General features: G+C 63.6%; 54 protein-coding genes and 1 pseudogene (1 of these 55 running past the window's edge). 23 read left to right on the top strand and 32 right to left on the bottom strand.

The window, feature by feature from the left end:
- The 9 genes in view from G3N58_RS18620 to G3N58_RS18580 are tightly spaced (at most 39 nt apart) and all read left to right on the top strand, a layout consistent with a single transcriptional unit that may run on beyond the window.
- Window positions 1-252 carry the 3' portion of a F0F1 ATP synthase subunit epsilon gene (locus G3N58_RS18620; protein ID WP_205999893.1) on the top strand. 207 nt of this gene lie to the left of the window's left edge, so 252 of the gene's 459 nt are visible here — the last part of the coding sequence; its start codon lies beyond the left edge, outside the window; it ends in the stop codon at window positions 250-252.
- Entirely contained in the window at window positions 249-617 is a 369-nt protein-coding gene (locus G3N58_RS18615) for an AtpZ/AtpI family protein (RefSeq protein ID WP_205999892.1), read from the top strand. The genes G3N58_RS18620 and G3N58_RS18615 overlap by 4 nt, the downstream gene beginning before the upstream one ends.
- Entirely contained in the window at window positions 581-898 is a 318-nt protein-coding gene (locus tag G3N58_RS18610; RefSeq protein WP_205999891.1) for an ATP synthase subunit I, read from the top strand. Before G3N58_RS18615 ends, G3N58_RS18610 begins: the two co-directional genes overlap by 37 nt.
- Window positions 895-1,593, top strand: a complete 699-nt coding sequence (locus G3N58_RS18605) for a F0F1 ATP synthase subunit A (RefSeq protein ID WP_205999890.1) — start codon at window positions 895-897, stop codon at window positions 1,591-1,593. The genes G3N58_RS18610 and G3N58_RS18605 overlap by 4 nt, the downstream gene beginning before the upstream one ends.
- Entirely contained in the window at window positions 1,590-1,838 is a 249-nt protein-coding gene (locus G3N58_RS18600; RefSeq protein ID WP_205999889.1) for a F0F1 ATP synthase subunit C, read from the top strand. The genes G3N58_RS18605 and G3N58_RS18600 overlap by 4 nt, the downstream gene beginning before the upstream one ends.
- Before the next feature lie 13 nt (window positions 1,839-1,851).
- A complete protein-coding gene (locus tag G3N58_RS18595; protein WP_205999888.1) occupies window positions 1,852-2,601 on the top strand; it encodes a F0F1 ATP synthase subunit delta in 750 nt (249 codons plus the stop codon).
- Window positions 2,582-4,129: a F0F1 ATP synthase subunit alpha gene (locus tag G3N58_RS18590; protein ID WP_205999887.1), complete on the top strand. Its 1,548-nt coding sequence runs from the start codon at window positions 2,582-2,584 to the stop codon at window positions 4,127-4,129. Before G3N58_RS18595 ends, G3N58_RS18590 begins: the two co-directional genes overlap by 20 nt.
- Complete coding sequence (locus G3N58_RS18585) at window positions 4,126-5,010, top strand: FoF1 ATP synthase subunit gamma (RefSeq protein ID WP_205999886.1); 885 nt, start codon at window positions 4,126-4,128, stop codon at window positions 5,008-5,010. Before G3N58_RS18590 ends, G3N58_RS18585 begins: the two co-directional genes overlap by 4 nt.
- A gap of 39 nt (window positions 5,011-5,049) precedes the next feature.
- A complete protein-coding gene (locus G3N58_RS18580) occupies window positions 5,050-6,357 on the top strand; it encodes a divalent metal cation transporter (protein WP_205999885.1) in 1,308 nt (435 codons plus the stop codon).
- A gap of 4 nt (window positions 6,358-6,361) precedes the next feature.
- On the opposite strand, the gene G3N58_RS18575 is transcribed toward G3N58_RS18580, so the two are convergent.
- From G3N58_RS18575 to G3N58_RS18545, 7 genes are all read right to left on the bottom strand, one after another.
- Window positions 6,362-6,613, bottom strand: a complete 252-nt coding sequence (locus G3N58_RS18575) for a hypothetical protein (protein ID WP_205999884.1) — start codon at window positions 6,611-6,613, stop codon at window positions 6,362-6,364.
- Window positions 6,614-6,660: 47 nt separating this feature from the next.
- Window positions 6,661-7,626 (bottom strand): carbamate kinase, encoded by a 966-nt coding sequence (locus G3N58_RS18570; RefSeq protein WP_205999883.1) that lies wholly within the window; start codon window positions 7,624-7,626, stop codon window positions 6,661-6,663.
- Window positions 7,627-7,637: 11 nt separating this feature from the next.
- Window positions 7,638-8,642, bottom strand: a complete 1,005-nt coding sequence (locus G3N58_RS18565; RefSeq protein ID WP_205999908.1) for an ornithine carbamoyltransferase — start codon at window positions 8,640-8,642, stop codon at window positions 7,638-7,640.
- A gap of 32 nt (window positions 8,643-8,674) precedes the next feature.
- Window positions 8,675-9,898 (bottom strand): arginine deiminase, encoded by a 1,224-nt coding sequence (locus tag G3N58_RS18560; protein WP_205999882.1) that lies wholly within the window; start codon window positions 9,896-9,898, stop codon window positions 8,675-8,677.
- A 2-nt stretch (window positions 9,899-9,900) separates the two neighbouring features.
- A complete protein-coding gene (speC, locus tag G3N58_RS18555) occupies window positions 9,901-12,255 on the bottom strand; it encodes an ornithine decarboxylase (RefSeq protein WP_205999881.1) in 2,355 nt (784 codons plus the stop codon).
- 58 nt (window positions 12,256-12,313) lie between these two features.
- Entirely contained in the window at window positions 12,314-13,801 is a 1,488-nt protein-coding gene (locus tag G3N58_RS18550) for a basic amino acid/polyamine antiporter (RefSeq protein WP_205999880.1), read from the bottom strand.
- 207 nt (window positions 13,802-14,008) lie between these two features.
- Window positions 14,009-14,266: a UDP-glucose 4-epimerase gene (locus tag G3N58_RS18545; RefSeq protein ID WP_205999879.1), complete on the bottom strand. Its 258-nt coding sequence runs from the start codon at window positions 14,264-14,266 to the stop codon at window positions 14,009-14,011.
- A 297-nt stretch (window positions 14,267-14,563) separates the two neighbouring features.
- Here G3N58_RS18545 and G3N58_RS18540 point away from each other — a divergent pair, with 297 nt between their 5' ends.
- From G3N58_RS18540 to G3N58_RS18505, 8 genes are all read left to right on the top strand, one after another.
- On the top strand, window positions 14,564-16,195 hold the full coding sequence (locus G3N58_RS18540) for an oleate hydratase (protein WP_205999878.1): 1,632 nt from the start codon (window positions 14,564-14,566) through the stop codon (window positions 16,193-16,195).
- 257 nt (window positions 16,196-16,452) lie between these two features.
- Entirely contained in the window at window positions 16,453-17,289 is an 837-nt protein-coding gene (locus tag G3N58_RS18535) for a universal stress protein (protein WP_205999877.1), read from the top strand.
- A 307-nt stretch (window positions 17,290-17,596) separates the two neighbouring features.
- Window positions 17,597-18,970, top strand: coding sequence for a PAS domain-containing sensor histidine kinase (locus G3N58_RS18530; RefSeq protein WP_205999876.1), 1,374 nt, complete (start codon window positions 17,597-17,599; stop codon window positions 18,968-18,970).
- Window positions 18,967-19,614, top strand: a complete 648-nt coding sequence (locus tag G3N58_RS18525; RefSeq protein ID WP_205999875.1) for a response regulator transcription factor — start codon at window positions 18,967-18,969, stop codon at window positions 19,612-19,614. Before G3N58_RS18530 ends, G3N58_RS18525 begins: the two co-directional genes overlap by 4 nt.
- Window positions 19,615-19,795: 181 nt before the next feature.
- The gene (locus tag G3N58_RS18520) at window positions 19,796-20,227 is read left to right on the top strand and encodes a response regulator transcription factor (RefSeq protein ID WP_205999874.1); all 432 of its coding nucleotides are present in this window, start codon (window positions 19,796-19,798) and stop codon (window positions 20,225-20,227) included.
- Window positions 20,193-21,002: a helix-turn-helix domain-containing protein gene (locus tag G3N58_RS18515; protein ID WP_346778277.1), complete on the top strand. Its 810-nt coding sequence runs from the start codon at window positions 20,193-20,195 to the stop codon at window positions 21,000-21,002. Before G3N58_RS18520 ends, G3N58_RS18515 begins: the two co-directional genes overlap by 35 nt.
- A 240-nt stretch (window positions 21,003-21,242) precedes the next feature.
- Window positions 21,243-21,557 (top strand): cytochrome C, encoded by a 315-nt coding sequence (locus G3N58_RS18510; RefSeq protein WP_205999906.1) that lies wholly within the window; start codon window positions 21,243-21,245, stop codon window positions 21,555-21,557.
- A 40-nt stretch (window positions 21,558-21,597) separates the two neighbouring features.
- On the top strand, window positions 21,598-21,972 hold the full coding sequence (locus tag G3N58_RS18505; RefSeq protein ID WP_205999873.1) for a DUF3564 domain-containing protein: 375 nt from the start codon (window positions 21,598-21,600) through the stop codon (window positions 21,970-21,972).
- Between the two features lie 835 nt (window positions 21,973-22,807).
- Here the strand turns inward: G3N58_RS18505 and G3N58_RS18500 are convergent.
- The 4 genes from G3N58_RS18500 to guaB form a co-directional block, all read right to left on the bottom strand.
- On the bottom strand, window positions 22,808-24,079 hold the full coding sequence (locus G3N58_RS18500) for a site-specific integrase (protein WP_205999872.1): 1,272 nt from the start codon (window positions 24,077-24,079) through the stop codon (window positions 22,808-22,810).
- A gap of 222 nt (window positions 24,080-24,301) precedes the next feature.
- Complete coding sequence (guaA, locus tag G3N58_RS18495) at window positions 24,302-25,885, bottom strand: glutamine-hydrolyzing GMP synthase (RefSeq protein WP_205990203.1); 1,584 nt, start codon at window positions 25,883-25,885, stop codon at window positions 24,302-24,304.
- A 236-nt stretch (window positions 25,886-26,121) separates the two neighbouring features.
- Complete coding sequence (locus tag G3N58_RS18490; RefSeq protein ID WP_205999871.1) at window positions 26,122-26,886, bottom strand: hypothetical protein; 765 nt, start codon at window positions 26,884-26,886, stop codon at window positions 26,122-26,124.
- A gap of 6 nt (window positions 26,887-26,892) precedes the next feature.
- Entirely contained in the window at window positions 26,893-28,353 is a 1,461-nt protein-coding gene (gene guaB / locus G3N58_RS18485; RefSeq protein ID WP_167045326.1) for an IMP dehydrogenase, read from the bottom strand.
- Between the two features lie 416 nt (window positions 28,354-28,769).
- On the opposite strand from guaB, the gene G3N58_RS18480 reads away from it, so the two are divergent.
- Window positions 28,770-29,747, top strand: a complete 978-nt coding sequence (locus tag G3N58_RS18480) for a DMT family transporter (protein WP_205999870.1) — start codon at window positions 28,770-28,772, stop codon at window positions 29,745-29,747.
- Between the two features lie 70 nt (window positions 29,748-29,817).
- Here the strand turns inward: G3N58_RS18480 and G3N58_RS18475 are convergent, their stop codons facing one another.
- Window positions 29,818-30,150, bottom strand: coding sequence for an RnfH family protein (locus G3N58_RS18475; RefSeq protein ID WP_205999869.1), 333 nt, complete (start codon window positions 30,148-30,150; stop codon window positions 29,818-29,820).
- On the bottom strand, window positions 30,147-30,584 hold the full coding sequence (locus G3N58_RS18470) for a type II toxin-antitoxin system RatA family toxin (protein ID WP_167045318.1): 438 nt from the start codon (window positions 30,582-30,584) through the stop codon (window positions 30,147-30,149). Before G3N58_RS18470 ends, G3N58_RS18475 begins: the two co-directional genes overlap by 4 nt.
- 100 nt (window positions 30,585-30,684) lie before the next feature.
- Here G3N58_RS18470 and smpB point away from each other — a divergent pair, with 100 nt between their 5' ends.
- Window positions 30,685-31,125, top strand: a complete 441-nt coding sequence (gene smpB / locus G3N58_RS18465) for an SsrA-binding protein SmpB (protein WP_167045315.1) — start codon at window positions 30,685-30,687, stop codon at window positions 31,123-31,125.
- A gap of 264 nt (window positions 31,126-31,389) precedes the next feature.
- Here the strand turns inward: smpB and G3N58_RS18460 are convergent, their stop codons facing one another.
- From G3N58_RS18460 to ppsA, 3 genes are all read right to left on the bottom strand, one after another.
- Window positions 31,390-32,322 carry an SPFH domain-containing protein gene (locus G3N58_RS18460; RefSeq protein ID WP_167045299.1) on the bottom strand — a complete coding sequence of 311 codons (933 nt, stop codon included), beginning with the start codon at window positions 32,320-32,322 and terminating at the stop codon, window positions 31,390-31,392.
- 150 nt (window positions 32,323-32,472) lie between these two features.
- Entirely contained in the window at window positions 32,473-32,928 is a 456-nt protein-coding gene (locus G3N58_RS18455; protein ID WP_167045297.1) for an NfeD family protein, read from the bottom strand.
- Between the two features lie 184 nt (window positions 32,929-33,112).
- Window positions 33,113-35,515 carry a phosphoenolpyruvate synthase gene (gene ppsA / locus G3N58_RS18450; RefSeq protein ID WP_167045294.1) on the bottom strand — a complete coding sequence of 801 codons (2,403 nt, stop codon included), beginning with the start codon at window positions 35,513-35,515 and terminating at the stop codon, window positions 33,113-33,115.
- A gap of 551 nt (window positions 35,516-36,066) precedes the next feature.
- On the opposite strand from ppsA, the gene G3N58_RS18445 reads away from it, so the two are divergent.
- Window positions 36,067-36,882 (top strand): pyruvate, water dikinase regulatory protein, encoded by an 816-nt coding sequence (locus tag G3N58_RS18445; RefSeq protein ID WP_167045291.1) that lies wholly within the window; start codon window positions 36,067-36,069, stop codon window positions 36,880-36,882.
- 70 nt (window positions 36,883-36,952) lie between these two features.
- On the opposite strand, the gene G3N58_RS18440 is transcribed toward G3N58_RS18445, so the two are convergent.
- The 16 genes from G3N58_RS18440 to rpsB all read right to left on the bottom strand — a co-directional run bounded on the left by G3N58_RS18440 (window position 36,953) and on the right by rpsB (window position 53,282).
- A complete protein-coding gene (locus G3N58_RS18440) occupies window positions 36,953-37,741 on the bottom strand; it encodes an RNA methyltransferase (RefSeq protein ID WP_167282623.1) in 789 nt (262 codons plus the stop codon).
- A gap of 263 nt (window positions 37,742-38,004) precedes the next feature.
- On the bottom strand, window positions 38,005-38,673 hold the full coding sequence (gene rnhB, locus G3N58_RS18435) for a ribonuclease HII (protein WP_205999868.1): 669 nt from the start codon (window positions 38,671-38,673) through the stop codon (window positions 38,005-38,007).
- Window positions 38,670-39,839 (bottom strand): lipid-A-disaccharide synthase, encoded by a 1,170-nt coding sequence (gene lpxB, locus G3N58_RS18430; protein ID WP_167045282.1) that lies wholly within the window; start codon window positions 39,837-39,839, stop codon window positions 38,670-38,672. Before lpxB ends, rnhB begins: the two co-directional genes overlap by 4 nt.
- 3 nt (window positions 39,840-39,842) lie before the next feature.
- Window positions 39,843-40,631, bottom strand: coding sequence for an acyl-ACP--UDP-N-acetylglucosamine O-acyltransferase (gene lpxA / locus G3N58_RS18425; protein ID WP_205999867.1), 789 nt, complete (start codon window positions 40,629-40,631; stop codon window positions 39,843-39,845).
- 90 nt (window positions 40,632-40,721) lie between these two features.
- Window positions 40,722-41,186 carry a 3-hydroxyacyl-ACP dehydratase FabZ gene (fabZ, locus tag G3N58_RS18420; protein ID WP_006048683.1) on the bottom strand — a complete coding sequence of 155 codons (465 nt, stop codon included), beginning with the start codon at window positions 41,184-41,186 and terminating at the stop codon, window positions 40,722-40,724.
- Between the two features lie 197 nt (window positions 41,187-41,383).
- Window positions 41,384-42,484, bottom strand: coding sequence for a UDP-3-O-(3-hydroxymyristoyl)glucosamine N-acyltransferase (gene lpxD / locus G3N58_RS18415; protein ID WP_167282621.1), 1,101 nt, complete (start codon window positions 42,482-42,484; stop codon window positions 41,384-41,386).
- 87 nt (window positions 42,485-42,571) lie between these two features.
- Complete coding sequence (locus G3N58_RS18410) at window positions 42,572-43,093, bottom strand: OmpH family outer membrane protein (protein ID WP_205193092.1); 522 nt, start codon at window positions 43,091-43,093, stop codon at window positions 42,572-42,574.
- Window positions 43,094-43,169: 76 nt separating this feature from the next.
- The gene (gene bamA, locus G3N58_RS18405) at window positions 43,170-45,491 is read right to left on the bottom strand and encodes an outer membrane protein assembly factor BamA (RefSeq protein WP_167045270.1); all 2,322 of its coding nucleotides are present in this window, start codon (window positions 45,489-45,491) and stop codon (window positions 43,170-43,172) included.
- 67 nt (window positions 45,492-45,558) lie between these two features.
- Entirely contained in the window at window positions 45,559-46,953 is a 1,395-nt protein-coding gene (gene rseP, locus G3N58_RS18400; protein WP_167045267.1) for an RIP metalloprotease RseP, read from the bottom strand.
- Between the two features lie 7 nt (window positions 46,954-46,960).
- On the bottom strand, window positions 46,961-48,166 hold the full coding sequence (locus G3N58_RS18395; protein WP_167045264.1) for a 1-deoxy-D-xylulose-5-phosphate reductoisomerase: 1,206 nt from the start codon (window positions 48,164-48,166) through the stop codon (window positions 46,961-46,963).
- A gap of 10 nt (window positions 48,167-48,176) precedes the next feature.
- Window positions 48,177-48,998: a phosphatidate cytidylyltransferase gene (locus G3N58_RS18390; RefSeq protein ID WP_167045261.1), complete on the bottom strand. Its 822-nt coding sequence runs from the start codon at window positions 48,996-48,998 to the stop codon at window positions 48,177-48,179.
- A complete protein-coding gene (gene uppS, locus G3N58_RS18385) occupies window positions 48,992-49,774 on the bottom strand; it encodes a polyprenyl diphosphate synthase (RefSeq protein ID WP_167045258.1) in 783 nt (260 codons plus the stop codon). The genes G3N58_RS18390 and uppS overlap by 7 nt, the downstream gene beginning before the upstream one ends.
- 62 nt (window positions 49,775-49,836) lie before the next feature.
- The gene (gene frr, locus G3N58_RS18380) at window positions 49,837-50,397 is read right to left on the bottom strand and encodes a ribosome recycling factor (protein WP_013089702.1); all 561 of its coding nucleotides are present in this window, start codon (window positions 50,395-50,397) and stop codon (window positions 49,837-49,839) included.
- 98 nt (window positions 50,398-50,495) lie between these two features.
- Window positions 50,496-51,209, bottom strand: a complete 714-nt coding sequence (pyrH, locus tag G3N58_RS18375) for a UMP kinase (protein ID WP_074764243.1) — start codon at window positions 51,207-51,209, stop codon at window positions 50,496-50,498.
- Window positions 51,210-51,430: 221 nt separating this feature from the next.
- Window positions 51,431-52,312 carry a translation elongation factor Ts gene (gene tsf, locus G3N58_RS18370; protein WP_167282722.1) on the bottom strand — a complete coding sequence of 294 codons (882 nt, stop codon included), beginning with the start codon at window positions 52,310-52,312 and terminating at the stop codon, window positions 51,431-51,433.
- A gap of 217 nt (window positions 52,313-52,529) precedes the next feature.
- Window positions 52,530-53,282: a 30S ribosomal protein S2 gene (rpsB, locus tag G3N58_RS18365; protein WP_167045255.1), complete on the bottom strand. Its 753-nt coding sequence runs from the start codon at window positions 53,280-53,282 to the stop codon at window positions 52,530-52,532.
- 444 nt (window positions 53,283-53,726) lie between these two features.
- Here rpsB and map point away from each other — a divergent pair, with 444 nt between their 5' ends.
- The 3 genes and pseudogenes from map to G3N58_RS34210 all read left to right on the top strand — a co-directional run.
- On the top strand, window positions 53,727-54,536 hold the full coding sequence (gene map / locus G3N58_RS18360; RefSeq protein WP_205999866.1) for a type I methionyl aminopeptidase: 810 nt from the start codon (window positions 53,727-53,729) through the stop codon (window positions 54,534-54,536).
- Between the two features lie 28 nt (window positions 54,537-54,564).
- Window positions 54,565-57,144 (top strand): [protein-PII] uridylyltransferase, encoded by a 2,580-nt coding sequence (locus G3N58_RS18355; RefSeq protein WP_205999865.1) that lies wholly within the window; start codon window positions 54,565-54,567, stop codon window positions 57,142-57,144.
- A gap of 6 nt (window positions 57,145-57,150) precedes the next feature.
- Window positions 57,151-57,317, top strand: a pseudogene (locus G3N58_RS34210) (pseudouridine synthase); the annotation flags it as partial.

Here is a 57,317-nt window from a genome sequence, read left to right as displayed (position 1 = left end):
GTGCTGAGAGCCGTGGACGGCCACAGCGTAACGATCGCGTGTCGCGACGGTATTCGCGGCGACACGCTCGTCGCGCTGCAGGCGCAGGTCGAGGCTGCTCGCGTCAAGCGCCTCGATACCGCGCGTCGCGCTCGCGTCGAACAGACCCGTCTGCACACGCAGGCGGTTCGGCAGTTGTTGCGCTATCTGCGCCCGGGGACATCACCCGCCATGCGCGACAACACAGAACCGCACGGCAAGGAGGGGGCATGACCCGCGACGACGGCCAACGTCTAGGCAAACCCGCTGGTAACGCAACCGGCAAACCGGCGGACTCGTCTGGCTCATCGGCCGATCCGTCAGGCGAGCGCGTCGCACGCGCAGCGCGGCAAGCCATGCTACGGGAGCACGAAGCACACGACGAACCAGAGCCCTCACTCGGCGCGCGCCTCGGTCAGATCGGCATTCTCGGCTGGACGATTGTGGTGCCGACGCTGCTTTCGCTTCTGCTCGGTCATTGGCTCGATCGTTATTTCAGCACCGGCGTGTTCTTTTCCGCACCGCTGGTGATGATCGGCGCAGGCATCGGTTGGTGGTTCGCATGGAAGTGGATGCACCGGCAAACGAGGAGGCATTGACCATGACATTCCATTCCGTATTCGCCGCCCGGATTGCAACCGGTCTGCTGGCCGGTGTACTGGCAGGGCTGATCCATTTCACGGGTTTGCGCTGGAACGTGCGTCTCCTGACCGCCGGCGCCCCCTGCCGGGCGATCGGCTTGCAGCTTATCCGCCTCGGCTTGCTGGCGGCGGTTTTCATCGTGCTGGCGCGGCTCGGACCATGGCCGCTATTGTGCGGCGCCGCCGGGCTGCTGCTCGCGCGTCATCTTGTACTGCAACGGTTCAAGGTGCAGCCATGATGCCTTCTCCGCTCGCCACCGAACCACTCTTTCACCTTGGCCCTATTCCGGTGTCGGCGCCCGTGGTCACGACCTGGGTCATCATCTCGCTGCTGTGGGCAGCCTCGGCGCTCGTCACACGGCGTCTCACGCTGATGCCATCGAAAGCGCAGACGGTGCTGGAGTTGCTGGTAAGCACAGTCGACGATCAGATCCGCGACACGATGCAAACCGAACCACGCACCTATCGCCCGCTGATCGGCACCCTCTTCCTGTTTATTCTGATCAGTAACTGGTCCTCGCTCGTGCCGGGCGTCGAGCCGCCGACGGCGCACGTCGAGACCGACGCCGCGCTCGCGCTGATCGTATTCTGCGCGACGATTTTTTACGGCGTGCGTACGCGGGGGCTCGGCCGCTATCTCGCGACTTTCGCGGAGCCCACGTGGATCATGATCCCGCTCAACGTGGTCGAGCAGATCACGCGCACCTTTTCGCTAGTCGTGCGTCTGTTCGGCAACGTGATGAGCGGCGTGTTCGTGGTCGGCATCGTTCTCTCGCTCGCCGGGCTGCTGGTGCCGATTCCGCTGATGGCACTCGATCTGCTGACCGGCGCGGTGCAAGCCTACATCTTCACCGTACTGGCGATGGTTTTTATCGGCGCGGCGCTCGCCGACGCTTCACCGCAATCTCCGGATCAACGACAAGGCACACCATGAACAATCTCATCCAGATCGTCAGTATTCTTGCCGCGGCAATCGCGGTCTCGTTCGGCGCAATCGGGCCGGCGCTCGGCGAAGGCCGCGCGGTCGCGGCCGCAATGGACGCGCTCGCACGCCAGCCCGAATCAGCGGGCACGATTTCACGTACGCTGTTTGTCGGGCTGGCGATGATCGAAACGATGGCCATTTATTGCCTCGTGATCGCACTGCTGGTTTTGTTCGCCAATCCGTTCATCAAGTAAGCGCGAGACCGTCATGCACATCGACTGGTGGACGCTCGGCCTGCAAACCGTCAACGCGCTGGTCCTCATCTGGTTGCTTGCGCGGTTTCTGTTCCGGCCGGTCGCCCGAATGGTCGCGGAACGGCAGCAGGCCGCCGCCGCGCTGATGAGTGAAGCCGCCGCGGCCAAAGCGGCCACCGTCGCTGCGCAGGCACAGGCCACGGCTGAAGTGGCGCGCTTCGCGCAACAGCGCAGCCAGCTTCTCGAAGCCGCCGCCGCGGAGGCGGCCGCGCTGAAGGCATCGCTCGAAAGTACTGCACGCGCTGACGCTGACCGCTTGCGGGCCACTGCACAGACCGAGATCGACGCCATGCGCCGCGACGCCGCGCAAGCCGACGCCGCGCGGGCCTCGCAACTGGCGCTCGACATCGCCGCCCGGCTGCTCGACCGGCTGCCGCCACAAGCACGGGTCGCGGGCTTTATCGATGGCCTTGCTACCGCGCTCGCAAATTTGCCGGACGCCACCCGGGCGCAACTGGATGCCGGCGGCGACGGCCTGCGGCTCATCGCGGCGCGCGCCTTGAGCCGCGACGAACTGGCTAGCTGCCGCGCGGCACTCGCGCACGTGCTCGGCCGCGACGTGGCGCTCGAGGCGTCGATCGACCCGGCCGTCATCGCTGGCCTCGAACTTGAAGCGCCTCATGCAATCGTGCGCAACAGCTTTCGCGACGACCTCGCGCACCTCAAAACGGAACTGCTCATCCATGACACAAACCACGCCTGATCCGGCGGCAGACGACTGGCTAGCGCGCAGCCGCGCCACGCTGGCGCAAACCAGCTTCGCCGCGCATGCGAAAACGGTGGGCCGCGTCGAGCACGTGGCCGACGGCATCGCCCTCGTCTCGGGTCTGCCCGACGTGCGGTTAAACGAACTGCTGCGCTTCGACGGCGACCGGCTCGGTTTCGCGCTCACGCTCGATGCGAGCACCATCGCCGCTGTCCTGCTCGATAGCGGTGACGCGATCGCCGCCGGCTCGCGCGTTGCCGGCACGGGCCAGGTGGTCGAAGTGCCGGTCGGCCCCGGTCTGCTCGGCCGGGTAGTCGATCCGCTTGGGCGGCCGCTAGACCGCGACGAAGCCATACCGGCGGCCGCGCATATGCCTGTCGAAAGACCCGCGCCCGCAATCATCGAGCGCGATCTGGTCACGCAGCCGGTCGCGACCGGGATCCTGCTGATCGACGCGTTATTCGCGATCGGCCGCGGGCAGCGCGAGCTGATCATCGGCGACCGCGCCACCGGCAAGACCTCGATTGCGCTCGATACGATCGTCAACCAGAAGGACTCGGACATGATCTGCGTTTATGTAGCGGTCGGCCAGCGTGCGACAGCAGTGCAGCGCGCAATCGACGCAGTCCGCCAGCATGGCGCGCCTGAACGCTGCGTGTTCGTCGTCTCGTCGGCAGCGGCCTCGCCCGGTCTGCAATGGATCGCGCCCTTTACTGGAATGACTATCGCGGAATATTTCCGCGACCGGGGACAGCACGCGCTCGTCGTGATCGACGATCTGACGAGACACGCCGCCACGCACCGTGAACTGGCATTGCTGACGCGCGAGCCGCCCGGCCGCGAAGCCTACCCCGGCGATATTTTCTATTTGCATGCGCGCTTGCTGGAACGAGCGGCCAGACTGTCGAGCGAACTGGGAGGCGGTTCGCTGACCGCGTTGCCGGTTGCGGAGACCGATGCCGGCAATCTGTCCGCGTATATCCCCACCAATCTGATCTCGATCACTGACGGACAGATCGTGCTCGACTCGGGCCTGTTCGCAGCGAACCAGCGCCCCGCGGTGGATGTCGGCCTGAGCGTGAGCCGGGTCGGCGGCAAGGCGCAGACTCCCGCGCTACGTAGCGTGTCGGGACGTCTGCGGCTCGACTATTCGCAGTTCCAGGAACTCGAGATGTTCACGCGCTTCGGCGGCCTCACCGATGCACGGGTCAAGGCACAGATGACACGCGGCGAGCGGATCCGCGCGCTGATTACGCAACCGCGCTTTACACCCTTGCGTCCTGTCGACGAAATTGCCCTGCTCGCCGCGCTCGACGACGGCGTCTTTGACGCGTTGCCCATCGACTGCATCCCGTCCGTACGCGCGCGACTTGCCGCGCATCTGGATGCACACGGCGGCGCGGCCGCAGCGGCCACGCTCACGGCGACCGGCCCGCTCGACACCGCGGCACGCACCGCGCTCGTCGCAGCGGTGCGCGACCTCGCCGGGCAGTTAAGTACATCCGCCGAAGCCGTTTCTCCATGAGCAACAGGCTCAGCGATGTCGAGGCGCGCATCGCCAGCGTGCACGAACTGGAATCCGTGGTGAGCGCGATGCGTGGCATCGCGGCCGCGCGCTCGCAGGAAGCGCGCAGCCGGCTCGACGGCATCCGTGCCTGCGCCGATCTGATCGGCGCGGCGATCGGCGATGCACTGATGCTCGATGACCACGACACGCAACCCAGTCGCGCCGATGCGGACGGCGGCACACATGTGGTCATCGTCGTTTGCGCTGAACAGGGCTTCGTCGGCATGTTCAACGAACACATGATCGAAGCGGCGGCTAACCTGCCCGGCACGGACGCACGCGGCTACTTCGTGATCGGGGGGCGCGGCGCCGTGGTGGCCGACGCGCACGGACTCAAGATCGACTGGTCCGCCCCGATGGTTGCCCACGCCGACGAGGTCGCAACGCTGGCCAGCCGGATTACCGAAGCGCTGTATGAACGTCTGGAAACAGGCCGTGCGACCCGCGTCACGGTACTGCACGCGGTGCCGCAGTTGTCCGCCACCATTGAAATCCTCCAGAAGTCGTTGTTGCCGTTCGATTTCACGCGCTTTGCCGTGCCCGCCCGCCATCTTGCACCGCTCGTCACACTTGCTCCACAGCGCCTGCTGGCGGAACTCGCCGAAGAATATGTGTACGCGCAACTGTGCGAAGCGCTGATGCTGTCCTTTGCGGCAGAAAACGAAGCCCGTATGCGCGCGATGGTTGCCGCGCGCACCAACGTGCTTGACACGCTCGACCAGTTAACCGGCGACTTCCGCCGTCTGAGGCAGGAAGAGATCACCGCCGAAATCGTCGAGTTGTCCGCGGGCAGCCCCGCAGTCGAGGCTGCCCGGTGCAAGCCGCGTCCATCACGCTGAGCGCGCACCCAGTCTGTATGCACATCCGCCGGGAGCCACATGAACAACCTGCCGCAAGCGCCTGATCCTGTGGGACCCGACCCGGTCGTCGGCCCTTCCAAACCGCGGCTGCTCGGCGTGCTCGGCCCAGGACTCATCACAGGCGCCTCGGACGATGACCCGAGCGGCATCGCCACCTACAGCCAGGTCGGCGCGGCGTTCGGCTACGGCCTGTCGTGGACCCTGCTCTTCAGCTATCCGCTCATGGTTGCGATCCAGATGATCAGCGCCCGGATCGGCCGCACCACCGGCCACGGGATTGCCGGCGTATTGCGGCGGCACTATCCGAACTGGCTGCTGCAATGGATCGTCGTGCTGCTGCTGATCGCCAACATCATTAATCTGGGGGCCGACCTCGGCGCGATGGCCGATGCAATGGCGCTTTTGCTGCCCGGCCCGACATGGCTGTATGTGTTGTTCTTTTCAGCGGTATGCATCTGCATGCAGCTATTGTTGCAGTACACGCGCTATGTCGCAGTGCTGAAGTGGTTCACACTATCGCTGTTCACGTATTTCGCCGTCCTAGCTGTGACGCACGTGAACTGGACCCAGCTCGCCAGCCACCTGTTCATTCCGCGGATCGGTTGGACATCGAACTATCTGACCGCCGTAGTCGCCGTGTTCGGCACGACCATCAGCCCTTATCTGTTCTTCTGGCAGTCCGAGGTGGAAGCCGAGGACATGCGGGCACATCCGCGCCGAGTGGATCTGCTCGATGCACCCGAACAGGGGGCCGCTGCATTGCACCGTATCGAGATCGATACGGTGACCGGCATGGGACTCTCGAACCTCGTTGCGTTGGCCATCCTGGCGACGACCGCCGCCACCCTCAACGCACACGGCACGCTCGACATTCAAACCTCGTCGCAAGCCGCTCAGGCGTTGCGGCCGATCGCCGGCTCATTTGCCGCGCTTTTCTTCGCAACCGGGATTGTCGGGACCGGGCTGCTATCGGTCCCCGTGCTCGCGGGATCCGCCGCCTATGCGATCGGTGAAGCGCGCGACTGGCCGGTCGGCTTCACCCGCAAGGTGCAGGAAGCCAAAGCTTTTTATGCAACGATTGCGATTGCCACGTTGATCGGCATGATCGTCAATTTCACCTCGATCAATCCGATCAAGGCCTTGTACTGGAGCGCGGTACTGAACGGCATCGTCGCCGTCCCGGTGATGTTCGTCATGATGCTGATCGTTTCCAGAGCCGACATCATGGGGCGGTTCATCGCCCGGAGCTGGCTGCGCGGGCTGGGCTGGCTGGCGACAGGAGTCATGCTGATAATTACGCTGGCCATGCTGGCCACGTCGTCCTGAGTAGCTAACGCTCGTGCATGCCTGCTGTCGCGCTGCTTCTGACGACGGCCACGCACGCCTCTATGCGTAGCCCGCCAGCTTGCGCAAGATAGAGCACGGTGTGCCGCCGGACACTCACGAGCTGCGATACCGCGAGCAGCGCATCCTGTTCGGATCTGGACAGCGGTTCGACTTCGGTGCCGTCGCTGCCCTCGCGAAACGGCGCCGCGCAAATCGACGGCCGATAGCGCGGCGCCCCGGATAGTTCTTCGTTCATCACGGATTGTTTGCAGACACCCGAGTGCCCGGCCCATCGTGTTGGCCTTATTGTTGGCCACATCGCGCTTCCGGTCCGACGGGCTCGCCCGCTTCGATCCCTGCCTGACCACTCCGAATCGACGTGCCCGTCATCCCGGCAACCAATTGCTCGATATCGGCTAACGCCCCGATCACAGCACGGCGTCCGGTAAGCCTCGCAAACTCGCAGGCAGCTTCCACCTTCGGCCCCATCGACCCGGCGGCGAAGCCCATGTCCTCGAGTGCTTCCGGATTCGCGCGATGTATCAGCCTTGCCGCCGACGTGCCCCAGTCGAGATAAACGCCGCTTACGTCGGTTGCAATCACGAACAGATCGGCATCGATTTCGCGCGCCAGCAAGGCGGCGCTGCGGTCCTTGTCGACCACCGCTTCGACACCGCGGTAGCGGCCGCCCGGCTCGACGACGACGGGAATGCCGCCGCCGCCCGCGCAAATCACGATCGTGCCGTCCGCGAGCAACGTACGCACCGGCTGGATCTCGAGAAAACGCAGCGGCTTCGGACTGGGCACGACGCGGCGCCAGTCCGCACCATCCGGCGCGACCGTCCAGCCGGTTTCGCGGGCGACCGTCGCCGCAGCGCTTTGCGTGAGTATCGAGCCGATCGGCTTGTCCGGGTGATCGAAAGCAGGATCGGTCGCGCCCACTTCCACCATGGTCAGCAATGTTGCGCAAGCGCGCTTGGCAGGCAGCCGGTTGCGCAGTTCCAGTTCGATCATGTAGCCGATCATCCCTTCGGTTTCCGCATCCAGCACATCGAGCGGAAAGCGCGCGGCGCGCGGCGTACTCTCGTTTTGCACCGCCAGCAGGCCCACCTGCGGCCCGCTGCCATGCACGATCACCAGGTCGTTCGAGCCGGTCAGCGCTGCCAGCTGTGCCGCCGCGGTTTGTACGTTGCGTTGCTGCGCGTCGGCACTGACCGCCTCACCGCGTTTGAGCAGTGCGTTCCCGCCGAGAGCGACGACGATGCGCATGAGTCGCCCCTTTATCCGGCCAACGTGGCGACCAGGATCGCCTTGATGGTATGCAGCCGGTTTTCAGCCTGATCAAAGACGATCGACGCATCGGATTCGAATACCTCGTCCGTGACCTCGACGCCATTGGACAGTCCGTACTGCTCCGCGATCTGCCTGCCAATTTCAGTGTGTGCATCATGAAACGCCGGCAGGCAGTGCATGAATTTCACCCGCGGGTTACCAGTCGAGGCCAGCAGTGCTGCATTAACCTGGTACGGTAAAAGTTCGTTGATCCGCTCGCCCCATTTCTCGAACGGCTCCCCCATCGATACCCACACATCCGTATAGATGAAGTCCGCGCCCCTCACCGCTTCGCCGGGCTTTTCAGTCAAGGTGAGACGCGCGCCGGTGGTGGCCGCGATGGCGCGGCACTGTTCTATCAGTTCGTCGTGCGGCCACAGACGACGCGGCGCGCACAGGCGGACATCCATGCCGAGTTTCGCACCCACGATCATCAGCGAATTGCCGGTATTGTTGCGCGCGTCGCCAATGTAACAATAGCTGATCTGATGCAAAGGCTTATCACTGTGTTCGTGCATCGTCAGCATGTCGGCCAGCATCTGCGTCGGATGGAATTCGTCGGTCAGACCGTTGTAGACCGGCACCCCCGCATATTTCGCGAGTTCCTCGACGATCTCCTGGCCATATCCCCGATATTCGATCGCGTCGTACATGCGGCCCAGCACGCGAGCCGTATCCTTCATCGATTCCTTATGTCCGATCTGCGAACCTGCCGGATCGATATAGGTCACGTGAGCCCCCTGATCGTGCGCGGCGACTTCGAACGCGCAACGAGTGCGCGTCGACGTCTTTTCGAAAATCAGCGCGATATTCTTGCCGTTCAGGCGCGGCGTTTCCGTACCGGCATATTTCGCCCGCTTCAGATCTCTCGACAGGTCGAGCAGGTAGCGGATCTGGCGCGGTGTGTATTCGATCAGCGTGAGGTAGCTTCGGTTATGTACGTTGAACATGATGATTTCCGTTAGTCGGTCATTTCCGGAGCGCGTCAGAGAGGGATAGCGTCCCGCTCGATCGGACAGCTCAGGCAGTGGGTACCGCCTCGGCCTCGCCCAAGCTCGCCACCGGGGATTTCGATGACCTCGACACCGGCCTGGCGCATCTTCCGGTTAGTGCAGGTATTGCGGTCGTAGGCGAGCACCACCCGGCGATCGAGTGCCAGCACGTTATTGCCGTCATCCCATTGCTCGCGTTCTGCTTCATAGGTGTCGCCGCCGATAGTCAATACGCGCAGCGAGCCGAGACCCAATGCCTTCGCCACGACAGCAAGAAATTTTTCCTCATGACGTTCGTAGCGAATCTCGCCGGGTTCATCTCCGGGATAAAGGCTGGTGCACCGGATGGCATCCGCGACGTCCGGATAAATGCTGACGAAGTCGACGTCGATAAACGAAAACACCGTGTCCAGATGCATGGACGCGCGCGCTTTCGGCAACTGGCAGGCGATCACCCTTTTGGCGCCGTGACCGGCAAACAAGGCGCGTGCGACCTGCGTGACCGCCTGCGGACTCGAGCGCTCCCCCATGCCGATCAGCACGATGCCTCCGCCGATCGGCATCACGTCGCCGCCTTCGAGCGTCTCGACGCCATAGCTCGTCTCGGGACCGCCCCACCATGTCTTGACCTCGCCGGCAAAGCGCGGATGGAAGGCATACACGGCGGCAAGAAGCAAGGTCTCTTTCCGCCGCGCGGCCCAGAACATCGGATGCAGCGTGACGCCGCCATACACCCACGCGCTCGGATCACGCTGGAATATCAGATTGACGAGCGGCTGGATCACAAAGTCCGAGCGCTCGAGATAGCCGCCGAACAGCCCGCGAGCGTCGAACGGCAGTTCAGCCTTCGCCACCCCGCCAATCAGCACGTCAGCCAGTTGCTGCGCGGGCATCTCTTCGAGCCACAGCCGCAACTCACGCAGCATGCCTGTTCCGACTTCTTCTTCAACGATGCGCCGGTCCAGAATCCAGTCGCGTGCCACCGGATTCAGACACGTTTCGGCGAGCAGGTGGTGGAATTCCAGTACCTCGACGCCCCGTTCGCGCAGCACACCGGTGAATACCTTGTGATCCTCGATTGCCCGGTCGACCCAGATCACATCGTCGAACAGCAACGCTTCGCGATTCGCTGGCGTCAAGCGCCGATGCGCGAGCCCGGGACTGCAAACCATGACCGTGCGCAGCCTGCCGGCCTCCGAATGAACGCCTGAAGCCATCGTTACCCCCTGGAAGTAGATTGCTCGATTACGACGTACGTATAAAGCCGCGTGCTTCCATCGCTTTCCGTCTTGCGATAGATGCCCTGAATCTCATTTTCGAAGCCGGGAAAACGGTTGCCGCCTTCCTCGAACATCCGGAAGTAGTCGAGCATCGGCAACGCCTTTTCGTCATATCGTTCGCCTGGCACAATCACGCCGATGCCAGGCGGATAGACCAGTGCGAGCGTGGCTGCGATCCGGCCGCCGATGTGCTCGATCGGCAACAGCTCGACGTTATTGCGCACGAGTTCGTGCATCGCCTCCTGCGGCAGCATGGCGGCCTGGGGGAAATGCGACGCGCGAAACTGCTCCCGCTGCAGACGGCTGACGTTATGCTCGCGATAAAAGCCGTGCATCTGCGCGCAAAGATCACGCAGCCCGACACCGGCGTAACGCTTGCGATGGGCCGCGACAAAAGATGGGATGACATCGTCGAGCAACGCGTTGTCGTCGTGCAGTTGCTTGAACCGTACCAGCGCGGAAAGCAGCGTGCCGGCCTTCGACGATTCCAGCCCAGGTGTCAGTAGAAACAGAATGCTGTTCAGATCGTTCTTCTCGGGCACGATCCGCACTTCGCGTAGGAACTCGGCGAGCACCGCCGCCGGAATGCCATGCTCTGCGTATTCACCAGTGCCACGATCGAAGCCGGGCGTGAGCAACGTCAGCTTGTTCGGGTCGGTCATCGCATAGCCCGCCGCCAGCGGGCCAAAACCGTGCCACTTCTGCCCCGGGACCAGTTCCCAGCAGTCCGCACTCGCGGCCAGCCGTTCGGTTGGCACGTCTTCCCAACGCTCGGTCCGATTCTCGAACTGGACCACATCCGGCACGAACGGATCGAAGAACCATTGCCGCGCCGAATCGGTTTCAGTGGTTTCGTACTCGCGGCGCAGCGCGCGAATCTTCTTGCGCATTTCAATGCCGAGCCGAATGGTGTCATCCCACAGCACTTCGCCTGAACGGCCGCGCATCATCTGCGCACCAACGTCGAGCGATGCGAACAGCGGGTAGAACGGCGAGGTCGACGCATGCTGCATGAACATTTCATTGAAGCGCCGATGGCTCACCTGTCTGCGCTGTCCATCCAGGTGCTCATCCTTGACGTGAATCTGCGATGCCTGCGAAAAACCCGCCAGTTGTTTGTGCGTCGATTGCGTGGCGATAATGCCGGGAGCGGACGCATCCAGTCCTTCGAGACCCATTGCGAAGTGACCTTTGAACAACGGGTGAAATTTCATGAATCCGGCCCATGCTTCGTCGAACAGAATGTACTCGCACAGCCGCCCGATTTTCTCGATGAGCATTTGCGCGTCGTAGATCGTGCCGTCATAGGTGCATTGTTCGATGATCGCGACGCGAAACGGCCTTTCGCGCTGCCAGGCGTGCGGGTCCTTGATCAACGGGTTACGCCGGATGCTGTCGCGAACGCACCTTTCGTCGAGCGCATCGAAATCGATCGGCCCGATCATGCCGTGTGCGTTGCGCGTGGTCGGCAGATAGATCGGGATGCCGCCGCCCAGCAACAGCGCACCGTGATGGGCGGCCTTGTGGTTGTTGCGGTCGAACAGCACGAGGTCGCCCGGCGCTACCAGTGCGGTCAACGCGATCTTGTTCGACGTCGAGGTCCCGTTGAGCACGAAATACGTCCGTTCCGCGCCGAATATGCGCGCGGCAGCCTTTTGCGCCGCCAGTGCCGGGCCTTCATGCACAAGCAGATCGCCCAGTTCGACGACCGAGTTATCCAGGTCATTGCGGAATACGGCTTCGCCCAGATGCTTGACGAACGCGCGGCCAATCGGGCTCTTCTGATAAAACACCCCGCCGTTGTGGCCCGGGCAGGTCCACATCTGATTGGCCTGCTCCGCGTAGTCCACCATCGCGCCGAAGAACGGCGTCTTGAGCGAATCGGCGTAGCTGTGCAAATGACTCACCAGATTGCGCGCAACGAATTCCGGCGTGTCTTCCTCGATGAAGATGTAGCCCGTCACCTGACCGAGCACCGCCACAGGAATTTCTTCCAGCAGATGACGCTCCACCAGAATGAAGACCGGCACATCCAGGCCGCGCTCGCGCACGAACCGGACAAACGACTCGACGTCACTTTCCGGTTCACTCAGCGACCATTCGACAACGATGCATCCCGTTGACGCGTCGCTGCGGATAGCGGAACAGGCCTCGGCGGGTTCGGCGGTGATCGTCGTGCCGTAACCGAGCCGGCCGAGTTCATCGACAATGCGCTGCAGCCGCGAAGACGGCAATGTCGGCGGCAGTGGCATCGCGCAACAAAACAGGAAACCAAACATCTGGTCGTATGGCATCGTGATTCCTGATGAAAATACCGCAATGGAACAGGGTTCGGCGTCCACGCCGAACGGTTCAGCTCAGCTTGACCGTGCCGCGAGCGAACAGCACCAGCGCGGCAATCGCCACGGCGGTCAGAATCACGGCGACGACGATTTCCCGGCGAGTGAAAACCGGTTCAGTGGGTGCGTGCTCGCGCCGGGCCCACCAGAACACTGGGAATCCGATGGCAAAAAGAATGGTCGACATCAGAACGAACTGCGGGCCGGCCGCGTAAAGCAGCCAGACCGCATAGACCGTCCCCAGCACACCGGTCCAGATCGACTCGCGAACGGTTTCGCCCGCACTCGCCTCGTACTTCGATTGCAACGCATAGCGCCATAGGAACGCGGTGCTGGCGAGGTAAGGCGGCAGAATCATGACGCCGGTGATCGAGATCAACCAGTTCCATGCGTCATGGGCAAAAAGCACGACGAACACCGCGAGCTGCATCGTGGCGCTCGAAATCCACAGCGACGGCGCGGCGGCGTGGCGGCGGTTTTCGCGCGCCAGAAACTTCGGAAATACGCCATCCTTCGCGCCTTCATACGGCAACTCGGCGACCAGAATCGTCCACGCGAGCCAGCAGCTCAGCAGCGACAACATCAGTGCCACCGAAATAAAGACCGCGCCCCAATCTCCGACCGCCGCTTTCAGCACGTAGGCGGCGGACGGCGATGCGAGCCCCGCGAGCTGCGCCTGATGCATCACGCCGAAAGGTAACGCAGACAACAGGAAGTACAGCACGGTGCAGACGAGCAGGCCGAGAAACGTTGCGACACCCACCTGCGACGCCTTGTCCGCGCGATCCGAAACGACGACAGCACCCTCGATGCCGATAAAAACCCATAGCGTGACGAGCATCGTGCTCTTGACCTGGCCGAGCAGGCTGCCCAGATGTTGCTGCTGCCCCCAGAAGTCATACGAGAACATCCCGCCCTTGATCGCCACCGCCATCGCGCACAGGGCAACCGCAATGGTGCCGATATTCAGCACGCTCGAAATCACGTTCAGGATCGCTGCCCGCTTCACACCGGACAGCACGACGAAATTCATCACCCAGATCAGCAGCGACGCGCCAATGATTGACGGCCAGTTATTACCGCTCTTGAAGATCGGGAAAAAATAGCCCACGGTCTGCATGAACAACACCGCAAACGCGACGTTGCCGAACGCGGCCGACAGCCAGTATCCCCATGCCATTTCGAAACCAGCCAGCGGACCGAAGCCTTCTTTCGCATACGAGTAGATGCCGGCCTTCAGATCCGGCCGTTTGTCGGCCAGCGTGCGAAACGTGTTCGATAAAAAGAACATGCCGATCAGCGTAATGACCCACGCGATCACCACTGCAGCAAGCCCCACGCCTTGCGCCATGTTTTGCGGCAGATTGAATGCGCCCCCGCCGATCATCGATGCAATGACGACTCCCGTGAGCAGCGGCAGGCCCAACTTCCGGCTGCGGGCCTGGGACACGCCAGAAGGTTGCGCTTGAGCACCGCTCAAAATGCCATGCGGCTGATCCATTGTTTCTCTCCTGGTGCCGGGTGGGTGCGCGGCCGCGCGGCACGGTGAATTTCTGATTGGAACGGTGACCGTCAGCCTTGAAGCTCCGCACCTGACCGGTTGTTGCAATCGAGAATAGAAGACTTCGACCTGCCCCAATTGATCTGTATCAAGCTGCACGCGGACCGGCGGGCTTGAGACCGAAGCGGGCTTCCGCCCCTACCCCATCTACATCCCGTCTACACCCAACGACACCGATAGCGTCTTCGACATCTTGAGTTGCACCCAGGTCATGCCTTCGCGAAACCCGGCGAGTACAGCCTCGCGTTCACTCGGAAAAATGCTGCTGTGAGTGAACTTGTGAGTGAATGTGCCTTCCGGTGTGGTGTGGCTAAGCTGGATCGAGCAGTCGTAACCGCCCATGGCCTGATGCGTCTCCACCGACACCGACCAATTACCGTCACTAACATTTCCGCAAAGCGCCATGACTCGCTCCTGATGTTTCGTTTAACCAGATTGATGACGCATATGCCGAACCATCGTATGGGAGAAGCGTCCGGCAACTTTGATATGAATCACAGGGTGGCAAAGTGGCGAGATACGCCGAAGCCGCGCCGAAACGACAGGCGACGGGTGGAAGTGCACGGCGGCGTCTCAGCAAACGTTGTTTGATCCAACTCAATCGAAATACCGACACCACGCGTATGTTGGGCCAACGCTCCTCCAGATGCGAAGGTGGTGCGCTCGCACTCCGATTGCGGCGAACATGAAAAGGAAAACAACATGCAAAACTCCGCCCCCATTCATGCACAAACGCGGCGCGACGACCTCGGCAGCAGCACCGCAGAGGTCGGCAGGTTCTATCTTGTCGGCGGCGGCATTGCCTCGCTGGCCGCTGCCGCCTTCCTGATCCGCGACGGCCACGTGCGCGGCTGCGACATCCTCATTTTCGAAGCGCTCGACAAACCCGGCGGCAGCCTGGACGGGGCGGGCAATGCGGAAAGTGGCTGCATCGTGCGCGGCGGCCGCATGCTGGAGAGCAAATATCTATGCACTTACGATCTCTTCTCATCGATTCCGACCCTGGATGACAGCAGGAACGTGACGCAGGAGATCTTCGACTGGAACGAGACTATCCGTACCTCGTCCAGTTCGCGGCTCGTGAGAGACGGCAAACGCGAAAACGCGCCCACTTGCGGACTCGCCGAAAAGCATTTGATGACGCTGGGCCGCCTGGCGATCGAACCGGAAATCATGCTCGGCAACAGCCGGATTGCCGATCACTTCGACGCATCGTTCTTCGAGACCAATTTCTGGCTGATGTGGTGCACGACCTTCGCGTTCCAGCCATGGCATTGCGCCGCCGAATTCCGCCGGTATCTGCTGCGTTTTGCGCATATGTCCGCGGGCCTCAACCAGTTGCACGGCATCATGCGCACGGTCTACAACCAGTACGACTCGATGGTCCGGCCGCTGTGCCGCTGGCTGGACGCGCACGGCGTCCAGTTCCAGGCGGACACCCGCGTCACCGATCTGCAGTTCGACGAGACCGGCCCGCTGAATCGTGTGAGCGGCCTTGTTTGCGAACGTGCGGCGCGACGCTTCGAGGTGCCGGTCGGTGCCGCCGACAGAGTGATCGTCACGCTCGGCTCGATGACCGACGCGTCCAGCGTGGGCGGAATGGACCGTCCCGCGTCGCTAGATACGGTCGAGGCGACGGGCGCCTGGAGCCTGTGGAAAAACATCGCGGCCGGCCGGCCTGAATTCGGCCACCCGTCGGTCTTCGCCGATCATATCGACGCGTCGAAGTGGCTCTCGTTCACCGTGACACTGCGCGAACCGACGTTGTTCCGGCTGATCCGCGACCTGACCGGCAATGTCCCCGGCGAGGGCGGCCTGATTACTTTTCCCGAGTCGAACTGGCTCGCCTCGATCGTCTTGCCGCATCAGCCGCATTTCATCGGTCAGCCGGCGGACGTACAGGTGTTCTGGGGCTATGGCTTGCGCGTCGATCAGTCTGGAAATTTCGTCAACAAACCCATGTCCGCCTGCACCGGCCGTGAAATCCTCACGGAAATTCTCGGTCATGTGAAGACGGACGCAGAGGCGGCCCGCATTCTCGAACACGCCAACTGCATCCCGTGCATGATGCCGTTCATTACCAGCCAGTTCCTGCCACGCAGCCGCGGCGACCGGCCCGCCGTGGTGCCCGAAGGCTGGCGCAACGTCGCTTTTATCGGACAGTTCTGCGAACTGCCGGACGACGTCGTGTTCACCGTCGAATACTCGGTGCGCTCGGCACAGAATGCCGTCTACACGCTGCTCGGGCTCGATCGGAGCGCACCGGATGTCTACAAGGGGCAGCATGACCCTCGAGTCATCTACAACACATTCTCGACGCGGCGGGACCACTAGTCAGCGATTGCCGGGCGGCCAGAAGCGTGCCGCCCGCATCGGGAAGAGCGGGACAGCGGCCCTGCATGAAAAGGCGGCGCGCTTGTCCGCAGGTTCGCGCATCTCGCGCAGCGACCGAGGGTCACCTCGGCCGACGAGCTTCGACATCAGTCGCGCCTACCACCGCACCATTGATCTGAATCAACGCGGCGGACTCGCCCGCTCATAGACTCAGATCACGCGTTCGTGCGCCACTCACCTACTTCTGGAGCTTTGCAATGAGCTACAAAACCATCGTCGTTCACCTGGACACGAGCCAGCGCGTGCATCCACGGCTCGAAATGGCATTGCACCTCGCGAAGCACTTCGGCGCCCATCTAACCGGTGTATTTGCCGTGTTCAGTCCCGATCCGCGCTCGCTGTACGTAATGGACGGAACCGCCGACTACTACACCGCGCATGAACAGTTGCGTGCCGAACGGCGCGGGGCGATCGAGCGTCTGTTTCACGCGGAGTTGCGCCGCGCGGAGATCGCGGGTGAGTGGATCGCCGTCGATGATCCAGCCAATCTGGCGGTGCCGCTTCTAGGCCGTTACGCCGATCTGGTGATTGCCAGCCAGGATGACCCGCACGATCCGGAATCGTACGTCGGCGACTATTTCCCCGAAAACCTCGTCATGTCCGCTGTCCGACCGGTGCTGCTGGTGCCGCATGCCACCCGCGTCACTTCCCCCGGCGACCACGTAATGGTCTGCTGGGACGGTAGCCGCGAAGCCACTCGCGCCGTCCACGATGCACTGCCGTTCATGCGCACCGCCCGGCTCACCACGATCGTCGCCGTGAACGGAGGCCGCGGCGAACCGGGCGCGCGCATTCCGGGCACCGACATCGCGACGGTGATCGCGCGGCACGGCATCCGTGTCGAGATCAGGGACGTCGATGCGAGCTCAGGTGGCCCGATCGGCGACACGTTGCTCTCCGAGGCGGACGCTCTCGGCGCGGATCTGCTCGTGATGGGCGCCTATGGCCACTCACGCTGGCAGGAACTGCTGATGGGCGGGGCAACCCGCACGATCCTGAAGTCGATGACCGTGCCCGTGTTGATGTCGCATTGAACCTGTACTCCGCACGCTCACCCGCAGCGTACTTTACGCAGGCCGGGCCGCCCGCTCCAATTCAAAGCACCCCGCACATCGAGGCGCTTCGCCCCTCGTCCAGATCCTGCGCACGCGGGATCGCCACACCTCGCCGCCCATCGGGACACTGGCATGATCCGTGCGATTCGCGCAAAATGGGCGGCGCACGCGGCACACGGGGCGAAGGCTGAACGCAACCGAAGCGGGAAACATCGTGGCATTGTGACCCACTCCGCGCCCAACATCGACCGGCACCGCGGATTGTCTTTCACCCAAAGAGGCGCGCATGCCCCATTACGGTAAAACGCCCTTCATGTCCGGCTCATCACCGCGGGCGCGAGTCGCCGCGCTTGTGCGACGTCCTGCGTTTGTCGGAGCGCTCGCCTTTGCCGTCGCGCTCGTGCTCGCGCTGGAAATATGGCGCTGGACGGTGGACCTGTCGCTGCGCGAAGCCCCGCTCAGGGAAAACAGCTTGCTGATAGCGTGCATCGCGGCTGCCTGTCTCTTCGCCGTCGCGGCCTTTCTGATCGCACACACACACGGTGCCTACACAGCGACAAACGAGGCACGCAATCTGTCCAGCGCCAACGCGGCACGCTTGATGGGGATCATCCGCTCATCGATGGAAGCCATCATCACTGTCGACGAACGGCAAAACATCATCATCTTCAATCCCATGGCCGAACATGTGTTCGGCTGCAGTGCGGAGGAGGCGCTCGGCGCCTCGCTCTCGCGCTTCATTCCGGAGCGTTTTCGCGCGACGCACGCGCGGCATGTCGAACAGTTCGGCGTGACGGGAGTGTCCGAGCGGCAGATGGGCAAGCAGCAGCGCGTGCTGTTCGGCCTGCGCAGCAACGGTGAAGAGTTTCCGATCGAGGCGTCGATTTCCCAGGTTCGCGACGGCGATAACAAGCTTTATACGGTGATGCTGCGCGACATCACCGAGCGCGTGAAAGCGGAGGATGCGCAGCGTAAATCGCGCGAGGAACTGCGCGAACTCTCAGCCAATTTGCAGAAAGTTCGCGAGGAAGAAAAAACCCGCATTGCCCGCGAATTGCATGACGACCTCGGACAGCAGTTGACCGCGCTGAAAATGGACCTTTCCGCAGTCGAACAGGCGCTGGAAAGCACGGCGGAACCCGAGCTTCTGCAGCAACTGCGGGGCATGCGGCGGCTCATCGACGTGACCGTTGCGTCGGTACGCCGCATCGCCGCCGATCTGCGCCCGGTCATGCTCGACGACCTCGGTCTGATTCCGGCGATCGAATGGCTCGCCAACGACTTCACGAACCGCTATGGCATCGATGTGAACCGCGACATCGACGTCGGTGACATGCATTTCGCGCCGGCAGGCGCGACCACGCTGTTCCGTATCGTCCAGGAGGCATTGACCAATGTGGCCCGCCATGCGGAGGCCACCGTCGTCACACTCACGGTGCGCATCCAGGCCGATGCCTGCGTCGTGCAGGTCGCGGACAACGGTCGCGGTGCCACCGCATCGACGCCGTCCGCGGAAAAATCCTTTGGCTTGCTCGGCATCCGTGAACGTGCGTACATGCTGGGCGGCACGGTCGAGATTCACACTTCCAACGGCAAAGGCTTCGTTCTGGTCGTCACCTTTCCAACCGCGGCCGTCCAACTGCAGGAGAGCCAAACATGATTCGAGTGCTGATTGCCGACGACCACGCGCTTGTGCGCGATGGTCTGCGACATATCCTGCAGAACGCAAAAAGCTTCGAAGTGGTCGGTGAAGCCAGCGACGGCGTCAGCACGATTGCGTTAGCTCGCTCGCATCCGGCCGAGGTGCTCGTGCTGGACCTGTCAATGCCGGGGCGCAACGGCGTCGAGTTGATCAAGCAGATCAGGGATGAGCTACCGGCGCTGCGCATTCTTGTGCTCACCATGCACGCAGAGCAACAGTACGCCGTGCGAGCCTTCAAGGCTGGTGCGTCGGGATATCTCACCAAGGAAAGCGCCAGCGCCGAACTGGTTTCGGCGGTCACCAAGGTGGCCGGCGGCGGAGTCTATGTCAGCCTCGCCATGGCTGAACGCTTTGCGCAGAGCCTGAACGATCCCGCCGACACGCTGCCTCATCAGCGCCTGTCCGACCGGGAATTCGATGTGTTCCGCCGCATCGCCACAGGGCAAACGCTCACTGAGATTGCCACCGAACTGTGTGTCAGCAGCAAAACAGTGAGTACCTATAAAACCCGTATCCTCGAGAAAATGCAGATGCCGCACGAAGCCGCGCTGGTGCGCTACGCCACGCGTCACAAACTGCTTGGGGACGACGAGGACATCTAACGAGGTCACAGCACCTTTATCGCGACGCCCGCTCCGCCGTCCTGGCCCTCGCCGCTCGCGCCCCCACTCCGCTGTCGCGAGGCGCGCGTAGGAAATTCCCTACACGAGCTTCGCACTCCCCTACCTCAAGCTCGTTCGCCGCCGATTTTATTTTGAGATAGAGCGGCCGATACTGCGAGCCATGAACTCAAGCTCGTCACTGCCAACCTTGCGCGTGTTCCTCGTCGAGGACACGATTTCAATCAGGAAACGCATGGCAGCGCACTTCGCTACGATCAAGGGTGTGCAGATCGTGGGCGTTGCCGAAGAACCCCTCCCCGCGCTTGACGGCATCGAGCGCACGAGCGCGGACCTTGTGGTGATGGATCTGCATCTGACCGGCGGCACCGGTATGGAGCTGTTGCGTGGTCTCGCGCAAAGCCGGTCCCCGGTGATCACGATTGTGCTGACGAACCATTCGGACAACGGTTTCCGTCAGGCGTGCCTCGCCAACGGCGCGCAGTATTTCTTCGACAAAACGAGTGAATTCGATCTCGCCTGCAACACGATCAGGCAGATTACCCACGAGCGCTGCACACGTGGCCTTCATTATCCTGGAGCACATCATGTCTGACGTTGTCGACTTTTCCGAAGCCCGGATCGTCGCGCAAGCCTCATTGCCCTCGCCGCGAACCGCTGGTGCTGCAACGCCAGCCCCGAAGCGCTCGGGCGCCAATTGCTCGGCTTGCGCGATGCACGCGTTCTGCCTGCCAGAAGGCCTGACACCGGCCGAGACCGAACGGATCGAAGCGCTGATCTGCCCATCGCGCACGATAAGAAGCGGGGAATCGCTGTTCCGCGCGGGGGACTCGTTCCAGAACATCTATGCCGTTCGGGCCGGCTCCTTCAAAACGGTCGTAATGCATCGTGACGGCCGCGAACATGTCACGGGGTTTCATCTGGCCGGCGATGTGCTCGGCCTCGACGGTATCTGTTCAGGGCAGCACAGTTGCGACGCGCCAGCCATCGAGGACAGCAAGGTCTGCATCATCCCGTTCCATCTTCTCGAAACCATGTGCCGCGACGTCAAGGCAGTGCAGCAGCATGTGCATCGACTGATGGGCGGCGAGATCGTGCGCGAGGCGACACTCATGATGCTGCTCGGCACGATGTCCGCTGACCAGCGCGTTGCAACGTTTCTGCTGAATATGTCGAGCAAGCTCAAATCACGCGGCTACTCGCCGGCCGAGTTTCACCTGCGTATGACGCGCGAAGAAATCGGCAGCTACCTCGGTTTAAAACTCGAAACCGTCAGCCGCATGATGTCGAAGTTCCAGAAAGCCAGGCTGATCGACACGCACGGCAAGCAGATCAGAATTCTTGATATGGACGGCCTCGCCCGGGTGTAGTTGCAAAGGCCGCGTCAGGTGCACCACCGACGCCGTTCGCCATTCGTCGTTCACTCCACGGAAACACCATTTGCACGTGAGCACGGGTACCTCAACTGCAAATGCATCCGCGAACCAGTGAAAAAACATCGGCTTGACGTGCGTCAATCGTAACGGCGTCCCGCACCCTACACTGATCCTGAAACCTTTCGTGGAGTGTGTGTCGTGAATGCCGCTTCCCCGCAATTTCTTACCGCGATCCTGTTTGCGGCATTACTGACAGCAAATGGCGCAGCGCGCGCGCAGTCCGAGCCGACCGCTCTCGTCAATCAACAACATTGCATGTTCTGCCATACCCGCGACGCACCCTTCCTCGCGCCTTCGTTCGAACAGATCGCGGAACGCTATCGCGACGTGCCGGGTGCACAGGCGATGCTCGAACACAAGCTGCGGGTCGGCGGCAAAGCACATTGGGGCGATGCAGCCATGCCACTGCCGCCGGATCGCGGCGGCCCGATCACTCCGGAAGACGCGCACGTGTTGATCCAGTGGGTTCTGAGGCAGTCAGCCGGCTAGTCGCGATCTGCAGATGCACGCGCTACACCAGGAGAAAGTCATGCGTCTCACCATCCACCTCGACACGTTCGATCGCATCAATCCAATGGCATTCGTCATCCTGTGGCTCGACAAGGAAACGCGCCAATGGTCGCGTGAAGGACACCTGGGGCTCGAACTGCCCGAGTGGGGCACGCTGCACGTCGACTGCGGCAACACACTCGTGTGCGGTCCGCATGATTCAACACCCACCTGCGTGCTCGAAGGACTCGATCTGAACGCGCCCGGCAGTTCGTTCGAAGGAGAAACCGGACGTGCCCAATGGTGTGCCAATAAAGGTCAAGCGCTGATGAGCGGCCAATGGCACGTGCAATGTATCGACACCGAATGCATCGACCCGGAAAGCAGCTTTTTTGCAGGCGACGAGACACGCTGAACACCGTGTGAATCATCACGATAAGGAAGACTGACAGCGGGTCTGGACGGCATGCGGCACGCGTATGGCCCCTATTCTATCGGCCTCTGCAGCCACTCAGCTACCGACTCCCAGCGGGCTGGCCGGACGCTGCTAACCGGCCGTTCGCCCAAGCCGGACAGAGCGGCGACTCTCACATCCGCGAGCGCGTACTTACGATTCGTTGCCGTCACTCACCGCCCCATGACGGTAACCGACTCTTCATATTTCGATTACCGAGGACTACCGGACCGATGATGGCCGTCGCTCATTATCGAGGCACGTGTTTGTAAAAACCACTGCGCAGTCTGTACCGGTCTGCGATCTGGAGACTCGCCAAGTCCGCACGCCCTCTTCTCTTCGCCAATCAAAAACCTCTACGCAGGGTCTTTCATACCCCATTCCCTCTATTGCATACGCCTCCGAAAAACCGTACAGAGCCCAAATTCCGCAGGATTGCCGTCATTGCTGGCAGAGACGAAGTTCCCGCATCTGCGAGCCAATGGCCGCAGAACCACCCGCCAAGCGCCCCACTCCAAATATGTAGCTAGATGTGTAGCTGGAAGAATTTTTCTTCAATCTACCGACGTCGAACCTTGTCAAATAAGGAATACGCCACAAAAACCTGAGCAATACGACATCCTAGCGCTGTTGTCGTACAGCGCACCTGAACCCTCGACGTAAGCAGTGCGCCAGCCAATTACCTAAATGGCGTCAACTGGCCAGTCCGAAGGGGAACAAGACTCGGTGTGAGAACCCCGCGTGTGGAAACATTGATTTCCGCATGCCAGCAAGACCTGGACAACTCAAGCACGCCTTACATCTCCGGCCGGATAAACGCTGCGCGTGGTCCCTCTTTGATCCACCGATCAACCGTATCCGCCCATGCCTGAAGCATCACCCTTCGCTGCTCCGCATACTCGGCCTTGTTGTAGATTGCGCGAACGCCACGCTGCTCATGCGCCAGACATTTCTCGATCCAATCAGAATTGAATCCGGCTTCATGCAGCAACGTACTGGCCGTTCGCCGCAAGTCGTGCACAGTGAAAGGCTCAAATTCATCGCCTCGATCGCAAATCAGCTTTACCGTACTATCGATCACGCGGTTCAGGGTGGCCGCGCTGATCGGCAATGCAGTCTCGTACCGCCCAGGGTGCAAATATAGGCTGGCGCCAAAGCACGTCTTGAATGCCATCAAGATCTCTAACGCCTGTTCACTCAAATACACACGATGAGGGCGCCTAGCCTTCATGCGCTCCGCGGGAATTGTCCAAGTCGCCGTCTCAAAGTCCACCTCCTCCCAAGTGGCCTCGATGAATTCCGATTTGCGGACAAGTGTCAGCAGCATGAACTTCACTGCTAGACGCAGCGTCGACATCGTGGCGGTTTGTTCCAGTGCGTTGAAGAAGACGTGAATCTCCTCTGGAGTCAACGCTCTATCACGCGCCTTAAACGTGGCGATTGCGTTGGGCCGAATGGAAGCGGCTGGATTGTCAACCTTGATTCCGCGCGCCTGCACGAAGCGAAAGACCTGCTGCACGATTTCCCTCGCGATGACCGCCTGCGCAGCAGCTCCGCGTGCCTTGACCTGCTCGCATCGCGCCATCAGCCGTGCCGGCGTGATCTCCTCCAACTTCAGCCGTCCAAATTCCGACGCGAGATTGCGTTCATACACTGACTTGCGCATCGATCGTGTGGACTCGGCAAGGGCTGCCTCCGCAAAGTATTTCTCCGCCCATTTTCCAAACGTCAACGCTTCGGCCGCTTCGACTCGCTTCTCGACTTTCGTACGCGACGGACTTTGTCCACGCTGGATCACTCCGTACGCTTGGTCGCGTAATAACCGGGCTTCCAGCAGGCTAATAGCCATTCCAAAGCCGAGTTCGTCCGGCTTGCGTGGTTTTCGCGCAGAGAATGACGGATCGTACCGGCCAATGACAAGGGTTTCCCGGCGACCGTTTACCCGGTAGTCGTACCGGAAGCTCACCGCACCTGACGGCGTCACCGCTGCATATAGCCCGCGCTGATCGGCAACTTTATAGATCTTCTCTGCCGGCTTCAGTGCTCTCAATTGCATGTCTGTGAGCATAAGAACTCCTCGAACGTATACCGTCACCCGATACCGTCAGACGAAGGTGACGGTATCGGACAAGGCCGTCCGAGGGGGAAATCTCCGTACCGTCACCGATACCGACATTTCCTCCGGGCACTGTCCGGATCCCATCGGATCGCCGCGGACAATAACCCTCTGTTTTTTAACGGAAAAACAGGAAAAACCGGCACTCCCAGAACGACTTGGGAGCAGTCTAAATCATTCCCACTCAATCGTCGCCGGCGGCTTCCCCGATATGTCATAAACAACCCGGTTAATCCCCCGCACCTCGTTAATGATCCGGTTCGACACGTGCCCAAGCAGTTCATGCGGCAGATGCGCCCAGTGCGCGGTCATGAAGTCGAGCGTCTGCACCGCGCGCAGCGCGACCACGTACTCGTAAGTACGCCCATCGCCCATCACGCCGACGCTCTTCACCGGCAGGAACACCGCGAACGCCTGGCTCGTCAGGTCGTACCAGGACTTGCCGGTTTCCTTGTCGATGGTGTTGCGCAGCGTCTCGATGAAAATCGCGTCCGCGCGGCGCAGCAGGTCCGCGAAATCGCGCTTCACTTCGCCGAGAATCCGCACGCCGAGGCCCGGGCCCGGGAACGGATGGCGATACACCATCGAATGCGGCAAACCGAGCTTCACGCCGAGTTCGCGCACTTCGTCCTTGAACAGTTCGCGCAACGGTTCGAGCAGCTTCAGGTTCAGCGTCTCGGGCAGGCCGCCCACGTTGTGGTGGCTCTTGATCGTCTGCGCGGCCTTCTTGCCCTTACCCGCCGACTCGATCACGTCCGGATAGATCGTGCCTTGCGCGAGCCACTTCGCATCGGTCAGCTTGCCGGCCTCGGCCTGGAACACCTCGACAAATTCCGCGCCGATGATCTTGCGCTTCGCTTCCGGATCGGTCACGCCGGCGAGCTTGCCGAGGAACGCCTCGCTCGCGTCGACGTGGATCACCTTCACACCGAGGTGATCGGCGAACAGCGCCATCACCTGCTCGGCTTCGTTCAGGCGCAACAGACCATGATCGACGAACACGCAGGTCAGCTGATTACCGATCGCGCGATGCAGCAGCGCCGCCGCCACCGACGAATCCACGCCGCCCGACAGCCCCAGAATGACGTGCTCGTTGCCGACCTGCTCGCGAATCTTCGCGACGGCTTCGTCGATGTAGTGGCCCATTTCCCAATCGGCCTTCGCGCCGCAGATCTGCAGCACGAAGCGTTCGAGCATCGCGCGGCCCTGCACCGTGTGCGTGACTTCCGGGTGCCATTGCAGGCCGTAGAAGCGGCGCTGTTCGTCGGCCATCGCGGCGATCGGGCACGACTCCGTCGATGCCATCAGCGCGAAGCCCGGCGGCATTTCGAGCACCTTGTCGCCGTGGCTCATCCACACCTTGAGCATGCCGTGGCCTTCGGGCGTGTTGAAATCGCTGATGCCTTCGAGCAGGCTCGTATGGTTGCGCGCGCGCACTTCGGCGTAGCCGAATTCGCGCAGATGGCCGATGTCGACCTTGCCGCCGAGCTGCTGGGCCATCGCCTGCATGCCGTAGCAGATGCCGAGCACCGGCACGCCGAGTTCGAACACGGCTTGCGGCACGCGCGGCGTGTCGTCCTCGGTGACCGAGCTCGGGCCGCCCGAGAGAATCACGCCCTTCGGCGCGAAGTCGCGGATAAACGACGCGTCGACGTCGTACGGATGGATTTCCGAATACACGTTGGCTTCGCGAACGCGACGTGCAATCAGTTGGGTGACTTGCGAACCGAAGTCGAGGATCAGGATCTTGTCATGCATGGCAGCGGACGGAATCAGAAGTGAGCGGATACGGAATGCCGCGCGCGAGGCGCGGCGTCGAATTCAAAGCGTTCAAGGCGATCCGCGCAACAGCGGCGGAACCGCGACGCGAACATGAAACACCACGATGGAGCGCACTGCAAAACACCCTGGCACGGCCAACGCCTTTGCCGGCAGCCTGCGGCGCGCGCGAACGAAACCCGGTAGCTTCGGCGGACGGCGTGGCGCGCGGCGCGTCAGCCATGAAACGGCGGCCGGGACGTGCCGGACGCGTCGCTGCGGGCGTCGCCCGGTGCGACCGCGCCGGGATTGACGGCGCTTGCGGCGCCACCGGCCGATGCGGCAGCCGGCGTGGCAGGCGATGTGGTGGATGCGGCAGCCGCGGGATTGACGGGCCGCGTGGCCGGCATCACAGGCTCGATGACCGGCTCGGCGCGATAGGCCGGAAAGCCCGCCGAGACACCGGGCTCGCGCACGCTGTCACGTTCGAGATCGCGCCGCCGTGCGGCTTCGCTGCCGGCCTCTTTCTCCGCCTGCCTGTCGGCACGCTTGTCGGCTCGTTTATCGGCTTTGCCCGAAGAGGAATTGGCAACGATCCCCTTCTCGCGCCGCCGCACTGCGCCCGCCAACCGCACGCCGCTCAGGCCGATCAGCACCAGCACGACACCGGCCAGCACCGAGACGATCTGCCCGAAGCCCGTCAGCGACGGCGAACGCAGGCCCAGCAACCAGACCAGCATCAGCACGCCGGTCAGCCAGTGCACATGGCCGACCACCTTCGCGACCGTCGACGTCATCGCCCCGTCGAACGACGCATGCACCGCGAGCCACGCAAGCCCGATCAGCGCGACGCCGAACGCCTGGCCGATCAACGCCGGCTGCGTTTGCACCAGTTGCAGCGCGTTGTACAGCGAAGTCCACGGCGTCAGCAGGAACAGCAGGCCGAACGCCAGCAGCAACAACGCATCGAGGATCAGTACAACGCGCAGCAATGGCTTCATGGGCGTTTAGTCCACGTGATAGTTGGGCGCTTCCTTGGTGATCTGCACGTCGTGCACGTGCGACTCGCGCAGGCCCGCGCCGGTAATCTGCACGAACTCGGCCTTCTCGTTCATCTCGGCGATGGTGCGGCAGCCGCAATAACCCATGCTCGCGCGCACGCCGCCGATCAGCTGGAACAGGATCGCATTGACCGAGCCCTTGTAGGCGACGCGGCCTTCGATGCCTTCCGGCACGAGCTTGTCGATATTCGCCGAGTTGTCCTGGAAGTAGCGGTCCGCGGCGCCGTCCTTCATCGCGCCGACCGAGCCCATGCCGCGGTACGACTTGTACTGGCGGCCCTGGTACAGGAACACTTCGCCCGGCGCTTCTTCGGTGCCGGCGAACATGCTGCCCATCATGACCGCGCTCGCGCCCGCCGCCAGCGCCTTGCTGACGTCGCCCGAGAAGCGCACGCCGCCGTCGGCGATGACCGGCACGCCCGTGCCCCGCAGTGCTTCGGAGACGTTCGAGATTGCGGTGACCTGCGGCACGCCGACGCCGGCGACGATCCGCGTCGTGCAGATCGAGCCCGGGCCGATACCGACCTTGACGCCGTCCGCGCCGTGCTCGACGAGCGCCTTCGCGGCCGCTGCCGTCGCGATGTTGCCGCCGATCACCTCGACGTGCGGGAAGTTCTGCTTGACCCACTTGACGCGCTCGAGCACGCCCTTGCTGTGGCCGTGCGCGGTATCGACGACGATCACGTCGACGCCGGCCTGCACGAGCAGCTCGACGCGCTCTTCGTTGTCCGCGCCGACGCCGACCGCCGCGCCCGCGCGCAGCTTGCCGTGTTCGTCCTTGCATGCGTCCGGGTGCTCGGTCTGCTTCGTGATGTCCTTGACGGTCATCAGGCCGCGCAGCTCGAACGCGTCGTTGACGACGAGCACGCGCTCGAGGCGATGGTGGTGCATGAGCGCCTTCGCTTCGGCGAGCGGTGTGCCTTCCCTGACGGTAACGAGGCGCTCGCGCGGCGTCATGATGCTGCGCACCGGCTCGTCCAGACGCTCCTCGAAGCGCAGGTCGCGGTTCGTGACGATGCCGATCAGTTGCGCGCCTTCGACGACCGGGAAGCCGGAAATGCCATGCTGGCGCGACAGCGCGATCACGTCGCGCACCTTCATTTGCGGCGGCACCGTGATTGGATCACGCACCACGCCCGACTCGAAACGCTTGACCTTGGCGACCTCGCGCGCCTGCTCGGCCGGCGTGAGGTTCTTGTGAATGATGCCGACGCCGCCCATTTGCGCCATGGCAATGGCGAGGCGAGCTTCGGTAACGGTGTCCATCGCGGCGGACACGAGCGGCATGTTGAGGGAGATGTTGCGGGTCAGCCGGGTCTTGAGGCTGGTGTCGCGCGGCAGAACGTCGGAAAAGGCCGGGACGAGGAGCACGTCATCGAACGTGAGTGCTGTTTGGATCAGACGCATGGCAAATCCTATAGGCGCAAAAGCGAATTATACGCGATACCTCCCCGGATTTCACTGCGCGAACAGCAGCTTAGCGAATTTCAGGCGATTTTTTCCGGTTTCCGGGGCCGGTCATTTCGCTTGCCCGTTCGCGCCGGTTTCAATCGGGTTTCGTTTGTGCGTTCACAGGCACGCGAGGGGGAAACGGCGGGTGGCGGCGAATGGCCTCGGCAGCCTGAGCTGTGCGAAACGATCGAAGCGACCGGAGCAACCGGCGCAAGCGGAGCAAGCGTGCCGAAAAAACCGCCCGCCAGCCCGCAACGGTCCCGAACGACCCAAAACGGCTCTCGACCGCCCGAGTGCAGGATCGAACAAGACGCACCACCCGCCGAACGGCTATTCTGCGGACCATTCCAGTTTTCTTGCAGGGGCAGTCGATGCAGCGCGGTGTGGCATATGGGGTAATGGCCGGGGCCTTATGGGGCATGATCTTTCTGGTGCCGCGCGTGCTGCCCGACTTTTCGCCGCTGCTGATCGTCGCGGGCCGCTACACGATGTACGGCCTCGTTTCGCTGATCGCCGTGCTGCCGACGGCGCGCTCGCTCGCCCAACGCCTCGCTCGCGACGACCTGATCGCGCTCGTCAAGCTCGCGCTCGTCGGCAATATCGCCTATTACCTGCTGCTGACGGCGGCGGTCCACCTGATCGGCATCGCGCCGGCATCGCTGATCGTCGGCGTGCTGCCGGTCACGGTCACGCTGATGGGCCGGCGCGATCACGGCGCGGTGCCGCTCGCACGCCTCGTCTGGCCGCTCGCGACCGTGACGGCGGGCATCGTCTGTATCAACGTCGACGTGTTCACGGCGGCGGGCGCCACGCCGGTGAGCGTCGCGACACGGCTTATCGGCGTCGCCTGTGCGGTCGGCGCGCTCGTCTGCTGGACGTGGTTCGCGGTCGAAAACGCCCGCTATCTGCAGCGTCAGACGCATTTCAGCGGCAACGAGTGGTCGGTGCTGTGGGGTGTCGTGACGGGCGCGCTCGGCGCGACGCTGTGGCTCGTGATCGCGGTGCTGCCGTCGGGTGGTCCGCACGGCGAACCGGCGCCCGCGCGCTGGCACACGTTCTGGCTGCTCAATCTCGCGCTCGCGGTTGGCGCGTCGTGGCTCGGCAACGGCCTGTGGAACGCCGCGGCGAAACGGCTGCCGCTCACGCTGTCCGGCCAGATGATCGTGTTCGAGACGCTATTCGCGCTGCTCTACGCGTTCATTTACGACCAGCGCCTGCCGCGGCCGCTCGAACTGGCGGCGATCCTGCTGCTCGTGGCAGGAGTCTGCTGGTCGGTGCGCCGGCATTCGGACGGCGATGCGTCCGGAACGACGCCTATCGAGGACAAGGCGCAGGCTTCGGCGCATTGAGAAAAAGCGCGCACCGCCGCGATACAGGGACGGCGATAACGCCCTGCCGGGCGCGCGCCGCCGCCCTCGCCTAACGCGAATCCTTGTTCAGCCAGCGGCGCCCTTCGATCGAGCCCGCCTTGCGCGTCTTCTCGACGCGGCGCTGGCGCGACACCTTCGGGTCCACGAGCAGCGGCCGGTAGATTTCGACGCGGTCATGATCGGCGAGCACCGTGTCGAGCGGCCTGAGCTTGCCGAACACGCCCACCTTCTGCGTGGCGAGATCGATCGACGGGAAACGCCGCAGAATGCCGCTCGCGTCGATCGCCTGCTGCAGCGTCGCGCCCGCGGGCAACTCGAGCGCAATCAGCGTTTGCGCACCGGCCAGCGCGTAGCAGACCTCAACCGACAGCCGCGCGCTCATGCCTTGCCGTAGCGCTGATCGGCGCGCTTCACGAAAGATTCGACGAACGTATTGGCGATGTGATTGAACACCGGGCCGATGATTTTTTCGAGCAGGATGCTGGTGAATTCGTAGTGCAGTGCGAATTCAATCTTGCATGCGTCGGCGCGCAGCGGCGTAAAGCGCCAGAAGCCGGTGAACTTGCGAAACGGGCCGTCGGCGAATTCCATGTCGATGCGCGTGGGCCGCTCCATCGAGTTGCGCGTCGCAAAATGCTGCTTGATGCCCTTGAAGTTGATGTCGATCCGCGCCTCCATGCCGGTTTCGTCCTGGCGGCGAATTTCGACGCCCCCGCACCAGGGCAGGAAATTGGGGTAATCGGCGACGTCGGTGACGAGGTCGAACATCTGTTCCGCCGAATGGCGAATCAACACGGTTTTCTGGACATCTGCCATAAATTGAACAACGCGTGGCAAGGGTGGACGAGCGCGGCGGGCTTTCCTTGCCCCGCTTTGCTAAAATCGTAATTTTAAACGAGTTGGGCGCTTTCCATTCATGAGCATTATCGACAACAGAAAAGCCTTCTTCGACTACTCGGTCGAGGAGCGCTACGAAGCCGGACTCGTGCTCGAAGGATGGGAGGTCAAGGCCTTGCGCGCCGGGCGCGGCCAGATCAAGGAAGGCTACGTGGTGATCCGCAACGGCGAGCTGTTTCTGATCGGCACGCACATCAGCCCGTTGCCCGAAGCGTCGACGCACATCCACCCGGATCCGGTCCGCACGCGCAAGCTGCTTTTGCATAGCGAAGAAATCAGCAAGCTGATCGGCAAGGTCGAACAGCGCGGCTATACGCTCGTGCCGCTCAATTTTCACTACAAGAACGGCCGCGTCAAATGCGAGATCGGCCTCGCCAAGGGCAAGAAGCTGCACGACAAGCGCGAGACCGAGAAAAAGCGCGACTGGGAGCGCGAAAAGGCGCGTTTGATGCGTTCGTGAGCGTGGGCGCACGGTCGCGCCACCTGCGCCCATGTAAAGACTGTGCTGCGGCGCGGCTTCGGCGCGCCGGCTTCATTCACCGCTTCATTTGCCGATTCGTTCGCGGCTTCATGTGCTGCCTTGTCGACCGCCCCGCGCGCACCGGCGCCCCGCCTTCAGCAAGGCTGAGAATCCGCAACAGGAAAATGGCCCGCATCCCGATGATTGCTGGCCATTTTTTTGCGGGAAACCGCCAGTTCTCCCAGTGCCTGCTCCTGACTCCCGCTAGGCCGAAGCGGGCCCGCCCTTGCCCTTGTTCACGATCGTCAGCGCCGACGCGATCATCGAACTCATGTTCGACATATCGCCCGGCACGATCAGCGTCGTGCCCTGCTTCGCCAGATTCGCGAACGCATTCACATACTGCTCCGCCACCTTCAGATTCACGGCCTCCATCCCGCCGTTCGACTGGATCGCCGCCGCGATCTTCTGGATCGCCTGCGAGTTGGCCTCGGCCACGGCCAGAATCGCCGCTGCCTGACCTTGCGCCTGGTTGATCGCCGCCTGCCGTTCGCCCTCGGACTTCTGGATCGCCGCCTCGCGCCCGCCCGATGCGATGTTGATCTGCTCCTGCTTGCGCCCCTCCGACGCCGCGATCAGCGCGCGCTTCTCTCGCTCGGCGGTGATCTGCGCCTGCATCGCGTGGAGAATCTCCTTGGGCGGCGTCAGGTCCTTGATCTCGTAGCGCAGCACTTTCACGCCCCAGTTCGCCGCCGCTTCATCGAGCGACGACACGATGCTGTGGTTGATGAAATCGCGCTCTTCAAAGGTCTTGTCGAGTTCGAGCTTGCCGATGACCGAGCGCAGCGTGGTCTGCGAAAGCTGCGTGATCGCGAACACGAAATTGCTCGACCCGTAGGACGCCTTCATCGGATCGGTGACCTGAAAGTACAGCACGCCGTCGACCTGCAACTGCGTGTTGTCGCGCGTGATACACACCTGGCTCGGCACTTCGAGCGGGATTTCCTTCAGCACGTGCTTATAGGCGACCCGGTCAACGAACGGAAACGCGAAGCTCAAGCCCGGCGTCAGCGTCGCATGGTAACGGCCGAGGCGCTCGAGCACCCACGCATGCTGCTGCGGCACGATCTTGATGGTCTGCGATGCAAGCACGATCACGACGATCAGCAGCACCGCCCCGACGATGGTTGAATCCATGTTGCTACCCTCCGGTCCGTGGTTTGAATCGTTCTACGCAGGTTAATGCGCCGGCGTTTTTTGATGCTGATATTTTTGATGCTGATGCTTCTGATGCTGATCTGTCAGTGAGATTTGCGGGCCCGCATTGCCCCGCATGGCAATCGCCCCTCAGGCCGCCGGTGCGCCGGCAGGCTGCGAACGGCTCGCCACGACGATCAGGCGGCTACCGCGCAACTCCCGGATCTCGTAGACCTGCGCATCTTCGGGCTCGCCCTCGGCCAGTTCGACGTCCCATGCCGCACCGCGATAGGTCGCGCGCGCCCGGCGCTCGTGCCACGCCGGCACGTTCAGCGTCTGACCGATATCGAGATTGACGTCGGGGTTGCGCGACGCCTGTTCGCGCTTGCGCCGGCCGAAACGCGAGCGCCGCAGCAGCACGACTGCCGCGAGCGCGACCACCGCGGCGATCGCGAACTGCGCGTCGGCGGCCGCGCCGGCAATATGCGCCAAGGCCGCCGCGACACAGCCGAGCGCAATCATCAACAGATAGAAGGTGCCGCTCATCAGCTCCAGCACGACAAGCACACCCGCCCCGATCCACCAGAACAGTCCACCAGGCGCCACGTCGACCTCCACAAAGCAAAACACCCCGGATCTACCGGGGTGTTTATAGCACGAAGCGGGCGTGTTCAACGGGCGCTACCGCGCATGTCCGCGCGTTGCCGATTCGTCGCAGCTCGCGCCATAACTCGCGCTGCAACTCACACCGTGCACGCCGCCCGACAGGCGGCCTGCACGGCTTCGCCGCTTACTGCTTCGACTTCGCCAGTTGCTGCCACGTCTCGATGATCGTGTCGGGGTTCAGCGAGATCGACTTGATGCCTTCGTCCGTCAGCCATTGCGCGAAGTCCGGATGATCCGACGGCCCCTGGCCGCAGATGCCGACGTACTTGTTCAGACGCAGGCAGGTTTCGATCGCGCGCTTCAGCATGAACTTGACCGCCGGATCGCGCTCGTCGAAATCGACGGCGAGCAGTTCCATGCCCGAGTCGCGGTCGAGGCCGAGCGTGAGCTGCGTGAGGTCGTTCGAGCCGATCGAGAAGCCGTCGAAGTACTGCAGGAACTCTTCGGCGAGGATCGCATTCGACGGCACTTCGCACATCATGATGAGGCGCAGGCCCTTCTCGCCGCGCTTCAGGCCGAACTTCTCGAGCAGCCCGACCACGCGCTCCGCCTGCTTCAGCGTACGCACGAACGGCACCATGATCTCGACGTTGTCGAGGCCCATCTCTTCACGCACCTTCTTCAGCGCGACGCATTCCATCTGGAACGCTTCGGCGAAGTCTTCCGCGATATAGCGCGACGCGCCGCGGAAGCCGAGCATCGGGTTTTCCTCGTCCGGCTCGTAGCGCGAACCGCCGATCAGCTTCTTGTACTCGTTCGACTTGAAGTCGGACATACGCACGATGACGGGCTTCGGATAGAACGCCGCCGCGATCGTCGCGATGCCTTCGGTCAGCTTGTCGACGTAGAACGCGCGTGGCGACGCGTGACCGCGCGCGACGCTTTCGACCGCCTTCTTCAGGTCCTGATCGACGTTCGGGTACTCGAGGATCGCCTTCGGATGCACGCCGATGTTGTTGTTGATGATGAATTCGAGCCGCGCGAGACCCACGCCTGCGTTCGGCAGTTGCGAGAAGTCGAAGGCGAGCTGCGGGTTGCCGACGTTCATCATGATCTTCACCGGAATCGGCGGCAGTTCGCCGCGCTGCACTTCGGTGACTTCGGTTTCGAGCAGACCGTCGTAGATCTTGCCTTCGTCGCCTTCCGCGCACGACACGGTGACGAGCGCGCCGTCCTTCAGCACGTCGGTCGCGTCGCCGCAGCCGACCACGGCCGGCACGCCCAATTCACGCGCGATGATCGCCGCGTGGCAGGTGCGCCCGCCCCGGTTCGTGACGATCGCCGAGGCGCGCTTCATGACCGGTTCCCAGTTCGGGTCGGTCATGTCGGCGACGAGCACGTCGCCCGGCTGCACACGGTCCATTTCCGACGGATCGTGGATCACGCGCACGGGACCCGCGCCGATCTTCTGGCCGATCGCGCGGCCCGTGGCGATCACGTTCGACTGGCCCTTCAGCTTGAAGCGCTGCTCGGCCTTGCCCACGCCCTGGCTCTTCACCGTTTCCGGACGCGCCTGCAGGATGAAGATCTTGCCGTCGCGGCCGTCCTTGCCCCACTCGATGTCCATCGGACGCTGGTAGTGCTTCTCGATAATGACCGCGTACTTCGCGAGCTCGATCACGTCTTCGTCGGTGATCGAGAAACGGTTACGCTGCTCGTGCGGCACGTCGACGGTCTTCACGCGGCCCGGCTCACCGGCCTTCGTGAATTCCATCTTGATGAGCTTCGAGCCGATCGAGCGGCGGATGATCGGGTACTTGCCCTGCGCGAGCGTGGTCTTGAAGACATAGAACTCGTCCGGATTCACGGCGCCTTGCACGACGGTCTCGCCGAGGCCATAGCTCGACGTGATGAAGACCGCGTCCTTGAAGCCCGATTCGGTATCGAGCGTAAACATCACGCCCGCCGCGCCGACGTCCGAGCGCACCATGCGCTGCACGCCCGCCGACAACGCGACTTCAGCGTGCGTGAAGCCCTTGTGGACGCGATAGGAGATCGCGCGGTCGTTGTACAGCGACGCGAACACGTGCTTCATGCGGTCGAGCACGTCGTCGATGCCGACCACGTTGAGGTAGCTTTCCTGCTGACCGGCGAACGAAGCATCGGGCAGGTCTTCCGCGGTCGCGGACGAACGCACGGCAAACGAGAGCTCTTCGGGCGAGCTCTTTTGCAGCGTGTCGAACCCTGCGCGAATGTCAGCCTCGAGCTGCGGCTGCAGCGGCGCGTCGACGATCCATTGACGGATCTCCTTGCCCGCTTCGGCGAGCGCCTTCACGTCGTCGACGTCGAGTGTTTCGAGACGTTTGGCGATGCGTTCGGTCAGATTGTTGTGCTGCAGGAAGTCGCGGAAAGCCAGCGCCGTGGTGGCGAAACCGGTCGGCACGCGCACACCGGCTTCGGCGAGCTGGCTGATCATCTCGCCCAGCGACGCGTTCTTGCCGCCGACGATCTCGACATCGGTCATCCGCAACTGCTCGAACGGAACTACATACGCCTTGTCCTTTGCGACGGTAACTGCGTTAGTCATACAAGCCCCTAAGTGTGAAAGAAATTCACGGCTGTGCAAGTGGGCTTGAACACGGGCGGCCCATTGGAAGCTCGACCCCGTGCCTTGCACAACCTGTTGGAGAAGCAATCGCGATATCGGGAGCGTGCGGCCCCATGCGTGCTGCGCGCGGATGCTCGATAAAACACACGATTGAGCGGACTTGCCGCCCGATCTCCCGTGTTCAGCGCCTATTCGCGGCGGATAGCGCGGCGTTGGTCGACCGTTCGCGGTGAGTTAGACGCCAATCGCCTGCAATTGCTTATCCAACAGGTTGCCGCTATTCTACCGTGCCGACTCCTGAAATGTGGCAGTCGGACGAGAATTGCGCCTCGAATCGCGCCCGGCCCTGGCCCGCGGGCTTTTGCGAGGCTGCGCCGCTTCCCGCCCGAGGCCGTGGCACCGGCGAGCGCTGCGCCGGCCGCCGCGGTTCAGCCGCCGGAGCACCGCCCCGCCCGGCGCGGTTCGATTCGGGCGCGCTTTACCGCTCACGCTTTCCGGCCCGTTTGCCGCTCACGTTCAAAGCCCCACTGATGCCGCCCACCGTATTCATCGTCTCAGACGGTACCGGGATTACTGCCGAAACCTTCGCGCATTCGATCCTCTCCCAGTTCGACCAGAAATTCCGCCTGGTTCGCGTGCCTTTCGTCGATTCGACCGAGAAGGCCTACGCGACGCTCGAAAAGATCAACGAGGCGGTCGTGCAGGAAGGCCGCCGTGCAATCGTCTTCACGACGCTCGTCGACAGTTCGTCGAACAAAATCGTCAAGGGCTCGAATGCGCTCGTGCTCGACATGTTCCAGACCTTCGTCGAGCCGCTCGAGCAGGAGCTCGAACTGAAGTCGAGCCACGCGATGGGCCGCGGCCACCAGAACGCCGACACCGAGGAGTACAAGAACCGGATCGAAGCGATCAACTTCTCGCTCGCGCACGACGACGGTCAATCGAACCGCAATCTCGCCGACGCGGACGTGATCCTCGTCGGCGTATCGCGCAGCGGCAAGACGCCGACGAGCCTTTATCTCGCGATGCAGTACGGCGTGAAGGCGGCGAACTATCCGCTGATTCCCGAGGACTTCGAACGCGGCAAGCTGCCGACGCCGCTGCTCGAACATCGGCAGAAGATGTTCGGGTTGTCGATCGATCCGCAGCGGCTGTCGGAGATCCGCAACGAGCGGCGGCCGGGCAGCAAGTACGCGGCACTGGAAAACTGCCGCTACGAAATCAACGAGGCCGAAGCGATGATGCGGCGTGAGGGGATCAAGTGGCTGTCGTCGACGCACAAGTCGATCGAGGAGATCGCGACGACGATCCTGCAGGAGATCAAGCTGGACCGCTCGTCTTATTGATATTGAGCGCCGTGGCGGCGGCATGGCGCCAGTGCGGGGCTTGCCCGCAACCGCCCGGCGCCGCCCTCGCCTACGCCTTCCGCCCGCGCCGCTGACGGCACTGCTCGAATACGCAGACAGCCGCCGCCGCGGCCACGTTCAGCGACTCCATCCCGCCCGGCTGCGGAATCGTCACGCGCAGCGACACGGCATCGCGCCAGGCCTGCGACACGCCCGCCCCTTCATTGCCGAATACCCACGCGAGCGGCCCGCCCAGATCGCAATCGTAGATCGCTTCGGCGCCATGCGAATCGGTGATGACGATCGGCACCGCGAGACGTTCGATCAACGCGTTCGCGTCGACGTCCTCGTGAATGTGCAGCAGGAAATGCGCGCCCATACCCGAGCGCAGCACCTTCGACGACCACGCGTACGCCGTGCCCGGCGCGCAGAACACCTGCCCGATGCCCGCCGCCGCCGCGCTGCGCAGAATCGAGCCGACGTTGCCCGCATCCTGCACGCCGTCGAGCACGAGGCAGTTCTGATCGACACGCTCGGGCAGCGGCGTATCGAGCTTCTCGACCAGCAGCAGAATGCCGATGCCATGCACGACGTTCGAGAGCTGGCCGAACAGCGCATCCGGCAGCGTGACGAGCCGGTGATCCTCGATGCGCGACACGATGGCCTGCGCTTCGTCGTGACGCAGCGCGCCGTCGGTGACGATGCACAGTTCCGGCTGACCGGCGACGTCGAGATACGCGCTCGCGAGATGAAAACCTTCGAGCAGCGCATGGCCGCTGCGGCGCTGTTGATGCGTCGAGCCGGCCAGTGCCTTCAGGCGCTTGTAGAGCGGATTGTCCCGCGAGGTGATGGCTTTCACAGGCAGCGAAGGCGAAGAAAAATGGAAAAAGAGTGGATAGCGCGAGAGCGCCGGCCGTATTTTATGCCGTGCTCAACAAGCAGCGCCTGAAAGGCGCTCAGGAAGTACCCAGGCGGTACCTAGGCATCATCCCGGTGCCTTCCGAAATGCGGTTATTCACGCGACGCCCGTGCCGCGTTCATGCGGTACTTCATACAGCAGCGAATTAGCCAGGTGTCTTGCCGGGCATCGCGCTTGCGCCGACCTGCGCCGCCGTGGATGGATCAGCGCACCGGCACGACGACGGCACCCGTGCCGAATCGCTGATACGCCTCGCGCACCGGCGCGAACGAGCGCCGATGATGCACGCAAGGCCCATGCTCGCGCAGCGCCGCCAGATGCTGCGGCGTGCCGTAACCGGCATGCGCGTCGAAACCGTAGACGGGATAGGCCTCGTGCAGTTCGAGCAGCATGCGGTCGCGCGTAACCTTGGCGAGAATCGACGCGGCCGAAATGCTTTTGACGAGCGCATCGCCGCCGATCACCGCTTCGGCGCGCATGGCGAGCGTCGGGCAGCGGTTGCCGTCGATCCTCACGAGCGTCGGCACGACCGACAGCCCCTCCACCGCGCGCTTCATCGCGAGCATCGTCGCGTGCAGGATGTTCAGCGAGTCGATTTCCTCGACCGTTGCCGACGCGATGCAGTAGGCGAGCGCCCGCTCGACGATCTTGTCGTACAGCGCCTCGCGCTTTTTCGCGGTAAGCGCCTTCGAATCGTCGAGACCGCGAATCATCGGCTTGTCCGGATCGAAAATTACCGCCGCCGCCACGACCGGGCCCGCGAGCGGCCCGCGCCCGGCTTCGTCGACGCCGCAGACGATGTCGTCCGCGCTCTCGAAGTTCAGGCCCGCCTGGGCCGTGGTCTTGCGGCGCGGCGCGCGTGCCGTGCTCATGCCCGCCCCGCCCGCCGGTCGACGACGCTCGCCACGACTTCCGCCGCCCGCTGCGCCGTGTTCTGCTTCAGCACGTGGTGCATCTCCGTGAAGATTTCCGTCAACGTGCGCCGGTTGGACTCGTCGCGCAGCTGTTTCAGCGTCGCCTCGGCGAGCGCTTGCGGCGTCGCGAAGTGCTGCAGGATCTCGGGCACCACGAAGCGCCCCGCCAGAATGTTCGGCAGGCCGACGTACGGCAGATAGCCCTGGCGGCGCATGATCTGGCCGGTCAGCCAGGGCACCTTGTAGGAAATGACCATCGGCTTTTTCAGCAGCGCGGCTTCGAGCGTGACGGTGCCGCTCTTCACGAGGATCGCGTCGGCGGCCGTCATCGCGAGCTGCGACTGGCCTTCGGTGATGGTCAGCGCGAGGCCCGGATGCGCCTCGACGAGCGGCTGCAGCTGCGCGCGCAACGCGGGCGTGGCCGCCGGCATCACGAAGCGCACGCCGGGCTCCTGGTGCTGCATCATCTCCATCGCCGCGAAGAACGTCGGGCCGATCAGGTCGATCTCGGAGCGCCGGCTGCCGGGCAATACCGCGATCACCGGACCGCTTTCGGCAAGACCGAGCGTGCGGCGCGCGCCGAGCGTGTCGGGTTCGAGCGGAATCTGGTCGGCCAGCGGATGCCCCACGTACGATGCCGCGACGCCCGATTTTTCGAGCAGCGCCGTTTCGAACGGGAACACGCACAGCATGTGGTCGACCGCCTTGGCGATTTTCTTGATGCGCCCGCCGCGCCACGCCCAGATGGACGGACAGACGAAGTGCACGGTCGGAATGCCGGCGTCGCGCAGCGCATGTTCGAGCCCGAAGTTGAAATCGGGCGCGTCGACGCCGACGAACACCGACGGCGGCTCGGCGAGCAGCTGGCGCTTCAGTTCGTTGCGAATGCCTAGGATTTCGGGAATGTGCCGCAGCGCTTCGACGTAACCGCGCACCGTAAGCTTTTCCATCGGCCAGTGCGCGTCGAAGCCCGCGGCCATCATGCGCGGACCGCCGATGCCGTAGTACTGCGTGCCGTCCGGCAGGCGGCTTGCGAGGCCGTCGAGCAGCGACGCAGCGAGCAGATCGCCGGACGGCTCGCCGGCCACCATCGCGACGCGCAGCGGGCTGGGTTGCAACGCCATCGTCTAGCGGATGATGCCGCGCTGCGACGCTTCGACGAACGCGAGCAGCGTCTGCACCGGAGCGTCGCCGTCGCCGCCGGCGGCGGCGAGTTCGTGCAGTTGCACCTTCGCCTCTTCGAGCGACAGGCCGTTCTTGTACAGCACGCGATACGCCGTGCGCAGCACCGAGATCGCATCGGCCGAGAAGCCGCGGCGGCGCAGGCCTTCGACGTTGATGCCGTGCGGCTCCGCCTTGTTGCCCGCGGCGATCACGTATGGCGGGACGTCCTGCACGAGCGCCGACGCGCCGCCGAGCATCGAGTGCGCGCCGATGCGCACGAACTGGTGCACGCCCGACATGCCGCCGATGATCGCGTGGTCGCCGATCGTCACGTGGCCGGCCATCTGCGCGTTGCTCGACAGGATCACGTTGCTGCCGACGTGGCAGTCGTGGCCGATATGCACATAGGCCATGATCCAGTTGTCGTCGCCGAGCGTCGTGACGCCCGCGTCCTGCACCGTGCCGGTATGGATCGTCGTGAATTCGCGGATCGTGTTGCGGTTGCCGATCACGAGTCGCGTCGGCTCATCCTTGTACTTCATGTCCTGCGGACGGCCGCCGACCGATGCGTAATGGCCGATGCGGTTGTCTTCGCCGATCGTGGTGTGGCCTTCGATCACGCTGTGCGAACCGACCGTGCTGCGCGCGCCGATCGTCACGTGTGCGCCGATCACGGCATAGGGGCCGACTTCGACGGATTCGTCGAGTTGCGCGCCCGCTTCGATGATCGCAGTGGGATGAATCCTGCTCATGCGTCCTCGCTTCTGATTCTGTTGCGTTGTCTGGATGGGCGTGCCACAGGCCGGCCGCGCGCTCGCGCCACAGCGTGCCCGCCGAACGGCTCAGGCGTCCTTGTCCGTGTGCCGCACCGCGCACATCAGATCGGCTTCCGCCGCCACGACTCCATCCACTTCGGCCCGCGCCTTGAACTTCCAGATGCCGCGCATGTGACGCTCGAACGTGCAGTTCAGGATCAGCTGATCGCCCGGCTCCACCACGCGCTTGAAACGCGCGTTGTCGATGCCGACGAACAGGTACAGCGTGTTCGACGGATCGCTCGGCTCTTCCGAGAACGTCAGCAGCGCCGCGGTCTGCGCGAGCGCTTCGAGAATCAGCACGCCTGGCATCACCGGCCGCGTCGGGAAATGTCCCTGGAAATACGGCTCATTGATCGACACGTTCTTCAACGCTTTGATGCTCTTGTGCGGTTCGAGTTCGAGCACCCGGTCGACCAGCAGGATCGGATAACGATGCGGCAGCAGCGTGAGAATCTTATGAATGTCGAGATTGATTTTTTCGGTGCTCATGGTGTTTCTGCTCACGCGTTGAATGCGCGATGATGACTGCGGATGCTGGTGCAGGTAGGTTGAAAACGCGCGCGGCCGGCGCCCGCGAGGTCCGCTGCGACCAGGGCGGCGGCCCTGCCGCCCGGTCACGGCAACCGGCTCTGCTTCATGATGCTCGCCCGCTATTTTACGCGGTGCCGGCGCGCCGCCGGGATTTCTTAGAGCGGGTTGCCCGCGGCCTCGCCTGTCGCGCCGCCGGCCTTGTCTGCGGCGGCGCTTTCGAGCGCCTTGATGCGATCGCGCAGCTTGTCGATATTGCGCAGCAGCGCCGCGCTCCTGTTCCAGTCCGCGTGATTCACGGCCGGGAACGCACTCGTGTAGATGCCGGGCTTCGGCAGCGACTTCGAGACGCCCGACTTCGCCGTGACGATCACGTAGTCGGCCAGCGTGACGTGCCCCGCAATGCCGACCGCGCCGCCGATCATGCAGTGACGGCCGATCGTCGTGCTGCCCGCGATACCCGCGCAGCCCGCGATGACCGTGTATGCGCCGACCTTGCAGTTGTGGCCGATCTGCACGAGGTTGTCGATCTTCACGCACTCCTCGATGATCGTGTCGGCCATCGCGCCGCGGTCGATCGTCGTGTTCGCGCCGATTTCGACGTCGTTCGCGACCGACACGCCGCCGACCTGCGGAATCTTCACCCAGCTGCCGGTGCGCGCCTCGCCCTCGCCGACAAAATCCGGCGCGAAGCCGAACCCGTCCGAGCCGATCACGGCACCCGCGTGCACGATCACGCGCTCGCCGAGCTGACAGCCGTGGTAGACCGTGACGTTCGGATACAGATGCGAGTGGGCGCCGACGCGCGTGCCGCGGCCGATCACCACATTGGCGTCGAGCCGCACGTGCTCGCTAATCACCGCGCCGGCTTCGACCGTGACGCGCGGACCGATCACCGCGCTCGCGGCGACCTGGGCCGAGGCATCGATCGTTGCGCTCGGATGCACGCCGGGCGCCGCTTTCGGCGTGGCGAGGTCGATGAAGGTCTGGGCAATGCGCGCGAAGTAAGCGTACGGATTCGGCGTGACGATGAAATTACGGCCATCGGGCGAAGCCAGCTTCGCGAGGTCGCCGGCATTGATCAGCACCGCGCCCGCACGGGTCGTTTCGACCTGCGACAGATACTTCGGATTGGCGAGGAACGCCAACTGGTCCGGGCCCGCCTGATCGAGCGGCGCAAGACTGCCCACGCGCTGCGAACCGTTTCCGACTACTTCACCGCCGAACCGCCGGACGATGTCCTCGAGCGTAAATGCCATGCCTATCCTGTCTCCTACCTGTTCAATCCAAGCCATCGGCGGACACGCGCCGGCGCAGGCTCACGGCCATGCGCCACGCGATGACCGTTAGTTGCCCGATGCCGCCAGCGCCTTCAGCACCTGGTCGGTGATATCGATGCGCGGGCTCACGTACACCGCTTCCTGCACGATCAGATCGTAGTGCTGCGTCTCGGCGATCTGCTTGATGACCTTGTTCGCGCGATCGAGCACCGCCGCGAGTTCTTCGTTGCGGCGCTGGTTGAGGTCTTCGCGGAACTCGCGCTGCTTGCGCTGGAAGTCCGAGTCGAGCTGCGACAGATCGCGCTGCTTCTGCGCGCGGTCGGCCGCCGACATCGACGCACCGTTCTTGTCGAGCGCATCGGACATCGACTTGAGCTTCTGCGCCATGTCGGCGAGATCCTTGTCGCGCTTCGCGAATTCGGCTTCGAGCTTGAGCTGTGCGGCCTTTGCCGCCGCCGATTCGCGCAGGATACGGTCGGAATTCACCGCGGCGATCCTCGCCTCCTGCGCATGCGCAACCCCGACTCCCAAGGTCATGGCCAGCGCCAATGCGCACGCTACACGTTTCGAAAACATACCGGTTAGCAAAGTCATCCTCTCGATACCGTAGTTTGGCCGGGCCGCCGCCGGAAACCGATCGCGGCCGGAACCGCCCGCCGCGCGATCAGAACGCCGTCCCGATCTGGAACTGGAACTTCTGATACTGGTCGCCTTCATGCTTGATAAGCGGGAAGCCGAGGCTCAGCTTGAGCGGGCCGATCGGCGAAATCCACGCGAGACCCACGCCGTAGCCGTAGCGCAGGCCGTTCGCGCCGGTGCTCGCGCAGCCGCTCGACGTACAGCTTGCCTGGCCCCAGACGTTACCGCCGTCAAGGAATGTGAACACACGCAGCGTGCGGTCGTAGCCGGTGCCCGGCAGCGGGAACGTCAGTTCGACGTTGCCGACGAGCATCTTCGAGCCGCCGATCGGATCGTTGGTCTTGCCGTCGCGCGGACCGAGCGAGCTCGGCTCGTAGCCCCGCACCGAACCGATACCGCCCGCGTAGTAGTTCTTGAAAATCGGGTAAGGCTTGCCGCCGAGGCCGTTACCGTAGCCGCCCTGGAAGTTGAAGCCCAGCACGAAGCCGCGCGCGAACGAGTAATAGTACTGCGCGTTGATGTCGGCCTTGTAGTACTGCGTGCCGCCGATTGGCGTGCCGTATTCGGCGTTCGCCTGCGTGAAGTAGCCGCGGCTCGGCACCAGCGCGCTGTCGCGCGCATCACGCGACCAGCCGACCGTCAGCGGGACGTTGTTCGACACGCGGCCGAACTCGTTCACGTAGTCGATATAGCTTTGCGGCGTGTTCGAGTCGATGTCGAGCTGGTTCTGCTCGAAGCCCGCGCCGAAATACACCGTGTCGACTTCCGAGAACGGAATACCGAACTTCAGGTCGGCACCGGCCGTGACGATCTTGAAGCTCGAATCGGTCGAGTAGTACAGCGGCTGATACGTGCGGTAGTAGACGTCGGTAATGCGCTTGATGCCATCGACCGTGAAGTACGGATCGACCTGCGTGACCGTCAGCGTGCGGTACGTCTTCGCGGTATTGACGTTCACCGACAGGCTCGTGCCCGAACCGAACACGTTGTCCTGCGAGACACCGGCCGACAGCACCACTTTGTCCGTCGACGAGAAACCCGCGCCGAGCGTGATCGCGCCGGTCGGCTTTTCGGCAACCTTGACGTCGATGTCCACCTGGTCGGGCGTGCCTTCCACCGGCACCGTGGTCACGTCGACGTCGGTGAAGTAGCCGAGACGGTTGATACGGTCCTTCGACAGCGCGAGGCGGTTCGAATCGAACCACGAGCTTTCGAGCTGGCGCATTTCGCGGCGCACCACTTCGTCGCGCGTACGCGTGTTGCCGACCACGTTGATGCGGCGCACATAGACGCGGCGGCTCGGGTCCACCTGCAGCGTGAGGTCGACCGTGTGGTTGTTCTGGTCGATCTGCGGCTGCGCATTGACGGTGGCGAACGCATAGCCGTATTCGCCGAGCTTGTCGACGATCGCCTTCGTGGTGGCCTGCAGCTTTTCGGCCGAGAAGCGGTCGCCCGGCTTGATCTTGATCAGCTTCTTGAGTTCCGCTTCGCGGTCGAGCAGATTGCCGGCGAGGCGGATGTTCGAAATCGTGTACGGCTGGCCTTCGTGCAGCGTGACCGTCAGGTACATGTCCTTCTTGTCCGGCGTGATCGACACCTGGGTCGATTCGATGCTGAACTCGAGGTAGCCGCGATTCAGGTAGTACGAACGGATGTTCTCGAGGTCGCCGGTGAGCTTGTCTTTCGCGTACAGGTCGTTCTTGGTGTACCACGAGAACCAGTTCGGCGTGGACAGCTGCATTTCGTCGCGCAGCGTGCCGGTGCTGAACGCCTTGTTGCCGATGAAGTTGATCTGGCGGATCTTCGCGCTCGGACCTTCGGCCACCGAGAACAGCACCGCGACGCGATTGCGGTCGATCGGCGTGATCGTGGTGGTGACTTCGGCCGCGTAGTAGCCGCGCGTCAGATACTGACGCTTCAGCTCCTGCTCGGCCTTGTCGACGAGCGCCTTGTCGAAGTAGCGGCCTTGCGACAGCCCGACCGCGCGCAGCGCCTTGGTCAGGTTGTCCTTCTCGAACTCGTGAATGCCGGCGAAGTCGATCGTGCCGATCGCGGGACGCTCCTGCACCTGCACGATGACGACGTTGCCCTCGGTCGCGATCTTGACATCGTTGAAGAAGCCGGTCGCATAGAGCGCGCGAATTGCTTCGGACGCCTTGTCGTCGCTAAAGGTATCGCCTTGCTTGATGGGCAGATACGCGAACACCGTACCGGGTTCGACGCGTTGCAATCCCTCAATGCGAATGTCTTGCACCACGAAGGGCGTTGTTGCGTGAGCAACCAGCCCATGCGCGGCGAACGCCGCGGCTATAACCGTCTTCGGACCAAAGCGATGAGGTTTAAACAACGTGCTTCCCCAGTGTGTATAGCTGCATCAGGCCGGGCGGCCGCCCTCGAGAACGCCGCCGGACACTTTAAAAATGGATTAAACGAGCCAGATCGTTGAACAGCGCAATCGCCGACAGCGCGACGATGCAGGCGAGACCCGCCCTCTGAAAAACGAGTTGCCAACGATCAGAGACAACTTTACCGGTTACAGCTTCAACCAAATAATATAACAGATGCCCCCCGTCCAATACCGGAATCGGTAGCAGGTTCAGCACACCGAGACTGATGCTGACAAGGGCGAGGAACGACAGGAACGCCGAAGGCCCCAGACGCGCGCTCTTTCCCGCGTAGTCGGCGATCGTCACGGGACCCGACAGGTTCTTCAGCGACGCCTCGCCGACGATCATCCGCCCGAACATGCGCACCGAGTACACCGCGAGGTCCCACGTGCGGCGCGCGCCGAGCCGCAGGCTTTCGAGCGGCCCGTAGCGCACCTCGATCGACGGCACCTGGGTCGCCAGTTCGGCGCCGATGCGGCCGATCTGCTGGCCGGTCGCCGCGTCGCGCTGCAACTGCGGCACGATACTGAGCTCGTCGAGGGTGCCCGCCGCATGACCGCCGCGGCCGCCGCGCTCCACCTGCAGCCTGAGCGGTTCGCCGGCGTGCGATTTTACATAAGCGATGAAGGCCGCGGCATTATCGGCCGGCGTGCCGTCGATCGCGCGCAGCCGGTCGCCCGTGACGAGCCCGGCCTTCTGCGCCGCGCTGCCCGCCTGGATACCGGCCACCGTAAGCTTGCCGCCGCCGGGCTCGAAGCCGAGGTGCGACATGAAATCGTCGTCGACGTCCTTCTCGGCGAGGCCGCGCAGGTCCATCGGGAAATCGGACGTGCCGTGCGCGTCCTTCGCGACGAGCACGATGTGCTTGTGATCGAACGCGGCGCCGAGCAGCTTCCAGCGCAGATCCGACCAGGAGCGCACCGGCTCGGTCTGATCGGCGCCGTCCGCGCGCACGCCGACGATCGTCTCGCCGCCCTCGAAGCCGGCCAGTGCGGCCGGCGTATTCGGCGCGGGCGTCGCGAGCACGGCCGACGGTTCCGTCACGCCGGTGGCGAACACCAGCGCAAACAGGACGATGGCGAGCAGGAAATTGGCGACCGGCCCCGCCGCGACGATCGCAAAGCGCCGCCACACCGACTGCCGGTTGAACGCATGCGGTAAATCCGCGGCGGGAATCGCCGCAGCGCCCGTCTCGCGCTCGTCGAGCATCTTCACGTAACCGCCGAGCGGCAACGCGGCAATCGTCCACTCGGTGCCCGTCTTCGGGCTCACCCACTGGACCAGCGGCTTGCCGAAGCCGATCGAAAAACGCAGCACCTTCACGCCGCACAAACGCGCGACGCTGTAATGCCCGTACTCGTGGACCACCACGAGTACGCCAATCGCAACCGCGAAAGCGAGCAGTTCGATCAGCAGGTTCATGAACGCCTCACTGGACGGCGCGTTCCGTGCGACGGGCGCCATCGGGCAGGCGCGCGATGAATGCGGCCGCGGCGCGGCGCGCGGCGGCGTCCGCCTCGATGACGTCGTCGAGCGCGTGCGCGCTGCGGTTCGGCAACGCGGAAAGCACCGAGTCGACCACTTCGGCGATCGCCATGAAGCCGATGCGGCGCGCGAGGAACGCTTCCACCGCGATCTCGTTCGCGGCATTGAGCGCGGCGCTGGCGATGCCGCCCTCCGCGAGCGCCTTCATCGCGAGCGCGAGGCACGGGAAGCGCGCGTAGTCGGGTTTTTCGAACGACAGCGAGGCGATCTGGGCGAGATCGAGCTGCGCGACGCCCGAATCGACGCGCTCGGGGAACGCGAGCGCATGCGCGATCGGCGTGCGCATGTCGGGGTTGCCGAGTTGCGCGAGCACCGAGCCGTCCACGTACGACACGAGCGAATGGATCACGCTCTGCGGATGGATCAGCACCTCGATGCGCTCGCCCGGCAGGTTGAACAGCCAATGCGCCTCGATCACTTCGAGACCCTTGTTCATCATCGTGGCCGAATCGACCGAAATCTTGCGGCCCATCACCCAGTTCGGGTGCTTGCAGGCTTCGTCAGGCGTCACGTCGACGAGCGTGGCCCGCTCGCGCGTGCGGAACGGCCCGCCCGACGCGGTCAGGATGATCTTCGAGACGCCGCCATGCTGCGATGCCTCGTGCGGGAGGCATTGGAAAATCGCGTTGTGTTCGCTGTCGACCGGCAGCAGCACCGCGCCGTGGTCGCGCACCGCGTCCATGAAGATCGCGCCGGACATCACCAGCGCTTCCTTGTTCGCCAGCAGGATGCGCTTGCCCGCGCGCGCCGCGGCAAGGCTCGGCGCGAGACCGGCCGCGCCGACGATCGCCGCCACCACCGTATCGCAACCGTCGCTCTTTGCGACGTCGACGAGCGCTTGCGGCCCGTAGGCGACCTCGGTCCTGCTGCCCGCTTCGCGCAGCCGCGCGGCGACCTTGGCGGCCGTGTCGGCATCGCCGACCACCGCCACTTCGGGCGCAAAGCGCAAGCATTGCTCGACGAGCTTGTCGCCGTTGCGATGCGCGGACAGCGCGTAAATCGAAAAACGCTCGGGATGGCGCGCGACGACGTCGAGCGTACTGTCTCCAATCGAGCCCGTGGAACCGAGCAATGTCAGACGTTTTTGCATATCTCTTTCTCTAGCCGAGCAGCAGCATGGCAAGCGGCAGCACCGGCAATAATGCGTCGATGCGGTCGAGCACGCCGCCGTGGCCCGGCAGCAAACCGCTCGAGTCCTTCACGCCGGCCTGGCGCTTCAGCATCGATTCGAACAGGTCGCCGACCACGCTGAAGGCCACCAGCAAGGTCAGTGCGAGCACGGTGCGCACGGCGCCCCATTGCGCCAGCAGCGCAGAATACAGGGTTGGCTCGAACGCGTGCAAAAAGACCGCCGCCGCCGCGACGATCATGACCAGCAGCCAGCCGCCGATCGCGCCCTCCCAGGTTTTACCCGGACTGATGGCCGGCGCCAGCTTGTGTTTCCCGAAAGCCTTTCCCGAGAAGTATGCGCCGATATCGGCGAGCCATACCAGCAGCAGCAGCGACAGCACGAACGGCACGCCTTGCATGCGTGCGGCGACGAGAGCATGCCAGCACGCGACGAATCCGACAATGCCGGCAAGAAACAGAAAGGTGCGCCATGCGCCCTGCGCGAGCGCGGGCTTGCGCAGCAGCACGAACGGACCGGCGATCACCCAGAAGATCGCGGCGGCCTTGAAAAGCGAACGGGCCTCCGCGATGCCCGTGCCGAGCCGCGTGCTCGCGACCAGCGCGAGCGCCGCCAGCAGCGCGTAGACCACCGGGCCGGCGCCGCCGACCTTGAGCAGGCGCGCCCACTCCCACGCGGCGAACACGACGACGAAAGCGATCAGCGCGCCGAACGCGCCGACCGGCGCGAACAGCGTGACAGGCAGGAACACGGCCAGCAGGACGATCGCCGTGATGACACGGGTCTTTAGCATGGAAGCGAATCGACGTTCTGCGATTGCGGCTCGAGCTGGGCGCTGGTACGGCCGAAGCGGCGCTCGCGATCGCCGTACGAGGCGATGGCATGAGCGAGCGCGTCGGCGTCGAAATCCGGCCAGAACGTGTCGGTGAAATAGAACTCGGTGTAGGCCAGCTGCCACAGCAGGAAATTGCTGACGCGGCGCTCGCCGCCGGTACGGATGAAGAGATCGGGCTCGGGCGCGTAGGCCATCGACAGATGCTCGGCGAACGAGTCTTCGTTCACCTCGACCGGCTTGCCCGCCGCCGCCGACTGCTCGGCGAGCTTGCGGGTGGCCTGCATGATGTCCCAGCGGCCGCCGTAGTTCGCGGCGATGGTCAGCGTGAGACGGGTGTTGCGCGCGGTCTTGGTTTCCGCGCGCCTGATCAGGTCGCGAATTCTCACGTCGAAACGCTCGAGATCGCCGACCACGCGCAGGCGGATGCCATTCGCGTGCAGCTTGCCGATCTCGCGCTCGAGCGCGGTGACGAAGAGGCGCATCAGGAACGACACCTCTTCGTTCGGGCGGCGCCAGTTCTCCGAACTGAAGGCGAACAGCGTCAGATATTCGACGCCCCGCTGCGCGCACGCCTCGACGGCCGAGCGCACCGCGTCGACGCCGCGCGTATGGCCCGCCACGCGCGGCAGACGCCGCTTGGTGGCCCAACGGCCGTTGCCATCCATGATGATCGCGATATGTCGCGGCACCGCGGCGACTTCAGGCACGCGCACGGTTGAGCTGGTATAGGTCATGGCCGTCGGGACAGTAATGCCAGTAAAGAAGTGGAAACCAGAAGGGACTGAGCCGAACGGCGTCAGACCGTCATGATCTCGGCTTCTTTCGTCGTGACGAGCTTGTCGATTTCGGCGACGAACTTGTCCGTCAGCTTCTGGACGTCGTCACCCGCGCGGCGCTCGTCGTCTTCGGAAATTTCCTTGTCCTTGACGAGCTTCTTCAGTTGCTCGTTGGCGTCACGGCGCAGATTGCGCACGGCCACCTTGGCGGTTTCCGCTTCGCTGCGCACGACCTTGGTCAGTTCGCGGCGGCGCTCTTCGGTCAGCGCAGGCATCGGCACGCGGATCACGTCGCCGTGAGTGGCCGGGTTCAGACCCAGGTCCGACTCGCGGATCGCCTTTTCGACGACCTGGACCATCTTCTTTTCCCACGGCTGCACGCCAATCGTACGCGCGTCGATCAGCGTGAGGTTCGCAACCTGCGAAATCGGCACCGGCGAGCCATAGTAGTCGCACTGGATATGATCGAGCAGGCCCGTGTGCGCACGGCCCGTGCGGATCTTCGACAGGTCGTTCTTGAACGCGTCGATCGAGCGCTGCATCTTCTGCTCCGCGCCCTTCCTGATATCAGCCACAGACATTTTTAAACCTCCGAACCTTCAAAACGGTGCGAGCCGCCCGGCACGCGCGATGCGGCGGCCCGGGCTCGCGTCAAAGCCCACGTAACGTAAAACGAAGTTTACACGTGGACGAGGGTGCCCTCGTCCTCACCTTGTACGATGCGCTTGAGCGCACCCGGCTTGACGATCGAAAACACGCGGATCGGCAGCTTCTGGTCGCGGCACAGCGCGAATGCCGTCGCGTCCATCACCTGCAGATTGCGGCCGATCGCTTCGTCGAAGCTGATCGTGGTGTAACGGGTCGCGCTCGGATCCTTCTTCGGATCGGCCGAATAGACACCGTCCACCTTGGTGGCCTTCAGCACCACTTCCGCGCCGATTTCCGAGCCGCGCAGCGCGGCCGCCGTGTCGGTCGTGAAGAACGGGTTGCCGGTGCCGGCCGCGAAGATCACGACCCTGCCTTCCTCGAGCTGGCGGATCGCGCGGGGCCGGATGTACGGCTCGACGACCTGATCCATGCGCAACGCCGACTGCACGCGCGCCTCGATACCGGCGTGGCGCATCGCGTCCTGCAGCGCCAGCGCGTTCATCATCGTGGCCAGCATGCCCATGTAGTCGGCCGTCGCGCGGTCCATGCCCGCCGCGCCGCCGGCGACGCCACGGAAAATATTGCCGCCGCCGATCACCACGGCCAGCTGCGTTCCGAGACGAACCACTTCGGCCACGTCCGCCACCATTCGTTCGATGGTCGCGCGATTGATGCCGAAGGCATCGTCGCCCATCAGAGCTTCACCGGAGAGTTTGAGCAGGACGCGTTTATAGGCAGTGGGCATAGAGGTATCCAGATCGCGCAGAACAGGGCAACAACAAGGGACTAATGTAGGGGTGAAACGCTGATTCGGGCAAGCGCCGCCAAATTGACGAACCCTAGGGTTCGCCGGCGGCGGCCGCGCGGCGGGGGTCAACCCGTGCACGGCCTTGCGGCGCCGCCGAGCGCGGCGAAGTCCTGCTTCGCCGCGGGTCCAACGGTACGGCTATGAAGCTTAGGTAAGGCTTATTGTTGCTTTGCAGCAGCGACCTGGGCGGCCACTTCCGCGGCGAAGTCGTCCTGCTTTTTCTCGATGCCTTCGCCGACCACGAACAGCGCGAACTTCTGCACGCTCGAATTCGCCGCCTTCAGCATCTGTTCGATCGTCTGCTTGTCGTTCTTCACGAACGTCTGGTTCAGCAGCGACACTTCCTTCAGGTACTTCTGCACGCTACCGTCGACCATCTTCGCGACGATTTCAGCCGGCTTGCCCGATTCGGCGGCCTTCTGCTCAGCGATGCTGCGTTCCTTGGCGATCAGGTCCGCCGGCACGTCATTCGACGACAGCGAAACCGGCTTCATGGCGGCGATGTGCATAGCGACATCCTTGCCGACCTGCTCGTCCGCGCCGGTGTACTCGACCAGCACGCCGATGCGCGTGCCGTGCAGATACGAGGCCAGCTTGTTGGCGGTATCGAAGCGCTCGAAGCGGCGGATCGACAGGTTTTCGCCGATCTTGCCGACCAGCGCGAGGCGCACCGCGTCGACGGTCGAGCCGTCGAGCGGCAGTGCCGACAGCGCGGCGACGTCAGCCGGGTTCTGCGTTGCGACCAGTTCCGCAACCTTCTTCGAGAAAGCGAGGAAGTCGTCGTTCTTCGAAACGAAGTCGGTTTCGCAGTTCAGTTCGACGAGCGAACCAGCGTTGCCGTTGATGAACGAGGCGACGACGCCTTCAGCCGTCACGCGCGATGCCGCCTTGCTCGCCTTGTTGCCGAGCTTCACGCGCAGCAGCTCTTCAGCGCGCGCCAGATCGCCGTCGGCTTCCGTCAGTGCCTTCTTGCATTCCATCATCGGCGCGTCGGTCTTTGCGCGCAGTTCTGCAACCATGCTTGCGGTAATTGCCGCCATCATTTGCTCCTTGGGTTCTGTCTGTCACACGCCGCCCGCATTTCGATGCCGGCGGCAGGAATTCGTTTCAGCGTTTTCGCGAATTTTTGCGAGCGACGCGCGAGGCGCCGCCTGAAGCACTCTGCCAGATGCCTGTTACAACGCTTGTTACAGGCGTCGCGGCTTAAAAAAAGGGGGCCTGTAAGAAGCCCCCTTTTTTGCCGGACACGGGGCAGCTTTACGCTTCTCCGTTGACCTCGACGAACTCGTCGCCGTCACCGCCGCGGGCAGCCTGGACCACTTCGTTGACCGCGTTCGCACGGCCTTCGAGGATCGCGTCGGCCACGCCAGCCGCGTACAGTGCGACGGCCTTGCTGGCGTCGTCGTTACCCGGGATCACGTAGTCCACGCCTTCCGGCGAGTGGTTCGTATCGACCACGGCGATAACCGGAATGCCGAGCTTGTTCGCTTCGGTCACGGCAATCTTGTGGTAGCCGACGTCGACGACGAAAATCGCGTCCGGAATGCCGCCCATGTCCTTCACGCCGCCGATCGACTTTTGCAGCTTGGCCATTTCGCGTTCGAACAGCAGCGCTTCCTTCTTGCTCATGCGCTCGGTTTCACCGGCTTCCAGCGCCGCTTCCATGTCCTTCAGGCGCTTGATCGAAACCTTCAGCGTCTTGAAGTTGGTCAGCATGCCGCCGAGCCAGCGCGCGTTGACGAACGGCATACCGGCGCGCTGCGCTTCCTGGGCGATCGTGTCGCGCGATTGACGCTTCGTGCCGACGAACAGGATCGTGCCGCGGTTCGATGCCAGCTGACGCGCGTACTTCAGCGCGTCGTTGTACATCGGCAGCGTCTTTTCGAGGTTGATGATGTGAATCTTGTTGCGATGACCGAAAATGAAGGGGGCCATCTTCGGGTTCCAGAAGCGCGTTTGGTGGCCGAAATGGACACCGGCTTCCAGCATTTGACGCATCGTAACTGCCATGAAATTCTCCACGAGGGTTGGGTCTTAAGCCGGCTGCCGTATCGGCCGCGCCCGCCTTCTTCCGGCTGGAACGCGGCGACACCCTGGATGCGCCGGCTTGCGAATGAGTTGCCTGCACTGCTTTTGCACTAACTAACTACTTTCTCACCCGCGGCACAAGCAACCAGCGCCGCGAGAAACCTTTCCCGCCCCACCCTTATTTGCATCATTCACATGACTCGCGTCAATGCAATAAAAAACTGGGCGTGGATCGACTTAGCCGAAGATTATAGCACGCGACTATCGACCGACTCAACCCGCGCCGATGGCCGCCGCCAGCCTCGCCGCCCATCGGCGGAAGATCGCACTGGGCGCCCGCAAAACGCCCCGCCCGCTTGCAAAAGCCTGCGGCAGCCGGAATATGGTGCGATAATCCCGCAATAAATCGCATTTCAGGCCCGACTTATGGCTATTACCCTCAAAAACGACCACGATATCGCACAGATGCGCGTCGCTTGCCGGCTCGCCAGCGAAGTGCTCGACTACATCACGCCGTTCGTCAAGGCCGGCGTCACGACGGGCGAACTCGACCGCCTCTGTCACGAATACATGCTGAAGGAACAGGGCACCGTTCCCGCGCCGCTCAATTACCAGCCGCCCGGCTACCCGCCCTATCCGAAAGCCACCTGCATTTCCGTCAACGACGTGATCTGCCACGGCATTCCGGGCGACAAGGCGCTCAAGAACGGTGACGCGCTCAACATCGACATCACCGTCATCAAGGAAGGCTATTTCGGCGACACGAGCCGCATGTTCATCGTCGGCGAAGGCTCGATCATGGCGAAGCGCCTCGTGCAGGCCACCTTCGAATGCATGTGGCTCGGCATCGACCAGGTGCGCCCCGGCGCGCATCTCGGCGACATCGGCTATGCGATCCAGAAGCACGCCGAAGGCCTCGGCTACAGCGTGGTGCGCGAATATTGCGGCCACGGCATCGGCACGGTGTTCCACGAAGACCCGCAGATCCTGCACTACGGCCGCCCCGGCACCGGCATCGAACTGCAGGCCGGCATGATCTTCACGATCGAGCCGATGATCAACGCGGGCCGCCGCGACATCCGCACGATGCCCGACCAGTGGACCGTCAAGACCAAGGACCGCAGCCTGTCGGCGCAGTGGGAACACACGGTGCTCGTCACGGAAACCGGCTACGACGTGCTGACCGTGTCGGCCGGCACGCCCGCGCGGCCGCCCGTCGTCGCCGCGACCGCCTGAGCGGGCCCGCCCTCACCGCCGCCCGCCAATGAGCAGCGTTCCAGCCGTCACCCCATCCCATGCCACGTCGCTCAAGGCGGACTACAAAGTGGCCAAAGCCCAGTTGCTGGAGCGCTTCCGGACGGCCACCAACGTCGACGCGCTGATGGCCGCCCTCGCGCGCGCCACCGACGGCTCGCTGCGCGCCGCCTGGGAGACCTGCGAGCTGCCCGGCGAGTTCGCGCTCGTCGCGGTCGGCGGCTATGGACGCGGCGAGCTGGCGCCGCATTCCGACATCGACATTCTGGTCTTGCTGCCCGACGCGCCGCTCGAACATGCCGAAGCACGTATCGAACGCTTCATCAGCCTCGCGTGGGACCTCGGGCTCGAACTCGGCAGCAGCGTGCGCAGCGTGTCGCAATGCCTCGAGGAAGCGGCCAACGACGTCACCGTGCGCACCTCGCTGCTCGAAGCGCGGCGCATCACCGGCAGCGCCGCGCTGTTCGACGACTTCGCGGCGCGCTACCGCGAAGCGCTCGACCCGAAGGCGTTCTTCACGGCGAAGGTGCTCGAAATGCGCCAGCGCCACGCGAAATTTCAGGACACGCCCTACGCGCTCGAACCGAACATCAAGGAGAGCCCGGGCGGGCTGCGCGACCTGCAGCTGATCCTGTGGATCACGCGGGCGGCCGGCTTCGGCAGCAGCTGGCGCGAACTCGAAGCGCGCGGGCTTATCACCGAGCGCGAGGCGCGCGAGCTGCGCCGCAACGAGGGCTTCCTGAAGGCGCTGCGCGCCCGGCTGCACGTGACCGCCGGGCGCCGCCAGGACATTCTCGTGTTCGACCTGCAGACGCCCGTCGCCGAAAGCTTCGGCTACAAGCCGACCGCGACCAAGCGCGCGAGCGAACAGCTGATGCGCCGCTACTACTGGGCCGCGAAGGCCGTCACGCAACTCGCAACGATCCTGATCCAGAACGTCGAGGCGCAGTTGTTCCCGAGCACGAGCGGCATCACGCGCGTGCTGTCGGCGCGCTTCGTCGAAAAACAGGGCATGCTCGAAATCGCCGCCGACGACGTGTTCCAGCGCGAGCCGAACTCGATCCTCGAAGCGTTCCTGCTGTACGAGCAGACGCCCGGCGTGAAGGGCCTGTCGGCGCGCACGCTGCGCGCGATCTACAACGCGCGCGACGTGATGGACCAGCACTGGCGGCGCGATCTTGAAAACCGCCGGCTCTTCATGGCGATCCTCCAGCAGCCGGCCGGCATCACGCACGCGCTGCGGCTCATGAACCAGACCAGCGTGCTCGGGCGCTATCTGCTGAATTTCCGCCGCATCGTCGGGCAGATGCAGCATGACCTCTATCACGTCTACACGGTCGATCAGCACATCCTGATGGTGCTGCGCAATCTGCGCCGCTTCGCGGTCGCCGAGCACGTGCACGAATATCCGTTCTGCAGCCAGTTGATCGCGAACTTCGACCGGCCGTGGGTGCTGTACGTGGCGGCGCTGTTTCACGACATCGCCAAGGGCCGCGGCGGCGATCACTCGACGCTCGGCATGGTCGACGCGCGGCGCTTCTGCCGTCAGCACGAGATCGACGGCGAGGACGAGAACCTGGTCGTCTGGCTCGTGCAGCAGCATCTGACGATGAGCCAGGTCGCGCAAAAGCAGGACACGAGCGACCCCGAAGTGATCAAGCGCTTTGCCGAACTGGTCGGCACCGAGCGGCGCCTCACCGCGCTCTATCTGCTGACCGTGGCCGATATCCGCGGCACCAGCCCGAAGGTCTGGAATACGTGGAAAGGCAAGCTGCTCGAAGACCTCTACCGCGCCACGCTCGCCGTGCTCGGCGGCGCGCGGCCCGATGCGCATTCGGAACTGAAGTCGCGGCAGGAAGAAGCGCTTGCGCTGCTGCGTCTCGAAACCGTGCCGGAAGGCGCGCAACGCGCGCTGTGGGACAAGCTCGACGTCGGCTACTTCCTGCGCCACGACGCGGCCGATATCGCATGGCAGACGCGCGTGCTGTACCGTCACGTCGAAACGCCGACGCCGCTCGTGCGCGCACGGCCGTCGCCGATCGGCGAGGCTTTGCAGGTGCTCGTCTACGTGAAGGACCAGCCCGATCTGTTCGCGGGCATCTGCGCGTATTTCGACCGCAACGGCCTGTCGGTGCTCGATGCGCGCGTGAGCACGACGCGTCACGGCTATGCGCTCGACAACTTCCTCGTCGCGCACACCGAAGAGGACGTGCACTACCGCGACATCGCCAATCTGGTCGAGCAGGAACTGACCGCGCGGCTCGCGGGCCACGGCACGCTGCTGCCGGGGCCGTCGAAAGGCCGGCTCTCGCGCCTGTCGCGCACCTTCCCGATCACGCCGCGCGTCGACCTGCGGGCCGACGAGCGCGGCCAATACTACATCCTGTCCGTGTCGGCGAACGACCGGCCGGGCCTTCTTTATTCGATCGCGCGCGTGCTGGCCGAGCACCGGGTCGGCGTCGCCTCGGCGCGGATCAATACGCTCGGCGAACGCGTCGAGGACGTGTTTCTGCTCGAAGGGCACGGCCTGTCGGACAACCGCCTGCAAATTCAGGTCGAAACCGAGTTGCTGCGCGCGATCGCAGTGTGAGATTTCATGCGAACCAAGTTAACAGCCAAGCATCCGCGGCCGGCTTCGTCCGAACGCGCCCCTGTGCGTTCCGGCAGCCCGTCGGCCCGCAAACCGACGCGCCCGGCGGGACCGAAACCCGCAGCGGCCGGTTTCGGCGCGGCGCGCGAAGGCGCCGCGGCGACGGGCGGCAA

The sequence above is a fragment of the Paraburkholderia sp. Ac-20342 genome, from assembly GCF_017104985.1.
Taxonomy (GTDB): Bacteria; Pseudomonadota; Gammaproteobacteria; order Burkholderiales; family Burkholderiaceae; genus Paraburkholderia.
This window is presented reverse-complemented; position numbering and strand designations above follow the sequence as displayed.

Bases quoted from the DNA above. Each gene is read 5' to 3' on its own strand.
- G3N58_RS18580 (WP_205999885.1), top strand. From the start codon at position 5,050: ATGAACAACCTGCCGCAAGCGCCTGATCCTGTGGGACCCGACCCGGTC.
- G3N58_RS18355 (WP_205999865.1), top strand. From the start codon at position 54,565: ATGAGCAGCGTTCCAGCCGTCACCCCATCCCATGCCACGTCGCTCAAG.
- G3N58_RS18550 (WP_205999880.1), bottom strand. From the start codon at position 13,801: ATGGATCAGCCGCATGGCATTTTGAGCGGTGCTCAAGCGCAACCTTCT.
- G3N58_RS18535 (WP_205999877.1), top strand. From the start codon at position 16,453: ATGAGCTACAAAACCATCGTCGTTCACCTGGACACGAGCCAGCGCGTG.
- G3N58_RS18605 (WP_205999890.1), top strand. From the start codon at position 895: ATGATGCCTTCTCCGCTCGCCACCGAACCACTCTTTCACCTTGGCCCT.
- G3N58_RS18445 (WP_167045291.1), top strand. From the start codon at position 36,067: ATGCCGCCCACCGTATTCATCGTCTCAGACGGTACCGGGATTACTGCC.
- pyrH (WP_074764243.1), bottom strand. From the start codon at position 51,209: ATGCCCACTGCCTATAAACGCGTCCTGCTCAAACTCTCCGGTGAAGCT.
- G3N58_RS18540 (WP_205999878.1), top strand. From the start codon at position 14,564: ATGCAAAACTCCGCCCCCATTCATGCACAAACGCGGCGCGACGACCTC.
- uppS (WP_167045258.1), bottom strand. From the start codon at position 49,774: ATGACCTATACCAGCTCAACCGTGCGCGTGCCTGAAGTCGCCGCGGTG.
- smpB (WP_167045315.1), top strand. From the start codon at position 30,685: ATGAGCATTATCGACAACAGAAAAGCCTTCTTCGACTACTCGGTCGAG.
- G3N58_RS18505 (WP_205999873.1), top strand. From the start codon at position 21,598: ATGCGTCTCACCATCCACCTCGACACGTTCGATCGCATCAATCCAATG.
- G3N58_RS18490 (WP_205999871.1), bottom strand. From the start codon at position 26,886: ATGAAGCCATTGCTGCGCGTTGTACTGATCCTCGATGCGTTGTTGCTG.
- rnhB (WP_205999868.1), bottom strand. From the start codon at position 38,673: ATGAGCACGGCACGCGCGCCGCGCCGCAAGACCACGGCCCAGGCGGGC.
- G3N58_RS18560 (WP_205999882.1), bottom strand. From the start codon at position 9,898: ATGGCTTCAGGCGTTCATTCGGAGGCCGGCAGGCTGCGCACGGTCATG.
- rpsB (WP_167045255.1), bottom strand. From the start codon at position 53,282: ATGGCAGTTACGATGCGTCAAATGCTGGAAGCCGGTGTCCATTTCGGC.
- G3N58_RS18525 (WP_205999875.1), top strand. From the start codon at position 18,967: ATGATTCGAGTGCTGATTGCCGACGACCACGCGCTTGTGCGCGATGGT.
- lpxA (WP_205999867.1), bottom strand. From the start codon at position 40,631: ATGAGCAGGATTCATCCCACTGCGATCATCGAAGCGGGCGCGCAACTC.
- G3N58_RS18545 (WP_205999879.1), bottom strand. From the start codon at position 14,266: ATGGCGCTTTGCGGAAATGTTAGTGACGGTAATTGGTCGGTGTCGGTG.
- rseP (WP_167045267.1), bottom strand. From the start codon at position 46,953: ATGAACCTGCTGATCGAACTGCTCGCTTTCGCGGTTGCGATTGGCGTA.
- G3N58_RS18570 (WP_205999883.1), bottom strand. From the start codon at position 7,626: ATGCGCATCGTCGTCGCTCTCGGCGGGAACGCACTGCTCAAACGCGGT.
- lpxD (WP_167282621.1), bottom strand. From the start codon at position 42,484: ATGGCATTTACGCTCGAGGACATCGTCCGGCGGTTCGGCGGTGAAGTA.
- guaA (WP_205990203.1), bottom strand. From the start codon at position 25,885: ATGCATGACAAGATCCTGATCCTCGACTTCGGTTCGCAAGTCACCCAA.
- G3N58_RS18590 (WP_205999887.1), top strand. From the start codon at position 2,582: ATGACACAAACCACGCCTGATCCGGCGGCAGACGACTGGCTAGCGCGC.
- frr (WP_013089702.1), bottom strand. From the start codon at position 50,397: ATGTCTGTGGCTGATATCAGGAAGGGCGCGGAGCAGAAGATGCAGCGC.
- G3N58_RS18615 (WP_205999892.1), top strand. From the start codon at position 249: ATGACCCGCGACGACGGCCAACGTCTAGGCAAACCCGCTGGTAACGCA.
- ppsA (WP_167045294.1), bottom strand. From the start codon at position 35,515: ATGACTAACGCAGTTACCGTCGCAAAGGACAAGGCGTATGTAGTTCCG.
- G3N58_RS18470 (WP_167045318.1), bottom strand. From the start codon at position 30,584: ATGGCAGATGTCCAGAAAACCGTGTTGATTCGCCATTCGGCGGAACAG.
- G3N58_RS18480 (WP_205999870.1), top strand. From the start codon at position 28,770: ATGCAGCGCGGTGTGGCATATGGGGTAATGGCCGGGGCCTTATGGGGC.
- G3N58_RS18575 (WP_205999884.1), bottom strand. From the start codon at position 6,613: ATGAACGAAGAACTATCCGGGGCGCCGCGCTATCGGCCGTCGATTTGC.
- guaB (WP_167045326.1), bottom strand. From the start codon at position 28,353: ATGCGTCTGATCCAAACAGCACTCACGTTCGATGACGTGCTCCTCGTC.
- G3N58_RS18500 (WP_205999872.1), bottom strand. From the start codon at position 24,079: ATGCTCACAGACATGCAATTGAGAGCACTGAAGCCGGCAGAGAAGATC.
- lpxB (WP_167045282.1), bottom strand. From the start codon at position 39,839: ATGGCGTTGCAACCCAGCCCGCTGCGCGTCGCGATGGTGGCCGGCGAG.
- tsf (WP_167282722.1), bottom strand. From the start codon at position 52,312: ATGGCGGCAATTACCGCAAGCATGGTTGCAGAACTGCGCGCAAAGACC.
- G3N58_RS18395 (WP_167045264.1), bottom strand. From the start codon at position 48,166: ATGCAAAAACGTCTGACATTGCTCGGTTCCACGGGCTCGATTGGAGAC.
- G3N58_RS18530 (WP_205999876.1), top strand. From the start codon at position 17,597: ATGCCCCATTACGGTAAAACGCCCTTCATGTCCGGCTCATCACCGCGG.
- G3N58_RS18460 (WP_167045299.1), bottom strand. From the start codon at position 32,322: ATGGATTCAACCATCGTCGGGGCGGTGCTGCTGATCGTCGTGATCGTG.
- G3N58_RS18595 (WP_205999888.1), top strand. From the start codon at position 1,852: ATGCACATCGACTGGTGGACGCTCGGCCTGCAAACCGTCAACGCGCTG.
- G3N58_RS18520 (WP_205999874.1), top strand. From the start codon at position 19,796: ATGAACTCAAGCTCGTCACTGCCAACCTTGCGCGTGTTCCTCGTCGAG.
- G3N58_RS18390 (WP_167045261.1), bottom strand. From the start codon at position 48,998: ATGCTAAAGACCCGTGTCATCACGGCGATCGTCCTGCTGGCCGTGTTC.
- speC (WP_205999881.1), bottom strand. From the start codon at position 12,255: ATGCCATACGACCAGATGTTTGGTTTCCTGTTTTGTTGCGCGATGCCA.
- G3N58_RS18610 (WP_205999891.1), top strand. From the start codon at position 581: ATGGAAGTGGATGCACCGGCAAACGAGGAGGCATTGACCATGACATTC.
- G3N58_RS18585 (WP_205999886.1), top strand. From the start codon at position 4,126: ATGAGCAACAGGCTCAGCGATGTCGAGGCGCGCATCGCCAGCGTGCAC.
- fabZ (WP_006048683.1), bottom strand. From the start codon at position 41,186: ATGAGCACCGAAAAAATCAATCTCGACATTCATAAGATTCTCACGCTG.
- G3N58_RS18600 (WP_205999889.1), top strand. From the start codon at position 1,590: ATGAACAATCTCATCCAGATCGTCAGTATTCTTGCCGCGGCAATCGCG.
- G3N58_RS18475 (WP_205999869.1), bottom strand. From the start codon at position 30,150: ATGAGCGCGCGGCTGTCGGTTGAGGTCTGCTACGCGCTGGCCGGTGCG.
- map (WP_205999866.1), top strand. From the start codon at position 53,727: ATGGCTATTACCCTCAAAAACGACCACGATATCGCACAGATGCGCGTC.